This window comes from Actinophytocola sp., assembly GCF_009379765.1.
Taxonomy (GTDB): Bacteria; Actinomycetota; Actinomycetes; order Mycobacteriales; family Pseudonocardiaceae; genus Actinophytocola.
Genome location: NZ_WHTD01000068.1, coordinates 1 through 40,704, shown reverse-complemented (window position 1 = coordinate 40,704; position 40,704 = coordinate 1). Strand labels below are relative to the sequence as shown.

General features: G+C 71.6%; 41 protein-coding genes and 1 pseudogene. 23 read left to right on the top strand and 19 right to left on the bottom strand.

Annotation, left to right across the window (positions count from 1 at the left end; genetic code table 11):
• From GEV28_RS21225 to GEV28_RS21170, 12 genes are all read left to right on the top strand, one after another.
• On the top strand, positions 1-965 hold a 965-nt coding region (locus GEV28_RS21225; protein WP_291413853.1), incomplete at its 5' end, for a CoA-transferase.
• 149 nt (positions 966-1,114) lie between these two features.
• Positions 1,115-2,251, top strand: a complete 1,137-nt coding sequence (locus GEV28_RS21220; RefSeq protein WP_291413852.1) for a CaiB/BaiF CoA-transferase family protein — start codon at positions 1,115-1,117, stop codon at positions 2,249-2,251.
• Complete coding sequence (locus GEV28_RS21215; protein WP_291413851.1) at positions 2,244-3,281, top strand: aldose 1-epimerase; 1,038 nt, start codon at positions 2,244-2,246, stop codon at positions 3,279-3,281. The genes GEV28_RS21220 and GEV28_RS21215 overlap by 8 nt, the downstream gene beginning before the upstream one ends.
• A 4-nt stretch (positions 3,282-3,285) precedes the next feature.
• Complete coding sequence (locus GEV28_RS21210) at positions 3,286-4,056, top strand: SDR family NAD(P)-dependent oxidoreductase (RefSeq protein WP_291413850.1); 771 nt, start codon at positions 3,286-3,288, stop codon at positions 4,054-4,056.
• Between the two features lie 23 nt (positions 4,057-4,079).
• Positions 4,080-6,584 carry a discoidin domain-containing protein gene (locus GEV28_RS21205; protein ID WP_291413849.1) on the top strand — a complete coding sequence of 835 codons (2,505 nt, stop codon included), beginning with the start codon at positions 4,080-4,082 and terminating at the stop codon, positions 6,582-6,584.
• Between the two features lie 58 nt (positions 6,585-6,642).
• Positions 6,643-7,371, top strand: coding sequence for a GntR family transcriptional regulator (locus GEV28_RS21200; protein ID WP_291413848.1), 729 nt, complete (start codon positions 6,643-6,645; stop codon positions 7,369-7,371).
• On the top strand, positions 7,368-8,603 hold the full coding sequence (locus GEV28_RS21195) for an enolase C-terminal domain-like protein (RefSeq protein WP_291413847.1): 1,236 nt from the start codon (positions 7,368-7,370) through the stop codon (positions 8,601-8,603). The genes GEV28_RS21200 and GEV28_RS21195 overlap by 4 nt, the downstream gene beginning before the upstream one ends.
• Before the next feature lie 40 nt (positions 8,604-8,643).
• The gene (locus tag GEV28_RS21190) at positions 8,644-9,648 is read left to right on the top strand and encodes a sugar ABC transporter substrate-binding protein (protein ID WP_291413846.1); all 1,005 of its coding nucleotides are present in this window, start codon (positions 8,644-8,646) and stop codon (positions 9,646-9,648) included.
• Positions 9,649-9,804: 156 nt separating this feature from the next.
• The gene (locus GEV28_RS21185) at positions 9,805-11,289 is read left to right on the top strand and encodes a sugar ABC transporter ATP-binding protein (protein ID WP_291413845.1); all 1,485 of its coding nucleotides are present in this window, start codon (positions 9,805-9,807) and stop codon (positions 11,287-11,289) included.
• Positions 11,290-12,339: an ABC transporter permease gene (locus tag GEV28_RS21180; RefSeq protein WP_291413844.1), complete on the top strand. Its 1,050-nt coding sequence runs from the start codon at positions 11,290-11,292 to the stop codon at positions 12,337-12,339. It begins immediately after the preceding gene.
• Entirely contained in the window at positions 12,303-13,124 is an 822-nt protein-coding gene (locus tag GEV28_RS21175) for an SMP-30/gluconolactonase/LRE family protein (RefSeq protein WP_291413843.1), read from the top strand. The genes GEV28_RS21180 and GEV28_RS21175 overlap by 37 nt, the downstream gene beginning before the upstream one ends.
• A 36-nt stretch (positions 13,125-13,160) precedes the next feature.
• Positions 13,161-14,171 carry a LacI family DNA-binding transcriptional regulator gene (locus tag GEV28_RS21170; RefSeq protein WP_291413842.1) on the top strand — a complete coding sequence of 337 codons (1,011 nt, stop codon included), beginning with the start codon at positions 13,161-13,163 and terminating at the stop codon, positions 14,169-14,171.
• A 33-nt stretch (positions 14,172-14,204) separates the two neighbouring features.
• Here the strand turns inward: GEV28_RS21170 and GEV28_RS21165 are convergent, their stop codons facing one another.
• From GEV28_RS21165 to GEV28_RS21145, 5 genes are all read right to left on the bottom strand, one after another.
• Entirely contained in the window at positions 14,205-14,885 is a 681-nt protein-coding gene (locus GEV28_RS21165; protein ID WP_291413841.1) for a hypothetical protein, read from the bottom strand.
• A gap of 322 nt (positions 14,886-15,207) precedes the next feature.
• Entirely contained in the window at positions 15,208-15,903 is a 696-nt protein-coding gene (locus tag GEV28_RS21160) for an anti-sigma factor (RefSeq protein ID WP_291413840.1), read from the bottom strand.
• On the bottom strand, positions 15,900-16,388 hold the full coding sequence (locus GEV28_RS21155; protein WP_291413839.1) for a sigma-70 family RNA polymerase sigma factor: 489 nt from the start codon (positions 16,386-16,388) through the stop codon (positions 15,900-15,902). Before GEV28_RS21155 ends, GEV28_RS21160 begins: the two co-directional genes overlap by 4 nt.
• A gap of 164 nt (positions 16,389-16,552) precedes the next feature.
• Complete coding sequence (locus tag GEV28_RS21150) at positions 16,553-17,011, bottom strand: hypothetical protein (RefSeq protein WP_291413838.1); 459 nt, start codon at positions 17,009-17,011, stop codon at positions 16,553-16,555.
• The gene (locus GEV28_RS21145) at positions 17,008-18,135 is read right to left on the bottom strand and encodes a DUF2249 domain-containing protein (RefSeq protein WP_291413837.1); all 1,128 of its coding nucleotides are present in this window, start codon (positions 18,133-18,135) and stop codon (positions 17,008-17,010) included. The genes GEV28_RS21150 and GEV28_RS21145 overlap by 4 nt, the downstream gene beginning before the upstream one ends.
• 67 nt (positions 18,136-18,202) lie before the next feature.
• On the opposite strand from GEV28_RS21145, the gene GEV28_RS21140 reads away from it, so the two are divergent.
• The 3 genes from GEV28_RS21140 to GEV28_RS21130 all read left to right on the top strand — a co-directional run bounded on the left by GEV28_RS21140 (position 18,203) and on the right by GEV28_RS21130 (position 20,043).
• On the top strand, positions 18,203-18,646 hold the full coding sequence (locus tag GEV28_RS21140; RefSeq protein WP_291413836.1) for a group III truncated hemoglobin: 444 nt from the start codon (positions 18,203-18,205) through the stop codon (positions 18,644-18,646).
• The gene (locus tag GEV28_RS21135; RefSeq protein WP_291413835.1) at positions 18,636-19,304 is read left to right on the top strand and encodes a helix-turn-helix domain-containing protein; all 669 of its coding nucleotides are present in this window, start codon (positions 18,636-18,638) and stop codon (positions 19,302-19,304) included. Before GEV28_RS21140 ends, GEV28_RS21135 begins: the two co-directional genes overlap by 11 nt.
• A 352-nt stretch (positions 19,305-19,656) precedes the next feature.
• Positions 19,657-20,043, top strand: coding sequence for a M23 family metallopeptidase (locus GEV28_RS21130; RefSeq protein WP_291413834.1), 387 nt, complete (start codon positions 19,657-19,659; stop codon positions 20,041-20,043).
• Here the strand turns inward: GEV28_RS21130 and GEV28_RS21125 are convergent.
• From GEV28_RS21125 to GEV28_RS21105, 5 genes are all read right to left on the bottom strand, one after another.
• Positions 20,029-20,754: an aminoglycoside phosphotransferase gene (locus tag GEV28_RS21125; protein ID WP_291413833.1), complete on the bottom strand. Its 726-nt coding sequence runs from the start codon at positions 20,752-20,754 to the stop codon at positions 20,029-20,031. The genes GEV28_RS21130 and GEV28_RS21125 overlap by 15 nt on opposite strands.
• A 192-nt stretch (positions 20,755-20,946) precedes the next feature.
• Positions 20,947-21,084, bottom strand: a complete 138-nt coding sequence (locus GEV28_RS21120) for a hypothetical protein (protein WP_291413832.1) — start codon at positions 21,082-21,084, stop codon at positions 20,947-20,949.
• Positions 21,085-21,091: 7 nt separating this feature from the next.
• Positions 21,092-21,652 (bottom strand): hypothetical protein, encoded by a 561-nt coding sequence (locus tag GEV28_RS21115; RefSeq protein WP_291413831.1) that lies wholly within the window; start codon positions 21,650-21,652, stop codon positions 21,092-21,094.
• Positions 21,561-22,202, bottom strand: coding sequence for a radical SAM protein (locus tag GEV28_RS21110; protein ID WP_291413830.1), 642 nt, complete (start codon positions 22,200-22,202; stop codon positions 21,561-21,563). The genes GEV28_RS21115 and GEV28_RS21110 overlap by 92 nt, the downstream gene beginning before the upstream one ends.
• Positions 22,203-22,548: 346 nt before the next feature.
• Positions 22,549-22,734, bottom strand: a complete 186-nt coding sequence (locus GEV28_RS21105; protein ID WP_291413856.1) for a hypothetical protein — start codon at positions 22,732-22,734, stop codon at positions 22,549-22,551.
• On the opposite strand from GEV28_RS21105, the gene GEV28_RS21100 reads away from it, so the two are divergent.
• Positions 22,694-22,804 carry a DUF397 domain-containing protein gene (locus GEV28_RS21100; protein WP_291413829.1) on the top strand — a complete coding sequence of 37 codons (111 nt, stop codon included), beginning with the start codon at positions 22,694-22,696 and terminating at the stop codon, positions 22,802-22,804. The two genes, GEV28_RS21105 and GEV28_RS21100, sit on opposite strands and share 41 nt — an antisense overlap.
• A gap of 98 nt (positions 22,805-22,902) precedes the next feature.
• Here GEV28_RS21100 and GEV28_RS21095 read toward each other — a convergent pair whose 3' ends face one another.
• On the bottom strand, positions 22,903-23,319 hold the full coding sequence (locus GEV28_RS21095) for a hypothetical protein (protein ID WP_291413828.1): 417 nt from the start codon (positions 23,317-23,319) through the stop codon (positions 22,903-22,905).
• Positions 23,320-23,454: 135 nt separating this feature from the next.
• The gene (locus GEV28_RS21090; protein ID WP_291413827.1) at positions 23,455-24,843 is read right to left on the bottom strand and encodes a S8 family peptidase; all 1,389 of its coding nucleotides are present in this window, start codon (positions 24,841-24,843) and stop codon (positions 23,455-23,457) included.
• 310 nt (positions 24,844-25,153) lie between these two features.
• Here GEV28_RS21090 and GEV28_RS42445 point away from each other — a divergent pair, with 310 nt between their 5' ends.
• The 3 genes from GEV28_RS42445 to GEV28_RS21075 are packed head-to-tail and all read left to right on the top strand — an operon-like array spanning position 25,154 to position 28,487.
• On the top strand, positions 25,154-26,395 hold the full coding sequence (locus tag GEV28_RS42445; RefSeq protein ID WP_367115149.1) for a hypothetical protein: 1,242 nt from the start codon (positions 25,154-25,156) through the stop codon (positions 26,393-26,395).
• Positions 26,392-27,447, top strand: coding sequence for a GNAT family N-acetyltransferase (locus tag GEV28_RS21080; protein WP_291413826.1), 1,056 nt, complete (start codon positions 26,392-26,394; stop codon positions 27,445-27,447). The genes GEV28_RS42445 and GEV28_RS21080 overlap by 4 nt, the downstream gene beginning before the upstream one ends.
• Positions 27,444-28,487 carry a hypothetical protein gene (locus tag GEV28_RS21075; protein WP_291413825.1) on the top strand — a complete coding sequence of 348 codons (1,044 nt, stop codon included), beginning with the start codon at positions 27,444-27,446 and terminating at the stop codon, positions 28,485-28,487. The genes GEV28_RS21080 and GEV28_RS21075 overlap by 4 nt, the downstream gene beginning before the upstream one ends.
• A 92-nt stretch (positions 28,488-28,579) precedes the next feature.
• On the opposite strand, the gene GEV28_RS21070 is transcribed toward GEV28_RS21075, so the two are convergent.
• The 6 genes from GEV28_RS21070 to GEV28_RS21045 all read right to left on the bottom strand — a co-directional run bounded on the left by GEV28_RS21070 (position 28,580) and on the right by GEV28_RS21045 (position 36,198).
• Positions 28,580-29,818 carry an ATP-grasp domain-containing protein gene (locus GEV28_RS21070; RefSeq protein WP_291413824.1) on the bottom strand — a complete coding sequence of 413 codons (1,239 nt, stop codon included), beginning with the start codon at positions 29,816-29,818 and terminating at the stop codon, positions 28,580-28,582.
• Positions 29,815-30,534, bottom strand: a complete 720-nt coding sequence (locus tag GEV28_RS21065) for a hypothetical protein (RefSeq protein WP_291413823.1) — start codon at positions 30,532-30,534, stop codon at positions 29,815-29,817. The genes GEV28_RS21070 and GEV28_RS21065 overlap by 4 nt, the downstream gene beginning before the upstream one ends.
• On the bottom strand, positions 30,531-32,351 hold the full coding sequence (locus GEV28_RS21060) for a carbamoyltransferase C-terminal domain-containing protein (protein ID WP_291413822.1): 1,821 nt from the start codon (positions 32,349-32,351) through the stop codon (positions 30,531-30,533). Before GEV28_RS21060 ends, GEV28_RS21065 begins: the two co-directional genes overlap by 4 nt.
• Positions 32,352-32,379: 28 nt before the next feature.
• Positions 32,380-33,687: a hypothetical protein gene (locus tag GEV28_RS21055; protein ID WP_291413821.1), complete on the bottom strand. Its 1,308-nt coding sequence runs from the start codon at positions 33,685-33,687 to the stop codon at positions 32,380-32,382.
• Entirely contained in the window at positions 33,684-34,895 is a 1,212-nt protein-coding gene (locus GEV28_RS21050; RefSeq protein ID WP_291413820.1) for an ATP-grasp domain-containing protein, read from the bottom strand. The genes GEV28_RS21055 and GEV28_RS21050 overlap by 4 nt, the downstream gene beginning before the upstream one ends.
• 277 nt (positions 34,896-35,172) lie before the next feature.
• The gene (locus GEV28_RS21045) at positions 35,173-36,198 is read right to left on the bottom strand and encodes a glycosyltransferase family 2 protein (protein ID WP_291413819.1); all 1,026 of its coding nucleotides are present in this window, start codon (positions 36,196-36,198) and stop codon (positions 35,173-35,175) included.
• 303 nt (positions 36,199-36,501) lie between these two features.
• Here GEV28_RS21045 and GEV28_RS21040 point away from each other — a divergent pair, with 303 nt between their 5' ends.
• From GEV28_RS21040 to GEV28_RS21030, 3 genes are read left to right on the top strand one after another with little or no spacing between them, the layout of a single operon-like run.
• Positions 36,502-37,278: a hypothetical protein gene (locus GEV28_RS21040; protein WP_291413854.1), complete on the top strand. Its 777-nt coding sequence runs from the start codon at positions 36,502-36,504 to the stop codon at positions 37,276-37,278.
• Complete coding sequence (locus GEV28_RS21035) at positions 37,275-38,273, top strand: GNAT family N-acetyltransferase (protein ID WP_291413818.1); 999 nt, start codon at positions 37,275-37,277, stop codon at positions 38,271-38,273. The genes GEV28_RS21040 and GEV28_RS21035 overlap by 4 nt, the downstream gene beginning before the upstream one ends.
• Complete coding sequence (locus GEV28_RS21030) at positions 38,270-39,346, top strand: GNAT family N-acetyltransferase (protein WP_291413817.1); 1,077 nt, start codon at positions 38,270-38,272, stop codon at positions 39,344-39,346. Before GEV28_RS21035 ends, GEV28_RS21030 begins: the two co-directional genes overlap by 4 nt.
• A gap of 5 nt (positions 39,347-39,351) precedes the next feature.
• On the opposite strand, the gene GEV28_RS21025 is transcribed toward GEV28_RS21030, so the two are convergent.
• Entirely contained in the window at positions 39,352-39,885 is a 534-nt protein-coding gene (locus GEV28_RS21025) for a hypothetical protein (protein ID WP_291413816.1), read from the bottom strand.
• A gap of 558 nt (positions 39,886-40,443) precedes the next feature.
• On the opposite strand from GEV28_RS21025, the pseudogene GEV28_RS21020 reads away from it, so the two are divergent.
• Positions 40,444-40,704, top strand: a pseudogene (locus tag GEV28_RS21020) (hypothetical protein); the annotation flags it as partial.

The following is a 40,704-nucleotide window of genomic DNA, read 5'->3' as shown; positions in this document are numbered from 1 at the left end:
GGGAGGTGCTGGCCCGCCGGGCCGCGCTGCCGGCGCCGCGGGTGTCCGCCGCGCTCGCCGCCGCGCCAGTCCCGACTGCCCCGCGAGCCGAGCCCGAAGAGTACACAGTGGACGAGCTGATGGTGTGCGTGCTGGCCCGCACCATCGGCCCGACCGGGATCTGCTCGGTCGGTGCGGCGAGCCCGCTGCCGACCGCCGCCTACCTGCTCGCGAAGCACCTGTGGGCGCCCGAGCTGCTGCTGATGTCGCACAACGGCGGCCTCGTCGACCCGCCGGTGCGACCGCTGTCGCTCGCCGCGGCGGAGTTCCTGGACCATCACCTGTCCGCGGCGCACACCGGCGGCGACGAGACCTACCACTGGTACTACCAGCGCGGGCTGGTCACCCACGAGGTCGTCGGCGCGGCCCAGGTGGACGGCACCGGCGCCACGAACAACCTGTGGGTGTCCAAACAGGACGGAACCCCGGTGCGGCTGCCCGGCCAGGGCGGCATGGCCGACGTGGCGAACCTGCACGCGAACTTCATGATCTACCTGCCGAGGCAGAGCACCCGCAACCTGGTCGCGAAGCTCGGCACGGTGAGCGCGCGACGCGCGTGGCACGACCCCGAGGAGCGGCGCCGGTTCGGCCTGCGGCCCGGCCGCACCGTGGTGCTGACCGACCTCGGGATGTTCGAGTACGACCAGGACGTGGCCGCGTTGACGCTGCGCACGCTGCACCCCGGGGTGAGCATCGAGGACATCCGCCGGCGCACGGGTTTCGACGTGCTCGAGGCCGACGGTCTCGCCACGACCGAGCCGCCGACCGAGCGCGAGCTGACCGCGCTGCGCACGGTGGTGGACCCGCTGGGCGTGCGCCGGCTGGACACGGTGAGCTCGGCCGACCGCCAGCACCTCATCGACGCCCTCCTCGACCGCGAGGAAGCCATCCTCGACAGCCTAGTAAACCGAGCGGAGCAGTCATGAAGCAGGCCGAGGGCTTCCCAACCGCACCTCAGGGGAACGTGACGCAACCCAGCCACAGGAAACAATCCCAACCGCACCAATACAACGCACCGCAACCAACACCAAAAAGCTCGGGGAGGCGGGCCGGGCGGGATGGCCCGCTGGCCCACGTGCGGGTGTTGGACTTCACCCAGCTGCTCCAGGGACCGTTGGCGACCCAGATACTGGGCGACCTCGGCGCCGACGTGATCAAGATCGAGAAGCCGGGCGGTGAGTGGATGCGGTCCTGGGGGATCCTGGCCAGCACCACCGGCGGTGAGATGGACAGCTTCCTCGCGTTCAACCGCAACAAGCGCAGCGTCGCCGCCGACCTCAAGGACTCCTCGGTCCGCGACCGGCTGCTGGCCCTCGCGTCCGATGTGGACGTGGTGGTGGAGAACTTCCGGCCGGGCGTGATGGACCGGCTCGGCCTCGGCTACGACGACGTCGCCCGCGTCAACCCGAAGATCATCTACGCCAGCTCCAGCGGCTACGGCCAGGACGGGCCCTACCGCGACCGGCCGGGGCAGGACCTGCTGGTGCAGGCGCTCGCCGGCGCGCTGCACCTCACCGGGCGCGACGGGGATCCGCCGACACCGTGCGGGATCGGCATCAGCGACGAGTACACCGGCCTGCACCTGGTGGTCGCGATCCTCGCGGCGCTGTCCCACCGGCAGGCCACCGGCGAGGGGCAGCGGGTCGCGGTCGACCTGTTCTCCTGCACGGTCGCCGCGCAGCAGCAGGAGCTCACCGTCTACCTGAACCACCGCGAGCCGATGCCCAGGGCGAAGGAGAACGTCGGGCACGTCGGGGCCACCGCGCCGTTCGGCACCTACCCGACCGCGGACGGCCACCTGGCGCTCGCGATGATGCCGTGCCCGGAGCTCGGCCGGATCCTCGGCGTCGACTGGCTGGACGAGTTCGACACCAACGACAGGATGTTCGCCGAGCGCGACGTCATCCATCGCAGGCTCGCCGCGCACTTCGGTACCGACACGACCAAGAACTGGCTGGCGCTGCTGGACGCCCACGACGTCTGGTGCGCCCCGGTGCAGGACTACCCGGCGCTGGAGGACGACCCGCAGGTGCGGCACGCCGATCTGCTGTGGACGGTCCCACTCGGCGGCGACGAGGACGAGGGCGCTGGCGGCGACCGGTCGACGTTCCGCACGGTCGGCTCGCCGTTCACGTTCTCCGCGACCCCGGTGAGCCTGCGCCGCGGGGTGCCGCGCGCCGGCCAGCACACCGACGAGGTGCTCGGTGGCTGACCGGGTGGACCTGCCCCGGGGCTGGCGCGGGCTGGCGCTGCGCTCCGCTGAGGTCGAGGTCGTGCTGCTGCCCGAAAAGGGCTGCGACGTGTACTCGTGGGTCGACCGTGAGTCCGGTGTGGACGTCTTGTTCAAGACGCCGTGGGGACTGCCGCCCACCGCGCCGGGTGCCACCGGCGACTCGACGACCGCGTGGCTGGAACGCTATCCGGGCGGCTGGCAGGTGCTGTGTCCCAACGGGGGAGCGGACTCCGCGGCGCCAGGCGTGCGCTGGGGCTTCCACGGCGAGGCCTGCCTCGTGCCGTGGGAGGTGGTGGACACCGGGCCGGACCGGGCCGAGCTCACCGTCCGGCTGCACCGGGCGCCGCTGCGCCTGCGGCGCCGGGTGACGCTGTCCGGGCGGCTGCTGACGATCGAGGAGTCCGTCACCAACACCTCGCCGGACGCGGTCGAGCTGATGTGGAGCCACCACCCGGCGTTCGGCTCGCCGTTCCTCGGGCCGGACTGCGTGATCGCCACTTCTGCGCGCACCGTGCTCGCCGACGACGAGGCGCCCGGCACGCTGCTGGCGCCCGGTTCGCGCCACGCGTGGCCGCTCGTGTCCACAAGGGACGGTGCAGAGTTGGACCTGTCCGTGGTGCCCGCCGCGCCCGCGGCACAGCTCGCCTATCTCACCGACCTCGACGAGGGCTGGTTCGCGATCACCAATGCCCGGCTCGGGTTCGGCGTTGGCCTGCGGTGGCCGGTCGAGGTGTTCGGCCACGCGTGGTTCTGGCAGGAGCTGAACTCGAGCGCCGGCTACCCGTGGTGGCGCGAGGCGTACGTGTGCGCGGTCGAGCCGGCCAGCACGATCCCGGGCCAGGGTGTCGACGCCGCCCGGCGCAAGGGGTCCGGCCTGGTGCGGCTGGCCGGCGGGGAGCGGCGGGACGTGACGCTGGAGGCCGTGATGTTCCCCGCCGCCGGGAGGGTGCGCAGAATCGGCCCGCATGGTCTCGTCGAAACAGAGACGGAACAGCCAGAAGGGACGTGAAGCGATGACGGAACGGTTCAGCGGCAAGGTGGCGGTGGTCACCGGTGCGGGAGCCGGCATGGGTGCCGCGGTGGCGCGGCGCCTGGCCGCGGAAGGCGCCACCGTCGCGGTGTTCGACCGCGACCTGACGGGCGCGAGCGCCACGGCGGCGGCCATCCGCGCGGACGGCGGCACCGCCGAACCGTACGAGGTGGACATTCGCCTCTCCGCGCAGGTCGCCGCGGCGATCGAGCGCGTCGGCGGCATCGACGTGCTGGTCAACGTGGCGGGCGTGGTGCGCTACGGCGAGGTGCCCGACTTCGCCGAGGACGAGTGGGACCTGGTGCTCGACACCAACCTCAAGGGCACCTACCTGACCGCGAAGTACGCGATCCCGGCGATGCGGGCCCGCGGCGGCGGCGCGATCGTCAACTTCGCCTCGGTGCAGGCCTTCGCCAGCCAGCAGCTGGTCGCCGCGTACTCGGCGTCGAAAGGCGCGGTCGTGGCGCTGACCAGGACGCTCGCGCTCGACCACGCCAAGGACAACATCCGGGTCAACTGCGTGTGTCCCGGCTCGGTGGAGACCCCGATGCTGCGCTACGGCGCCCAGCAGCTCGACGACCGCGACCCGGCGGAGGTCATGCGGGAGTGGGGCGCGCTGCACCCGATCGGCCGGCTCATCCAGCCCGAGGACGTCGCCGGGCTCGTCGCGTTCCTCGCGAGCGACGACGCCGCGGCGATCACCGGCGCACCCCACCTCGTGGACGGTGGGCTGCTCGCCAAGTTAGGTGTCTGACCCGCGACGACTCGAGGAGCATCATGACAACCCCAGACCAGTTCCCCCGACGTCGGTTCCTCCTCACGAGCGGCGGGGTGGCCGCCGGGCTCGCCATCGGTGCGCCCGGCATGGCCGCCGCTGACCAGCGTCCCAGGGAGAACGCCGAGGCCGTGCTCTACTACCGGCTGCTGTTGCGGCACACCCGCTGGGTGGAGACGCTGTGGGACGAGGCCGCCGGGCACTACCCGCTCGGCGACTTCTACTTCCTCAACGTGCTCGGCAACGCGGTGCTCGTCACCCAGGGCAGCTACGACGCGGCGCTCGCCGGCGTCGAGCGGGACGTGCTGCGCGACCACACGGTGCGCACCATCCGGCACTTCGCCGCGACCAACTTCTGGGCCACCGGCTCGACGTGGGGCGACGGCGGCTACGAGTGGGGCGGCCGGATCTTCTGGGACGGCACGTTCGAGTCCTACTTCGTCGCGGCCGCGCGGCTGCTCTGGTCCGAGCTCGACCGGTCCACAAGGGACAACGTGGACGCGATCGCGGTCGGTGGCGCGGCATACGTGGTCGGCCTCGGCCTGAACGAGGACCCGCGCAGCGGCGGCTGGTCGTCCAACGGCCTGGCCGGCGGCTACCGCAACGACTCCAAGATCGAGGAGATGGGCGCGAAGTCGATGCCCATCGCCACCGGCCTCGCGTACTTCCCGGACCACGCCGACGCGGCGGCGTGGCGGGAATGGCTCACCCGGTGGCTGTCCAACATGACCGGACTGCCCTCCGCCGACAGGGACAACCACACGCTGATCGACGGCCGGCCGGTGTCGGAGTGGAACCGGGCGCAGAACATGTACGAGGGCTACCTGGTCGAGAACCACGGCACCTACGCGCCGATGTACCAGCAGTCCACCGGCGCGTACCCGGGCCGCAACGCGGTCCACTTCCTCATCGCGGGCGCCCCGCTGCCGGAGGTGTTCCTCGCCCAGCCCAACGCGGACGGCTTGTGGCGCACCATGACCCAGCTCGGCACCGCCGCCGGGCTGTCCGCGCACCCGATGGTCGCCGACCGCCACCACCTCTACGGGCGCGACGTGCTCCCGTTGACCTGGCGCCGGATGGGGCAGGGTGACCGGAGCGTGGCCAGGTCCGAGCGGATGCTCATCGAGCACCTCGAGCCCTACCTGGCCTACCCGCCGGAGAACCGGCTGACGAAGTTCAGCGGCGAGCCGAAGTACGAGCCGGAGGCGCGGGCCGAGGTCGCCATGGCCTACCTGCTGCACCTGTGGCGGGACCGGCTGCGCGGCGAGGTCCGCCCGGTGGACGAGAACCGTTACTGGCGCACCGTTTCCGGGGTGGTGGACCACGGCACCGACGTCGGGCTGCTCGCCCACCAGTCGGCCGGCGCGCTCGCCGTGGTCGTCACCAAGCCGAACTACGTGAAGTTCGGCTTCCTGCCCGAGCACGACGACTGGCTGTTCGACGCCACCGGCGCGGCGCCCGCGTTCCTGCCGTCCACCCAGCTCGCCGTGACCGGCCGGCAGACCACCCGCTACGACGAGCGGCACGACGGCTTCGCCGCCTCGGCAACGGTGTTGAGCCTCGCCACCGGGTTCGCCGGGTTCGCCACGCTGCCGACCGGCGCGGTCGTCTACGCCACGTCCGGGCTCGCGGCGGACGAGGGCGCGCTGCGGCTGCACAACCTGACCATGCCCGGCGTGCGCGGGCTCGACGGCGACCGCACGTTCCACGGCCCGGGCGGGTCGGTCACGCTCGCTCCGGCGGGCGGGGACGGCGGGGTCGACGAGTTGGCGTTCCCCGCGGTCTCGGGGCGCTACGTGCGGATGCTCGGCGGGCGGCCGGGCAGCCAGTACGGCTACTCGCTGTGGTCCTTCGAGGCGTTCGCCCCCGGCGGCACCGCCGACCTGGCGCGCGGGCGGCCGACGACCGCGTCCTCGAACGACCCCGGCTACCTGCCGCCGTACGCGACCGACGGCGACCCGGCTTCCCGGTGGGCGGTGGCGCGTGCGGAACGGCCCCGGCCGGACAGCTGGCTCGCCGTCGACCTTGGCGCCGAGTACGAGGTGGACCGGGCACGGCTGAGCTGGGATCCCGCGTTCGGCGCGGAGTATCGCGTCCAGGTGTCGAGTGACGGCACGACCTGGCGGGACGCGGTGAGCGTGCCGGCCGCGCACACCTTCGCCGGCTGGGTCAACGTGGACGACCGCGCCGGGTTCGTGGTTCGCGGCGCCGCGAACCCGATCCGGGTCACCGCGACCACCGTGACGCTGTCGGCCGGTCCGGCGCAGGGCAGCGCCGGCCTGGTCGTCGAGGGCTACCCGGCGCAGCGGGCCGGGCGGACGGCGGAGCTGTCCCGGCAGCCCGCGCCGACCGTCGACGTGCCGGGGGTGGCGGCGAGCCTGGTGGACGGCTGCCTGTGCGTGTTCAACCTCGGCCCGGCACCGGTCGAGGCGTCCGTGCGGGTACCCGGTCGAACCGTCCACATCGGACTTCCCGCCGCCGGGGCCGGGATCCGGCGGTTCCGGTAGTTGTATCTTGCGCACTAGCATACTAGTGTTCAACCCGTCTCGGAACGGAGGCGGGCTGATGGCGATGTACCGGCGCGGGTCGAACGGCGCGGGTCGCGGCTCGACCGTGCGGGCGCAGGTCTACGGGCTGATCCGCGAGTCGATCGTGTCGGTCACGCTGCTGCCCGGCCAGGCGCTGTCGGAGAACGAGCTGGCCGGGCACTACGGGGTGAGCAGGACCCCGGTCCGCGAGGCTCTCATCCAGCTCACCGACGAGGGCCTCGTCGATGTCGTGCCCCAGCGCGGCACGTTCGTCTCGCGCATCAGCGTGCGCGGCGTCGAGGAGGCGCAGTTCATCCGGGAGACGCTGGAGCGGGCGTCCCTGCCGTCGGTCGCCGGTCGCGTCACCGGGGCGGACGCGGTGCGGCTGCGCGGTTTGCTCGACGAGCAGCGGCAGGCCGCGGCCGACGGCGACCTGCAGACCTGGTTCGCCTGCGACGAGGAGCTGCACCGCGCTCTCCTGGAGATCGCCGGCCATCCGCGCGCGTGGCCGGTGGTGCAGTCGGCCAAGGCGCACATGGACCGGGTCCGCCGGCTCAGCCTGCCCGGCCCGCGGGTGCTCGCCGACCTCATCGCCCAGCACACCGAGATCGTGGAACACGTGCTGTGCCAGGACATCCGCGCGGCGGACAAGGTGCTCGCACGCCACCTGCGGCTCATCCACAGCCACCTCGGCCGGCTGCGCGAGGCCAATCCCGACTACTTCGCCGACGGTGAGCCGGACGGCGAGCTCATGGGGGTCCGATGAAGATCGTCGACCTGCGGGCCACCACGGTCACCGTGCCGCTCGAGGCGCCGCTTCGGCACGCCAACGGCGCGCACTGGGGCAGGTTCGTCCGCACGATCGTGGAGGTCGAGACCGACGAGGGCATCGTCGGGCTCGGTGAGATGGGTGGCGGGGGACAGAGCGCCGAGGCCGCGTTCGCCGGGCTGAAGCCCTACCTCGCCGGTCACGACCCGTTCCGGGTGGAGGAGCTGCGGTTCAAGCTGGCCAACCCGACGTCCTCGTTGTACAACAACAGGACCCAGCTGCTCGCCGCGATCGAGTTCGCGTGCCTGGACATCGTCGGCAAGGCGCTGGGCTGCCCGGTGCACACGCTGCTCGGCGGTCAGGTCCGCGACGAGGTCGAGTTCGCGAGCTACCTGTTCTTCCGCCATCCCGACGCGACGTCCGGCGACGGCGAGGTCCGCACGGTCTCCCAGCTCGTCGAGCACGCGCTCGACCTCAAGGAACGGCACGGTTTCCGCAGTCACAAGCTCAAGGGCGGGGTGTTCCCGCCGGACTACGAGCTGCGCTGCTACCGGGCACTGGCCGAGGCGCTGCCCGGAGACCGGCTGCGCTACGACCCGAACGCCGCGCTGTCGGTGCACGACGCGATCCGGTTCGGTCGCGCCATCGAGGACCTGGACAACGACTACCTCGAGGACCCGACGTGGGGGCTGCACGGCATGCGGCAGGTCCGGGCCGCGGTCCGGGTGCCGCTCGCCACCAACACCGTCGTGGTCAACTTCGAGCAGCTCGCGACCAACGTGCGGGACCCGGCGGTGGACGTCGTGCTGCTGGACACGACGTTCTGGGGCGGCATCCGCGCGTGCGTCAAGGCGGCCGGGGTGTGCGAGACGTTCCAGCTGGGCGTCGCCGTGCACTCCTCCGGCGAGCTCGGCGTGCAGCTCGCCACGATGCTGCACCTCGGCGCGGTGCTGCCCAACCTGACGCTGGCCGCCGACGCCCACTACCACCACCTGGCCGACGACGTGCTCACCGGCGGCAAGCTCTCCTACGCCGACGGCCGGATCAGGGTGCCGGACGGTCCGGGGCTCGGTGTGGAGCTGGACCGGGACAAGCTCGCGCGCTACGCCGAGCTGTACCGCGAGCTCGGCGACTACCCCTACGACCGCGACCCGACCCGGCCCGGTTGGTTCCCGCTGGTGCCGAACCAGTCCTGGGCCGACCCCGGCCTGTTGCCACGAGTTCAGTAAACCGTTTTAATAACCCGAGCGGACGGACAAGGAGGTCCACATGCGGATGACCAGAGTGCTCCCGGCTGTGCTGGCGCTGGCGGTCGTGTCGGTGACCGGATGCGCCAACGCCGGCGACGACGGCACGGTCAAGGTCGGCTACGTGGTGAACTTCGGTTCCCACGAGTGGTACCAGAACGTGATCAAGGGCGCCGACGACGGCGCGAAGCAGCAGGGCTTCGACTTCGAGTGGGCGGACGCCAACGTCGATCTGCCCAAACAGATCACCCAGTGCGAGAACATGCTGACCCAGGGCGTCGACGTGCTGATGCTCTCCCCGGTCGACCCGGACGGCCTGTCGAGCGTGATGAGCCAGGCCGAGGAGGCGGACGTGCCGGTCGTCACCGAGTCGAACACGGTGCCCGGGGCGAAGACCGCGGTCGGCATCCACAACCTGGAGGCGGCCAAGCTGCTCGGGCAGTGGGCGGGCGACCACATCACGAACACCATGCGCACCAAGGCGAAGGTGCTGATCGTCGGGTTGCCGACCCAGGTGGACACCCGGGACCGGGTCGAGGGCTTCAAGCAGGGCCTCGAGGCCAGCGGCGCCGACTACGAGATCGTGCAGGAGGTCAACGGCGGTGGCCTGAAGGACCAGGCGCTCGACGTCTCCGCGGACGCCATCACCGCGCATCCCGACGTCAACATGATCTTCGGCATCAACGACGACTCCGCGCTCGGCGGCACCCAGGCCTACCAGGAGGCCGGGCTGGACATCAGCAAGCTGACGACGCTCGGGTTCGGTGTGGAGGGTCGGGCCGGCAAGTCCGCGCTGTCCTCCGGCGGGCCGTACAAGGCCGGCCTGGGCATGTTCCCGGAGTTCGTCGGCCGCACCCTAATCGAGCAGGCGAAGGCGGTCAACGAGGGCAAGGACGTCCCGGAGCGCACGGTCACCCCGGCCACCGTGCTCACCGCCGACAACCTGTCCGACTACTACACCAAGGACGGCGACGACTGGAAGATCGACTACGACGCCGTGGAGGCCTTGCTGGAGCAGCAGAAGTGACTGCGCGCGGGGTCTGCTTGAGTCGCGTGTTTCCCAACCGCGCCCAAGGGGAACGGGACGCAAGCCAGCCACAAGTACGCACCGAACTGAACGGTATCAACCAACGTGACTACAAGGGATAATTCCCGGGGAGGCGGGCTGGCGCCCGTCCTCACGATGCACCACATCGCCAAGCGGTTCCCCGGGGTGCACGCGCTGGACGACGTGGACTTCGAGGTGCGCCCCGGCGAGGTGCACGCGCTGCTCGGCGAGAACGGCGCGGGCAAGTCCACGCTGATCAAGATCATGGCCGGGGTGCACGCGCAGGACGACGGCGAGTACCTGGTCGACGGCGAGCCGGTGGAGCCGGGCAGCCCGCGGGCCGCACACGCCGGCGGGGTCAGCGTGGTGTTCCAGGAGCTGAGCCAGGTGGAGAGCCTGTCGGTCGCGGAGAACGTGTTCTTCGGCCGGCTGCCGAGGACCCGCTACGGCACCGTCGACCGGTCCACCCTGCACCGGGAGACGGTCCGGCTGCTGCACGTCGTCGGGCTGGCCATCGAGCCGACGGCTCGGCTCGGCTTCCTTTCCGTCGCGCAGCGCCAGCTCGTGGAGATCGCCAAGGCGCTGTCCATGGACGCCAAGGTGATCGCGATGGACGAGCCGACCTCGGCGTTGAGCTACGCGGAGATCGAGACGCTCTTCTCGCTCATCGGCCGGCTCACCGAGCAGGGCGTCGGGATCGTCTACGTGTCGCACAAGCTCGACGAGCTGTTCCGGATCTGCGACCGGATCACCGTGCTCCGCGACGGCCGCAAGGTCGGCGAGGTGCGCACCGGCGAGGTCACCAGGGAGGAGCTCGTCCGGTTGATGGTGGGCCGCCGCCTGGACAGCTTGTTCCCCCGCATCGAGCGCACCGTGGCGGACTCGCCCGCGTTGCTCGAGGTGCGCGGCCTCACCTCGGCGATGGTCCGCGACATCACGTTCTCCGTCCGAGCGGGGGAGGTGGTCGGCTTCTCCGGGCTGATGGGCTCCGGCCGCACCGAGCTCGCGAGGGCGCTGTTCGGGCTCGACCGGGCGACCGGTGCGGTGCTCCTCGCCGGTCGCCCGGTGCCGCGCAACTCCTCGGCCAAGGCGGCCGTGCGCGGCATCGGCTACGTGCCGGAGGACCGCAAGGAACACGGCCTGATCCTGGTCTCCACCATCCGGGACAACATCACGCTCACGGTCCTGCGCGGGCTGTCCCGGGGCGGCCAGGTCAACCGGGCGAAGGAACGCGGGGTGGCCCGTGACGTCATCGAGCGGCTGCGGATCAAGGCCCGGTCGGCCGAGCAGCAGGTCGCCGCGCTCTCCGGCGGGAACCAGCAGAAGGTCACCCTGGCGCGGTGGCTCATCAAGGAGGACCTGAAGGTGCTCATCCTCGACGAGCCGACCCGGGGCGTCGACGTGAACTCCAAGAGCGAGATCTACCGTCTCGTCGCGACGATCGCCGAGCGTGGCGTGGCGGTGGTGGTGATGTCCTCGGAGATGCCGGAGCTGCTGTCGCTCTGCGACCGGATCCACGTGCTGCGGGACGGCGTGCTCGTCGACGAGTACGACCATGCCGAAGCGACCCAGGAGAAGCTGATGACCTCGGCAATCGGACACGCACTGGGAGATGGGTAGATGAGGACCCGGATCAACCACCTGGCGCGTGCCGCCGCCAGGTACGAGCAGGTGCCGTTGTTGCTGGCGTTGCTCGTCATCTGTGTCTACCTGACGATCGCCACCAACGGGATCTTCTTCACCACCGACAACATCACCAAGGTGTTGCGTGCCTCGTCGATCGAGCTGATCGCGGCGCTCGGCATGACGGTGGCGATGGTCGCCGGCCAGGTGGACCTGTCGATCGGCTCGCTGCTCGCGGTGGTCGGCGTCGCCTCGGTGACCGTCTACAACGCCACCGGCAGCGTGGCGGTCACGGTGCTCGCCGGGCTCGGGGTCGGCGTGGTGGTCGGCTTCGTGAACGGCCTGCTGGTGACGCGGCTCGGCATCAACGCGATCATCACCACCCTCGGCATGATGGCCGTGCTGCGGGGAATCGGTTACCTGACAACGAATGCCCGGGCCGTGCAGACCGAGGGGGCGTCCTTCAAGGAGATCGGCGTGGGGTACGTCGGGCCGATCCCGATCCCCGTGCTGATCGCGCTCGGTGTCGTCCTGCTCACCTACTTCCTGCTCAACCGCACCGTGTTCGGCCGCTACCTGTACGCGGCGGGCGGCAACCCGGAGGCCGCACGGTCCGCGGGCCTGCCGGTGCGGCGCATCTACGTCATCGCGTTCGTCATCGTCGCGCTGGCCGCGGCGCTGGCCGGGCTGATCACCGCGGGGCGGCTGAACTCCTTCCAGCCCACCATCGGGATCGGCTTCGAGCTGAACGTGATCGCCGCGGTGATCCTCGGCGGCACCCGCCTGTCCGGCGGCGAGGGCACGGTGTCCGGCACCGTGCTCGGCGTGCTGATCCTCGGCGTGCTCAACAACGGGCTGGTACTGCTGGACGTCAACACGTTCTGGCAGGAGGTCGTGCGCGGCACCGTGATCATCCTGGCGGTCGCGATCGACGAGTACCGTAAGCGCAGGCGCAACCAGCGGTTCCGCGAGGAGCCGCCGGCCGAGGGGGCGGAGGAGGGCGGCGAGCAATGGCGCGAGGTCGAGTCTTCCACGACGGCACGCTGACCCGCCCGCAGCTCGACCACCCCGAGTGCGTCGCGGTGCATCCGGACGGCAGCGTGTGGTGCGGCGGCGAGCACGGGCAGATATTCCGGATCTCGGCCGACGGCACCCGGCTCGACGAGGTGGCGAGCACCGACGGCTTCGTGCTCGGCATCGCCTTCGGACCGGCCGGCCGACTGTACGCGTGCGATCTCGCGCACCGCGCGGTGTTCACTGTGGACACCGCGAGCGGTGGGGTGGCGAAGTTCACCGACGGCGGCGCGCGACCGTTCGTCACGCCCAACTTCGCCGCCGTGGCGGCGGACGGCACGGTGTACGTGTCGGACAGCAACCAGCAGGGCGAGCCGGGCGGTGGGGTCTACCGGTTCGCGCCGGACGGTTCCGGCGGGTTGTGGAGTGCCGCGCCGCTGAACTTCGCCAACGGCCTCGCGCTCGCGCCGGACGGCTCGGCGGTGTACGTCGTCGAGTCGTTCCTGCCTGGGGTGAGCCGGATCCCGATCGGGCCGGACGGTGCGGCCGGGTCGCCGGAGCCGGTGGTGTCGCTGCCGGGCACCGTGCCCGACGGCATCGCGTTCGGCCCGGACGGCCGGCTCTACGTGGGGTGTTACGAGCCGAGCCAGGTGTTGCGCGTCGACCTGGCCGGCGGTTCGGTCGAGACCGTGCTCGCCGACCCGACCGCGCACCTGCTGTGCCACCCGACGAACCTCGCGTTCCGCGGCACCGAGCTGTTCACGAGCAACCTGGGACGCTGGCACGTAACGCTCATCGACCAGCTCGAGATTCCTTAGTTCAAGGGAATTTCGAGGACGAAGGCAGGGGGCGGGTTGAGGGTCAGCATCACCGATGTCGCACGGCAGGCGGGGGTAACGCCGGCGGTGGTCTCCCGCGTGCTCAACGCGGATCCCAAGCTCCAGATCCGTGCCGAGACCCGGGACCGGGTGCTCGCCGCGGCCCGCGAGCTCGACTACACGCCGAGCCACGCGGCGCGGGCGTTGCGGCACAGCAGGGCGGGCGCGCTCGGCCTCGCCGTGCACGACATGGCCAACCCGCTGTACGGCGAGATCATCCTGGGCGCGCAGAAGGCCGCGGCGGACGCCGGTTTCGTGCTGCTGCTCGCCGACATCGACGGCCTCGCCCGTGGCGACGACACCTTCCACCGGGTCGTTTACGGCGGCGCGATCGACGGCCTGCTGCTGCAGCGCGCCGGCACCGCCTCCGACCGCACGATCATCGGAACCGCGAGCGCGCGGATTCCCACGGTGCTGCTCAACGACCGGTCGACCACGCTGGCGAGCGTCGCGCTCGACGACCTGGCCGGTTCGCGCATGGCCACCCAGCACCTGCTGGACCTCGGTCACACCCGCATCGCGCACCTCAAGATCGGTGGCACCCAGCGGTCCGGCAACCGGGTTCGCGGCTGGCGGGACGCCCTGGCCCGCGCCGGCCTGACGCCGAACCCGTCCTGGCTGGTCGCCGGCGGGCACACGGTCGAGTCGGGCCTGGCCGGCATGCGGAGCCTGCTGTCCCGGCGTCCGCTGCCGACCGCGGTGGTGGTCGGCAACGTGCTGGCCGCGATCGGTGCGCTGACCGCCGCCCGCGAGGCCGGCCTGGACGTGCCGGGCCGGCTGTCGGTCGTCGCCTTCCACGACGTGCTCTACGCGGCCCACCTGACGCCGGCGCTCACGGCCGTGGCCATGCCGCTGCGCGAGCTCGGCGCCGCCGCGGTGACCCTGCTGATGGAACGCCTGGAGGGCAACGAACCCAGGCACGTGGTCGTGCGCGACCCGGCGCCCGTGCTGGTCACCCGCGGCTCCACCGCGCCCCCGGCGTCCTGATCCGGGTGAACCATCACCGGGCCCGATGCCGGGTCATGGCGTGACGTCGCCGTTGATGTGGAACCGGATGGTGGCGATGTTGCTGGCCACGCCGAGCTGGCGCAGGTCCGCCGCGTCCACGCGGTTGTCGTTGCCGGCGTCGGGCACCGTCGCGGGCGCGTCGTCGTAGACGCCGTTGTGGTCGAGGTCGGCGACCACGGCGATCGTGAGGGTGCTGGCCACGTCGGTGCCGAAGAGTGGCGCGCCGACGATCCAGGTGTCCTGCACCGTCGTGGTGCGTCGGCTCGTGTCGGTCAGCGCGGTGATGTTGAAGAGGTTGGCCAGGTTGGTGCCGGCGCCGGAGAACGCGGTCGTCGTCGAGGCGAGAACGACCACGCCGGGGAGGTGCTCGTCCCGGCCGGGGCCGAAGGAACCGGGCAGCGGAGCGGCATCGGCGTGCGCGCCCGGGCCGGTGAGCTGTGCGGTGGTGTAGCCCGATGTGCCGGTGGGGAAGACCGCGTTGAAGTCCACGACCCAGTTGGTGCCGGCGACGCCTGTTCGGTCGCCGGGGCGCGGCGAAAGGACCTGAACGAACGCCGGCGCGGGCCGGTGGTGGTGGGCGGGAGCCGGGTTCGGGTGATGTGCCCCGGTGGCGGCCGCGCTCCCGGTGGCGGCGAATGAGGTCAGTGCGGCCGCGCCGGCAAGGGCGGTGGCGGCGATTCGACGGTACTTCACGATGGGTGTCTCCCGGATCCTTCGATGGACGACGAGCATCGGACGCTGTGCACCGGGGTGTACGACGTGAGTCGCGTCCTGGTTCGCTAGTGTCGCGTGATCCTGTTCCTTTGCGTCCGCTGTGGATCAACGTGGTTCCCGGCAAGGCGGAGGAAAGTCGCTCGTACTGGGTGTACTTGGGTTTTCTCCAACGCGGCCAGGGGCCGCGTTGGCCGCAGCGGCGTAAAGGTTTCAGGGTCACGCGACACTAGGACGCCTACCTCCCGCGTGGCGAGCCGGCGTCCGTCCTTTGTGGTCCCAACAGGGGCGGCCCTGGCGTCGGTCAGCCGGGCAGGTCGGCGGTGGTGATGGCGTTTCCGTGGCGGTCCGTGACCGTCACCGAGTCGACCATGGCGATGGGCATCGAGACGGCGCCGGTGACCCGCACGGTGTCGTTGGGCGTCGGTCCCCAGGTCGCGGCCTGCTCGACATGGCCGCGAACGCCGTAGACCCGCAAGGTGAACGGTCCGTCGGCCGGCATCTCGCTCAGCGAGACCGACACCTCCGTGCCCCACGGCTTCTGCCTGAAGGTCGCGTCGCCCACCGTCTCGACGCCGGCCGCTGCCGGGCTGAACGCGACCGACATGTCACCACCGTCACCAGCGTCTGCGTTCCCGCCGATCAGGATGCCCACGCCGATACCGGCCAGCAGGGTCACGCTCGCGGCCGCCGCCAGCACGCCGGCGCCACGCCTCGTCCACCGTGCCCGCCGTTCCGTGCGCACCTGCGCCAGCAGCTGCTCGAGCCGCCCCTGCGGTTCGGCCGCCGCGGACGGCGGGGCCTTGTGTCGCAACAGCTCCGCCACGGGCGTGTGCGCGGTCAGCTCCGCGAGGCATTCGTCACACTCGGCCAGGTGGCTGTCCATCAACCGGGTGTCCTGCGGCGACAGCCCGCCCAGCAGGTACGCGCCGAGCAGGTCGCGGACCTGGTCGTGCCGGGCGCCGGATCCACCGTTGCCGGTGTCGTCGGTCGTGCTCACCGCAGGACCCCCATCTCTTCGAACACCGCCCGCAACGTGCGTACCGCGTTGAAGGCACGGGACTTGACCGTGCCCTCCGGCACACCCAGCCGGCGCGCGGTCTCGACGACCGTGTGTCCCTGGTAGTACAGCGCTTCCACGACGGCCCGGTGGGCATCGGTCAGCCGCTCCAACGCGCTGTCCACGATCCAGCCGTCGATCGCCGCGTCCACCTGGTCGGCGACCGGCACCGTGGCGAGCGCGGCCTCGTCGGCCACCAGCCGAGGGCGGCGGTTGTCCGACCGCCACTGGTCGGTGATGATGTTCCGCGCGACGGTGAACAGGTAGGACCTGACTTTCTCCGGCCGAGCCGCGAGGCGGTCGATGTTGCGCCAGGTCCGCATCATCGTCTCCTGCACCACGTCCTCGGCGCGTTGCATGTCGTCGACGTAGCGGAGCACGAAGCCGAGCAGCACGCGGAAGTGTGCCGCATGCAGCTCGGTCATCAACTCCTCGTCTCGGGTCACCCGGATACCCCGTCCCGGTCCGACCGTGGTCATCCGGTCAGGCTCTGCCGATCTCGTGCCGATGTCGTGCTGATGCCGTCGTGTACGACGACGCCTCCGAAAGGGTTCAGAGACGCCGTTGAGACGTGTGCCTCGACGACGTGTCAGCCGGGCGGGACGGTGCGGAGGTGGGTGAGCGTGAGTCCGATCGGGATGCTCACGAGCAGCACGAGGCAGACCGTCCGGAAGACGACCGCGTGGACCCGCCGCCGCGCGCCGCGGGTGTCGGCCAGGGCGAAGGCGAGCGCGCACCCGAGGGCGATGCCGCCGAGATCGGTGACGAGCGGCGCCGTCGTGAGTGATCCGGCCATGACGAGGGTGTTGCCGCCGTTCCAGCAGGCGAACCCCGTCCACGACCGCCGCGGCGGGATCGGCCGACCGGTGAGGAGGCGTTGCCGGTCGCTCAGCGCGCATTGGGCGACGCCGCAGACGAGCACGAGGTACGCGGCCAGCCAGGACCCGCGATCGAGCTGCAGCGGTCCGGTGACCGCCGCGACCAGCCCGCCGAGCACGATGAAGGCGACCCCGGTTCCGTAGCCGACGTGCGCCGCGGATCCGCTCACCCGACCTGCGAGGGGACGAGCTGGAGTCGCCACGCCTCGGGGCCGCGTTCGAGGTAGCTGACGGAGAAACGGCCGGGCGCGCGTTGTTCGATCTGGGCCAGCAGCGGGAGCGGATCGTGCGGGGCGACCAGGATGAGTCCCTGCCCGGCGGTGACCGCGTCGAGTGCGCCGAAGACGGTCGCGTGGCGGATCGCGTGCGGAACGGTGCGCACGTCGAGCTCGGGGAGCTCCGGGTCGTCGACCACTCCGCACGCACACGTCGCCGCGTCCGCGGCCACGCCGGTGCGGCCGTCCAGCAGGGTCTCGACATCGGCGAGCAGCGAGGCGAGCGAGAGCCTGGTGGTCGCGGCGAGGACGGGGAGGGCGCTGTCCTCCACGACGCGCAGGTGATGGGCGACCCGCACGCGAAGTGCCACCGCCGCGGTGGCTGCCTCGGTCGGTTCGCCCGGCTCGGCGAGCCGGGCGAGCACGGTGTCGACGCTCTCGCGTTCACGGGTGAGGCGGTCGGCGAGGTCACCGTCGATCGGGCGGAGCGCCGGGCCGAACACGGTCCGTTCGGCGTCGAGATGCTGGCTCAACGGCCCGCGACACCAGTCCAGCAGCGCGGCACGCGCGAGCCCCAGCCGCCGCTCGTCCCCGCTCGTCGCGGTCTCGAGGAGCCGTGCCGTGAGCCCGGCGAGGGCCCCGGACAGTTCCGCGTGCCTCGCGGTGATCCGTTCGACGGCACCGGAGTCGGCGCCGCTCGAGGCGAGCACCACGGGCGCCGACCCGGGCGCCGGCACGGCTGGCGCTCGCTCGAACCGGGTCAACAGCAGGTGGGCCTCGGACAGGGCCTCCACCGAGTGCGGAACGTTCGCGTCGAGGTGGATGAGCGCGCCCGCCGGCAGCTCGACGCGTTCGCCGCCGATGTCGAGGGCAGCTCGGCCCGCGAGTACCTGCACGAGGATCGGCGCCGTGGCGACGTGCTCCTTCATGACCTGACCCGCGTCGAGCGAGAGCCGGGCCACGCTCGCCCCGGCGCCCTTGAAGATCCGCCGGGACCGGACCGCCCCGGTCTCGACCGGCAGCGCGCGCACCAGCTTCTCGGCGTCACCGGCGACCAGTGTGTGGGTTCCCTCGGCCATGCCAACCTCCGTAGTCGTTCCTCGATTTAACCGTAACACTATCCTTTTTATTAGCTACACTGGCGGCATGAGCCGAGACCTGCAGGACCGGTCCGACATCGAGGACATGGTCGGCGAGTTCTACCGCCGGGCGTTCGCAGACCCGCTGATCGGCCCGATCTTCACCGACGTGGCCGAGATGGACCTCGACCGCCACCTGCCGATCATGTGCGACTTCTGGGAGACCGTGCTGTTCCGAGCAGGCCTCTACCGCCGCAACGCCCTCCAGGTGCATCTCATCCTGAACGCCCTGTACCCCTTGCGGCAGGAGCACTTCGACCGGTGGCTCGCCCTGTGGGTGGCCAACATCGACGAGCACTTCGCCGGCGAGAAGGCCGAGCTCGCGAAGGTCCAAGCCAGACGCATCGCCGGCTCCATCCTCCGGCGGGTGCGAGGACGGTCGGGCAGCGAGTTCGAGACTTTGCGGCCACACCGGACCTGGAACGGGGAGGAGACGGTCGATGCGCCTTAGCCCGGGGAGGCGTGAGCCCGCGGACGAGAGCTATCACGCCGCCCTCGCGTCGCGCACCCGGCGGCGGGTTCTCGACACGCTCACCCGCTCGCCCGCCCCCATGGACGCGCAGGCGCTCGCCACCGAGCTGGGCCTGCACGTCACGACGGTCCGGTTCCACCTCGAGCAGCTCGAGGAAGCGGGCCTGGTCCGGCGCGAGCAGGCCGGGGAGAAGCGGCGCGGGCGGCCAAGGCTGCTCTACACCGCCGTCCAGGCCGTCGCCCGCGACGAGGACTCCCGCGAGCAGCTCATCGAGGCGCTCGCCGGTGTCCTGGCCAGCCGTGACGACGACAACGGGCAGGCCAGGTCCGTCGACGCGGGCCGGAACTGGGCGAACGCGCTCGTTCCCGAGCAGGCCGACCCGGGCGATCGGCGCGGCACGCTGGTCGGCGTGCTGGACCGGCTCGGCTTCGACCCTGAGCCCGACGGCGAGGACATCCGGCTGCGCGCATGCCCGTTCCGGGACGCCGCCAGGGAGCATCCGCAGGTCGTCTGCTCGGTGCATCGCGGCCTCGTCGAGCAGCTCGTCGAGCCCGGCGGCACCCACGCCAGGCTGCTCCCGTTCGTCGAGCCGGAGCTGTGCCTGATCACCCTCGAACCGCGACGAACCGTCAGCTGATCGCCATGCCCTCCGGCTCGCGGTATCCGAGCGACCTGCCGGCCTTGGTCAGGAACCGGTCGACGACCCTGCCGGTGTCGAGGTCCACACAGGACACCCCGCGAGTCCAACGTTCGCGACCCGCGAGTCCAACACTCGCGACCCGCGATCCGCGGGTTCCGAATGTGGGACTCGCATGTCCTGGGTGTTGGACTCGCGGGGCCTGGGGGTTGGACTCGCGGGTTGGCCGGAACCGCTGGGGCGTCTCGGCGGCGGGGCCGGCATGAAAGCGGGAGCAAAGCCGGAGGGAAGCGCCGGGCCATAGCGTGCCGCCCCGATGATGATCGAGGTTCTCGGAGAGGAAATGAGCTCGATGAGTATTCGTACTGTTTTCCGGGTGTTGGGGGCGGTCGCGGTCGCTGCCGGCGTGGTGACGGTGTCGGCCGGGCCGGCGTCCGCGGAGCCGGAGCGGCCACCGTTCCAGCTGCCGTTCCCCTGCGACGACAAGATGTACATGGGCTACGGGTCGGCGTCCGACCACGCACCCGCGCTGGACATGTACCGGAACCCGTTCGACGATACGGAGGGCAATCCGGCCGTGGCGGCCGCGGACGGGACGGTCACGCTGTCCTATGAGGACCCGCCAGGGGCCGGCAACATCATCCAGATCGACCACGGAGGCGGCTGGTTCACGACCTCCATCCACCTCCAGGACGCCGGCCACGGCCAGGACGTGGCGGTAGAGCTACCCCGCCCGTAGCTGGATGCGGAAGTCGCGCCACTGCTGCGCGGCTTTCGCCATGTCCCGTTTCCACGGCTGCGGATCGTTCTCGGCGATTTCGGCCCACAGCCGGACGCTGGCCGCCGCGAACACGTCGATCCCCTCGGCCGAGGCGGTCTGCCACGCGGGCACGCCCCCAACGCACCCCTCGGCGTGCTCAGGCGCGTGCCCGGCCGCGATCAACCGCACGACCAGCACGCACGGGTCGATCCACGCCGCGCCCCGTCCGGGCCACGCCCAGTCGATCAACCGCGCCCCGCCGTTCGCGGTGATGAGCACGTTCTCCGGGTTGTAGTCGGTGTGCAGCAGGGTGTCTCCGCCGAGCAGCTCCGCCGGTCCGTCCACGTAGGACGCGAACGACCGGCGCGCATCCCGGACGGGCGCCGTGTCGGGGCAGTGGATCTGGCCGATCCTCGCCATCACGTCCACCACGGCGGGCAAGTCCGGCGAACCGGGGGCGTAGTCGGCGTGACGGCCCTCGACGTACTCGAACCCGAGCACGTTCCACCCCCCGGCGTCCGGCAGGTGCCACAGCACCGCCGGGGCCACCGGCCGCACGTGCGGCCCAAGCTCGGCTTCCCGGTCCTGGGTGATCACCGTGCGATGGTCACCGCGGATGCCCTTGACGAACACCCGCCCGGCCTCCGCGTCCACCACAGCCGCCAGCGGCGAGTTCCGACCCCCTGACACGGCCCGTACCGCGCGGATTGGTCCGGTCCGGTCCTCGCTCGATAGCGGTGCGGGTGACCTCGGGCAGCGTGGCCCACTCGATGCGGGTATTCATGTCGTCCTCGGGGTGCGGGGCAACCGGTCGCGGGCAGGCTACCGACGTGGACGGGGACCGGGCGTGCGGCACGCCCGGTCCCCGTTGAACATCACCGATCAGTAAGGCTGGTCGTCACCGACCGCGCACGAGCACCGATTGAACGCGCTCAGCTCCTCGACATCGTCGACGAGCACAATGGCGGCGTCGTCGACCGGCGCGGGCGGGGCCGTCAACTCGATCATCACAGCGGACACAGTTGCTTCACCTCCTCCCGTGCTGGCAGTAGCGGTCCAGGGGTGAATTGGCTTCCTGGTAGAGCTTGGCCAGCGGGCGGCATGTGAAGCACGACCCGGACAAGGTGCACCCCGAGCACCCACCGGTCCGCCCCATCAGCGAGTCAGCGATCCCGCCGAGACGGCGCAAGCCCTCGATCCCCTCGATGGGCAGCGGCACGTTCGGGTCACGGCCCACCTTGCAGATGCTCGCCATGCCGTGCGGGTCGACATGGAAATGCGTGTGTCCCGCACCGCACCCGGTGAACGGCTTGCGCTCACGGAGGAACTTCGCCGACTGCGACGGCAGGGTCTCCGCGCCACTGTGGATGGTCGGCGAGATGTTGCTGTACTCGTTGAACGGCAGGCCGTAGCGGTCGGCCAACGCCCGCATCTCGTCAACCTCGTGTTCGTTGTGCTGGGTCACCACGAGGCTCAGGTTGATCGGTAGCCCCGCCTCATGCGCCGCGTCCAGGCCCTTGGTGAACAGCCGGAACGCACCCCGGCGCCGAGTCAGCCCGTCGTAGGACTCCTCCGTCGCGCCGTACACGCTCAACGTGATCCGGTACGGGCGGCGCGACCAGCACTTCCAGAATGCGCGGGTTGTGCAGACGCGACCCGTTCGACAGGACCGTGATCATCATGCCGAGGTCCCACGCCAGCATGTAGACCTCGTTGAACAGCGGGTCAATCGTCGGCTCACCCCCGGTGAGCTGCACCCACAGCACGCCGGCATCCTGCATGATGTGCAGCACCCGCTCCCGGTCGTCCCACGCCATGCCCTTGAACTGCTTGAGCCCGAGGTAGCAGTGCTCGCAGTCGTAGTTGCACCCCAGGTTCAGCTCGTAGGACGCTCGTCCGTACCCGTAGGGCGACGGCTCACGCACCATCACCGTGCCCGCCAACGGCCGCCCGCCGAGATCCAGGCCCCACCGTGCGTGGGCCGCGTCCACCAGCCACGGCGGGCACGGCGCATCGGGGACCGCCGCCGCGCCCAGCAGCTCCCGGTAGCGCTGCGCGCCGATCTTCACCGCCTGCTGGCTGCCTGGCCGCAGGACAAGGGAGTCATCCAGGAAGGGACTCGCGATGACCTCATACATGGCCGCACACTCCTCTCGTTGCCAATCACATCCATCGTCGGGACCGGGACCGGGCAGCGGCACCGCGTGGTGGGTGACATTGCCGCTGCCCGCTCAGCAAAGCCCGGCGGAGCCGTCGCGCCCGCGTCCGCCATGGCCTACACGGCATTCCGCACGTCGCCGGGTGTCCAGCTCACCGAGCCACCCCCGCCCCCGCGAGCTGAAAGCTGACGCCCCGCGCTATGGCCGTCGCTCCCGGCCGACCGTCCGCCCCATCGAGACGCGCCCACCGGTCCGCGAACAGATCAGAGCGCCGCTGTGACTGCGTGATCACCGGCCCCGGTTCGTCACCCCGCGCGTACGCCGCCTAGCGCCGCAGCGAATAGGTCATGCTGTCGGTCCAGCACTCGACCAACCAGCGCAAGCTCTCCTGATGGGCCAACTCGTCCACCCGATGCTCCAGGTGCCACTCGTAGAACCGGGCCAACTCCTCCCAATCCAACTGTGTCGAGTTGGCGAACGCTGGCGCGGTGCGCGACTCCGAGAACCCCAACGGGCCAACGCTCGGCGTTGACCTGACTCCCATGCTGGCAGCGATCAAGGCCGGACGCCTGAACCGCTGACCACACGAAACGAGACGAGCCCCGGGCGACAGCTACTTTCCCGGGGCTCGTCCCAACCTGGCCTCTACCTGTTGAGGTCGCCTATCGGCTGATCGTTGTCACCCGGATGAGCGATCAGGTGAGCCAGTGCGGCACCCATGCAGGCCCAGCGCCGTGCGCAGCACCTCGACCCGGCGCCGGGCGGTGACATCGGTGTGCGCGTCGAGCAACGTCTCGAACCGCTCGGCGTCCAGCTCGCCGGGCAGCACCCGCAGCCGGTAGCTGCCGCGCACGAAGGTCAGCCGGTCCGGGTCGTCGAGCACGCGGCGCAGCCGGTGCGCGTGCTGGTGCTGCCGCTGAGTGGCGCGCGCTCCGGGACGTCCGTCCCACAGGGTGTCGGCGAGGACGTCCATGGAGACCTCGGCATTGGCCCTGGCCAACAGCACGCCGAGCAGCGTGGACCGCAGCGACCCGGTCAGCGGGACCGGCGACACGCCATCCCGCAGGCCGACCGGACCGAGTACCTGGAACTCCATCCGAACCCCCTACGGCACAAGAGCATCGTGCCGCGCGCCCGATACGTCGAGTCCTCGGTCGGCGGGGGCCGGCGACAATGCGGGCGCTGAACGCCGGAGCGTTCAGCGCCCGCCGTGGCACTGGCTACGGGTCGGTCAGCACGCACCCATGTCGAACCACGAGGTCCCGGTGCCCGGTGCCTCGCCGTAGGAGTAGAAGGTCGCCAGGATCCACAGGTGACCGCTGTAGCTCACCTCGGCGCCGAAGAAGTAGAAGGTGGTCGCACTCCACGCCGTGGTGCCCTCGCACGGCTCCGGGTCGCCGGGGTCGCCCGGGTCACCGGGGTCGGGGTCGGCGCCCTCGCCGACGAACAGCAGGTTGTTCGGCGAGCCGCTGCCCGGGTTGGTGACCTTGCCTATGCTCGCGCCGTCCTTCAACGCGGTCTGTACCTCCGCCGGGGTCGCCGACGGGTGCGAACCCAGGTACACGGCCGAGGCGCCGGTGACGTGCGGGGTCGCCATCGAGGTGCCGCTGATCGTGTTCGTGGCGGTGTCGCTGGTGTTCCACGACGAGGTGATGTCCCGGCCCGGGGCGAAGATGTCGCTGCAGGAGCCGAAGTTGGAGAAGGAGGACCGCGCGTCGTTGCTGTCGGTCGAGTTGACCGTGATCGCCTCCGGTGTGCGCGCCGGGGTGAAGTTGCACGCGTCGGACGAGGAGTTGCCGGACGCGATCGCGTAGGTCACGCCCGAGCTGATCGAGTTGCGGACGGCGTTCTCCATCGACGCGTTGGTGCCGGACGCGCCGAGGCTCATGTTCGCCACGGCCGGCTTCTGCGCGTTCTGGGTGACCCAGTCGATGCCCGCGGTGACGCCGGCGAGCGTGCCGGAACCCTGGCAGTTCAACACCTTGACCGCGACCAGGTGGGCTTGCTTCGCGATGCCGTGCGCGGTGCCGGCGACGGTGCCGGCGACGTGTGTGCCGTGCCCGTTGCAGTCGGTGTTGTTGGAGTCGGCCGTGTTCGTGCCCCACGTCGCCCGGCCGCCGAAGTCGCTGTGCGTGGTCCGGATGCCGGTGTCGATGATGTACGCGGTCACGTTCGGCGCGGTGTTCGGGTAGGTGTAGCTGTTGTCCAGCGGAAGCTTCCGCTGGTCGACCCGGTCCAGGCCCCAGGACGGCGGGTTGGGCTGGGTCTCGAGCGCGCTGATGACCCGGTTCTGCTCGACGTAGGCGACCGCCGGGTCGGCCGCTGCGCGCTTGGCGTCGGCCTCGCTCATCGTCGCCGCGTACCCGTTGAGCGCGGCGCGGAACGTGTGCGTGACCTTCGCGTCGTACCGCTGGGCGATCGCGGCCGGCTTGGCGGCCGCGCCGTCCTCGAGGACGACGAGATAGCTGTTCTCGATGGCGCCCTCGGCGCCGGCGCCGAGGATCTCACCTTCGGCGGCGCTCGCCGGCGAGCTGAGGCTCAGGCTCACCGCGACGACCGCCGCGGCCGCGAGTGCGGGCCTGACCAGTCTTGCGGCCCATCCGGTTCTCGGGTGTCTCATGTCGGTTCTCCTTGGTTGCAGGGCGCGCGCGGAGCTCCGCCCTCTGGAGAGCCGCGCACGGCAGGACGACGACAGCTGGGACCAACGGACAGATCGACGACCGGGCGCGGAAACGTCGGGTCATCCTTCACATTCAAACGCACAGTTCGGATATTCCTCAACGAACTGGGAACGGGAAGGGCTGAACGGCCTCCGGAACCGTCCGCATGGCGTAACCCGGAAGCGGCCGGCTCGATCATGGTCCGACTTGGCCTACTCCGTCATCAAGTACTAACGTTAGCTACCGCTAACGAATAGGATCGGACGGATCGTGGAGACCATCACCGACGAGCAGATGCACGCCCTGCTCGCTGTCGCCAAGCCCTACACCATCGTCATCCTCCGGCCCGGCCCCAACCGGCAGGCGGACGGGGTCGACGCGACCATCTGGGAGCGCGGCCGGCGCAACATGGCACTGCGCGCCGACGGTCGGCTGGCGATCGTCGGCCCGGTCGGGGACGCGGATGTCAGCGGCATCGGCATCTTCGACCTCGACCTCGAGGAGACCCGCGCGGTGATGCGGGACGACCCGGGGTACGGGCCGGGGTGTTCGTCTGCGAGTTCCACGGGACCAGGAGCTTTCCCGGGGACACGCTGCCCGGGTGACCTGACGGCCGGTCGGTGCATACCCGTCCACTCGCGCGGGGAGGTCGCCGAACGACGCCGCCACGGCGCGCGGCGCACTCGGCGAAACCCCTGTTCGCGCCACACGCCTGTGGCAGACTCGCATCTCATGTGGGGACCCGGGGTGGCTGCGTGGTGGCATGCCGCGTACCGCCGGGTCGTTCGTTCCTCCTTCGCCACCGTCCCCCTCTACCGCGAACGCTGGGCGTTGGACGGACGCACCGATCCCGTGCTGGTGGCGGGCCGGGCCGGGTTCGACGGTGGCGCGGTCTCCTCGGTCGAGATCGCCGGCCGGATGGCCGACCTGGTACCGATCGGCGGCGGCGAGGCCGAGGTGGATCGCCTGCGCGGCTTGGGTTTCGTGCTGCCACCGCTCGGCGACGAGGCACTGGTCGTCGTGCTGGACACGACCGGCCCGCGCCCGCCTGCCGACCTGCCGAGGGGAGTGCGCGGCTGCGTGCTCGATCCGGACCGGCTGCGCTCGGACGGGGTGTCCTCGGCCGTCGCCGCCGTGACGAGCCGGCTGCGGCGGGGCGGGCCCGTGCTGGCCGTCGGGTCGGACAAGCATCTCGCGCGGCTCGTCGAGACACTGCCGGCCGAGGACGCGGTCGCGTTGGACCGGTTGCCGGTCGGTGAGCTCGACCAGCTCGACGCGGGGCCGTTCGGGGTGCTGCACGACCAGACCCTCGGTTTCCTCGGCTCCTTCGGCGAGTGCGGCCGCTGGCACGTGGACTGGCGCCGGGTCCACGTCCGGGAGACCGCCGCGGGCCTGGCGTTCACCTTGCTGCGTCAGCGGTCACCGCGCCTGGTCGACGTCCTGGTCGGCGGCGGGGTGCGCGGGCGGGTCGGCCCGTGCCCCCGGCACGCGACGCCGGTGCTGCTGACGTGACGGAGATCGCGATCCTGGACCCGCGGTCGGACGCCGAACCGGACGGGTGGGCGGATTTCGTGCGGCGGCAACGGCTGCACCCGGTGTGGGCGTTCGACCTGATGCGGGTGGAGTCGTGGCTGGCCCGCAACCCGGTGCTGCTGGCCACCGTCCGCCGCGACGGCCGGATCGTCGCCGGGATGTCGCTGGTGGCCTGCCTTTCCTGGCGGCGGCAGCGCTACGCCCCGCCCCCGGCGGGGGGCACCCGGCGGCTGCGGCCGTGGCTGGTCGAGGTCGTCCAGCCGTGGCTCAGCGGCTACCCCGGGGTCGTCTTCGCCGACGAGGTCGAGCCGCCCGACCGCCGGGCGATGGTCGCGCTGTTCGAGCGGGAGCTGGTGCGGTACCTGGGACCCGGTCCGGTCGGGGTGCTGTATCGCCAGCTCGGCGACGGCGACCTCGCGGCGCTGACCGGCAGGGGCCGGCTGACGCGAGCGGTGGACCCGGTCGCGGTGCTGCACAACACCTTCGCCGACGAGGAGCAGTGGCTGGCCTCGCTGCCCAAGAAGCGCCGGGCCAACCTGCGCCGGCAGCGCCGGATCGTGGCCGCCGACCCGAACCTGGTGGTACGCGGCGGACCCGGCCGTACCGATCTGAACTGGACGGAGGCGAGCGCGCTGATCAACAGGCACCGCGCGCAGTTCTCCCGGCCGCTGATCGACAACCGCTCGCCGGTCGCCGCCCGCTTCCTGGCGACCTACCTGAGCCGCTCCGACGTGCACACGCTGACCTACCACGACACGTCGGGCCGGCTGCTCGCGCTGCACATCATGATGGACAACGAGTACAGTCCCGCGCTGCAGCACTGGGCGGCGCTGCCGGTCCGCGACGGCGGCCGCCAGCACCTGTACTTCGACGCCCACTGGCGCGGGATCAGGTATGTGGTGGCCGCGGGCAGGGCCGAGCTCACCGACGGCCGGGGGCTGCTGGAGCTCAAGTCGGACCTCGGGTTCGGCACCCGCGGGCTGCACACCGTCGCCGTGCCACGGCCGATGCTCGGCAGGATGTCCCGATGACACCCGCGGTGCAGATCGTCGACCCGCGCTCGGACCCGGTACCTGCCGGATGGGCCGAGTTCCGCGAACGCCGGCAGCTGCACCCGTTCTGGGACTACGACCTGCTGCGCCTCGAGGCATGGATGGCGCGGAACCCGCCCCTGCTGGCCGTCGTCCGGGACGGCGCGGACGTGGTGGGCGCGTTGTGCGCGCTTGTGTGCCGCACCTGGCGGCTGGGGGACTACGCCACCGCTCCCGGCAAGCACACCAGAAGCACGCGGCCGAGATGGGCCGAGGTCTTCGTCCCGCTGTTCAGCGGGCACCCGGCCTGCGTGTTCGCCCCCAGGCTCGGCCTGCCGGCCAGGGTCGCGGCGGTCCGGGCGTTCGAGCGGGAGCTGGTGCGGTACCTGGGTTTTGGCCTGCTCGGGGTGCTCTACCGGGCGATGACCGAGGAGCTCGTCCCCGCCATCACCGGGCCGGGCCGCCCGCACCGGACGATCGACCCGGTCGCCGTACTGGTCAACGAGTGGTCCACTGTGGACGATCCGGCCGCCGGCCGCCCGGCCGGTGGGGTGGACCGGACGCTGGTGGTGCGTTCCGGCGCCGGGCGCGACGACCTCGACGCCGCCGAGCTGGCCGCGTTGCTCAACCGGCAACGGGCCCACGACGACGCGCTGGCCTGGGCCGGCGGTCAGCGGCGCCGGTTCGGCGGCTTGGTGCAGCTGGACACCAGGAGCCAGGTCGCGAGCGCCTACCTGGACCGGTTCGTGCGGCGCCCGGAGGTGGACACGCTCACCTACCACGACGCGGACGGCATGCTGGTCGCATTCAACACCCTGATCGACCACCCGGACAGCGCCGACGTGTACCACTGGGCCGTCGCCCCGGACCGGGCCGACGCCGCCGACTGCTACGCGCGCCGGGCGCGGTACATGATCGAGCACGGCCGGCGCGAGCTCACCGCGGGCCGCGGCCTGCTGGAGGTCAAGGAGCGGCTGGGGTTCGGCACCCGGGTTCTGCACACGGTCGCCGCCCCCCGTCCGGTGCTGGGTCGCGCCTGACGGCTCATCGCCCGGGTCCGGAGCGTTGGACTCGCGGGTTCTGGGCGTTGGACTCGCGGGTTCGGCGGGCGAGCTTGCCGGAACCCCGGGGCCTACGGGTTGGTGAACGGAACGGCCCGCGCCGCGTCGGGCTCGGCGGCGGGTGCCACCTCGAACCGCAGCGTCTCGGCCACCCGGCCGGCTGCCGCGTCCAGCGCCGGGATCGTGTCCGCGCGCAGCAGCACCCAGCCCAGCTTGTCCGACACGTCCAGGTAGGGCCGCACCTGCTGCCCCGGCTCGGCCACCACCACCAGCTCGACCACCTCCGGAATGGCCGCCGCCCGCTCCGCGCGGGAGATCGAGACCAGCTCGCCTGCCAGCTCGGCGGTCAGCGCCCGCCACATCACCGGCCGCGGCGTGTGCGGGGCGAGCTCGATCGGCCGGCCCACCGCGGCCTGCACCGCGGCCCGCACCGGGTCCACGCCGTAGCAGCGGCGGACCAGGTCGTCCAACCCGTTGCCACCGTTGCGAACGCCGAGCTCGATGACGAAGGGCTCACCGTCGGGAGTGACCACCACGTCCAGGTTCAGCGGGCCGCGACGGTAGGCCAGCCGCGCGCACAATTTGTCCACAATGGACCGTATGGTGTTCTCGACCTCGTCGGGCAGCCCGGCGGGCATGGTGTGCGCGGTGGTCATGGTCAGCGGCGGCGGGCTCAGTGACCGCCGGGTCATGGCCATGAACACCACCTTCCCGCCGTCCACGACGCACTCGCAGCCGCAGTGCACGCCGAGGACCTCCTCCTCGATCATGAGGTGGCCGCCGTAGGAGCGGCGCTGCGCCTCCCACACCGCGGCGTCGACCTCCTCCGGCGTGGCGCACCGGGTGACCCCGCGCCCGCTCTGCGCGTCGGCAGGCTTGACCACGACCGGGAAGTCGAGCTCCCGCGCCTGCTTGGCGAGCTGGACCGGGTCGTCCCCCTCGATCCACCGGTAGGACGACACCCCCAGCTCGTCCAGCATGCCGCGCACGACCCACTTGTCGACCGACGCTCGCACGGCCGCCACGGACAGCTGGACCGGAAGGCCGAGCGCGACGGTCAGCTCGCGCAGGGTGGGCAGCGCGATGTCGCTGGTCGGTGCCAGCACCCCGGCGAGGTCGGTGCGCCCGCCCAGCGCGGCCAGGATCTCGGGGGTGCTCCGAGTGCTCAGCGGCAGGTACTCGTCGGCCAGCTCGACGCCCGGTGCGCTCGCCGACCAGTCCACCGCGATCGTGCGGTAGCCCATCTCGGCCGCGGTCCGGTACGTGGACAGCGATCCCTCGGCCGCACCGAGCACCACGATGGTTCTCACCGTAAGTCCCCCGGCCCCGCCAGCGCCCGGTCGACGATCCGGCCGAGCGGCAGGGCCATGACCGCGCCGGCCAGCGCCAGGTGGATCACCATGAACACGACGGCGGTGGCGACGCTGGGCGGCCCGCCGACGAAGACGATGATGTGCGAGGCCCAGCGCAGCTCCTCCGGCCGCCCGTCCGGCCAGTCGTTGGTCAGCCAGAAGGTGAGGTCGTTGAGCCCGGAGATCACCACAAGGATCGACGCGACGCCGAGCTTCAGCACCGAGACGGTGCGCGCCCCGGCGACCCGGTAGGCGTAGAGCGCGAACAGCACGACGAACGTCGCGGTGAACAGCTCGAACTGGTAGACGTGCTCGAACAGGGCCTGCTGCTCGGCGTCCGGCGCGTTGGCGAGGTCGAGGATCCGCAACACCATCCCGGTGTCCAGGTATCCCATGTAGACGACCACGGCCAGCACCAGCAGCACGGGCCCCGGCCGCCAGCGGGGCAGCAGCGCGACGGTCGCCACGGCGAGCACGAACGGGCTGAGCGTGAACGCCCAGTCGGCCACGTTCTCCTGCGTCTGCTCCGGCGGCAGGATCACCATGATCAGGGCGACCAGCACGACGGCCGGCACCGCGGGCACCAGCCACAGCCAGGCCCGCCGCCGGTACAGCGCGCCGATCCAGCCGCCGGTCGGACCGGCCTCCGGCCGCACCTCGTCGGTCACCGTCACTTGTTCCCCTCCAGCTCGGCACCCGGCTTCTGCACCCAGAACGGGCCGAGTGCCAGAGCGTCCACATCGGTCTTGAGGTAGCAGGCGATCGCGTCCTCCGGGGTGCACACGATCGGCTCGTTGTTGTCGTTGAACGAGGTGTTGACCAGCATCGGCACCCCGGTCAGCTCGTCGAACCGGGAGATCAGCTCGTGGTAGAGCGGGTTGTCGGTGCGGCTGACCGTCTGCACCCGCGCAGTTCCGTCGACGTGGGTGATCGCCGGAACCTTCTCCCGCTGGTGTTCCAGCACGTCGAACACCAGCAGCATCACCGGGGACGGGTAGTCGCTGACGAAGTACTCGCCGGCCCGCTCGGCGAGGCACGACGGCGCGAACGGCCGGAACGCCTCGCGGTGCTTGACCTTCTCGTTCATCCGGGTCTTGGACTCCGGGTCCCGGGGGTCGGCCAGCAGCGACCGGTTGCCCAGCGCGCGTGGACCGCACTCCATCCGGCCCTGCACCCAGCCGACGATCTTGCCGGCGGCGATCTCGGCGGCGGTGTGCGCGGCGATGTCGTCCACCCGCCGGTACTCGACCCCGGCGTCGACGAGTGCCTTCTCCATCCGCGCCTCGGTGAACTCCGGGCCGGTGTAGGTGAAGCCGTCGGTCGGCCGGGGCAGGCCGTGCCGCCCCACGGTCACCTCGAGCGCCGCCCCGACCGACGCGCCGTCGTCGGCCGAGGCCGGCTGGGCGAAGAACTCCTCGAACGGGGTCTCCAGCAGGATCCGCCCGTTCATCACCGAGTTCAGTGCGACCCCGCCGGCCACGGCCAGCTTGGTCATCCCGGTCCTGGCCTGCAACCACTTGGCGAGGTGCAGGCCGGCCTTCTCCAGCGTCGCCTGCAGGGCGTAGGCGATGTCCATGTAGTGCTGCGGGACCGGGTTCTCCGCGGTGACCCTGGTCCTCGGCCGCGGCGGGCCGAACGTGTCGATGAACTTCCGCGACACCATGTGCCGGCCGTTGGTGTGGTGGGTGAACCAGCTCAGGTCCAGCTCGTAACCGCCGTCGTTGTCCAGTTGCACCAGGTCGTCGAACTGCTCGACGTAGGTGTCCTTGCCCAGCGGGGCGAGGCCCATCACCTTGCCCTCGTCGACGGTCGGGTAGAAGCCGAGGTAGCCGGTGACGATGGCGTACATGGCGCCGAGCGAGTGCGGGTACTTGATCCGCTTCAGGTCGGTGATCTTGTTGCCCTCGCCGACCGCCAGGCACGTGCTGGTGCCGTCGCTGCCGATGCCGTCCAGGGTCAGCACCGCCGCCGAGTCGAACGGCGAGACGTAGAACGCGCTGGCCGCGTGCGAGCGGTGGTGGTCGATCAGGTGCACCTTGAACTTGGTGGGGCCGGTGTACCCGACCGCGTCCCTGACCTCCCGGCCGATCGTGTACGTGCGCTTGATGTGCGCCAGCACCGCCCCGCCGATGTGGAAGTCGTCGACGCCGCCGCTGCCGCCGCCGTGGCGCCAGGTGTCCACCCAACCGGCCGACTTCTCGCCGCCGTCGCGCTCGTTGCGGAACACCGCGAGGGTCTTGGGGAAGTACCGGGCGAACACCGTCGCCGCGTGCACCGCCTCGCGCCAGCGCTGCCAGTAGAAGGCGACGTGGTCCACCTCGGCCAGCGTGATGCCGGCCTGGTTCAGGCAGAACTCGACGGCCCGGCTGGGAAAGCGGCCGTCGTGCTTGACCCGGGTGAACCGCTCCTCCTCCGCGAAGGCGATGATCTCGCCGTCGCGGACCAGGGCCGCGGCCGCGTCGTGCACTCGGGAGATGCCAAGAACGTACATACCTTCTCCGTTGGTTGATCGCCTGTGGTCAAGGGGTGGTCGTCGGGCTCGGGGCGGCCGGCGCCGTGCGGGCGCGCAGCTCGGGCCTGGTGCGCAGGAGCATCCGGCGCATCGTGTGCGCCTTGACGGTGAGCGCGAGCACGAGCACCACGATGCCGCCCACAGCGCCGAGCACCGGCACCAGCGCCACCGCGAACACCCCGGCCGCGAGCAGGCCGACCAGCGCGGACGACGAGGTGACGACGAGGATCTTGTTGTCGGTGTTCTCCAGCAGGTAGCCGGCGAACATCACGGTGAGGAAGAGGCCGATCTCGACGCACACCAGCACGCCGAGCACCACCGGCAGGCCGGCGCCGGCGCCGAGCAGCAGCTCCCTGGTGGCCGGCACGGTCGCCAGGACGGCGAACACCGCCGCGAAGCCGCCGCCGAACCGCCCGGCACCGCGCAGCAGCCCCAGCGCGCGCAGCCGACCGGCGTCGCCGCCGGTGCCACGCAGCCGGGCCGAGGTGGCCGGCTGCGCCACCCGCAGCAGGTAGAAGAGGAACTGGCAGATCGTCGTCGATGCGATCAGGGCGAGGTAGAGCGGCCCGCTGTCGGTGACCTGCCCCGACGCGGCGAGCACGAGGTAGATGACCGAGGCGCCGAGGGCGTCGGCGATGTCGGACACCCCGAGCAGCGAGGTCGTGCGGGCCAGCCGGGGGAGCAGCCGGTGACCCGGGCGCGGGCCCGGCCGCACCCACTCGCGTGGCAGGGCGGCCAGTGCGCACCCGGTCACCAGCACGATGCCGCCGACCAGCAACAGCAGGTGGAACTGCGGTGCCCATTCCACCTGCCAGGTGGTGGCGGTGACCACGACCACGACCACGGCTGAGGCTCCGAAGGCGCCCGCGTCCAGTGACGGCCGCCCGCGCAGCCGGTTCAGGCCGGCCACCGTCATCAGCAGGCCCGTTCCGGCCGCCCAGGTCGCCGCGGCCAGGTACGTGGTCGCGGCCGAGGTCGGGGCCAGCACCGCCACCGGCGCCAGCACCACCAGCAGCGCCAGCACCGGCGCCGCGGACAGCCCGAGCACCATCCTGGCCAGGGTCGGAGTGAGCAACCTGGTGCGCGGCAACACCTTCAGCGCGGCCTTCTCCGGCGTCGCGGTGGCGAGCGGCAGCCATGCGCACAGCCCAAGCGCGTTGGTGAAATGACCGAAGCTGTCGGCCGCCCACACGGTCGCCAGCGCGACCGACATGACCTGCACGCTGATCCGGAACGTGCCCCGACCCGCGACCAGCCGCAGGATCATGGCCGGTCGCGGCATCGTCGCGGCCACAGGGGTCGTGCTCGCGGTCATGGCAGCGGCACCGGCAGGTCCTGCTCCGCCAGCCGGAACCGCAACGTCGCACGCACCGCGGACTCGGCGGCCCGGAGGGTGGCGACCGATCCGCCGGAGAACACGACCTGCCCCAGCTTGCGGTCTGCCCGCTCGAACGGTTCGACCCGGGATCCGGGCTCGGTGAACAGCTGCAGGTCGATCACCTCGGGCATGGCCCGCACCTCGGCCGCGCCCTCGATTCCGGTCATCGTGCCGGCGCGGTCGGAGCTGAGCAGCCGCACCAGGGTCGGCCGCGGCGGCCGGGGCTCGCACGGCACGTCCTCGCCGGCGGCGAACGCGACCGCGGCGCCGGCGACGTCCACGCCGTAGGCGCTCTCGATCGCCTCCGGCAGCCCGTTCCCGCCGGTGCGCACGCTCAGGTCGATCGGGTACAGCAGGCCGTCGTGGCCGAGCACCGCGTCCACGGTCAGCGGCCCGCGCCGGTACCCGATCTCCGCGCACACCGCGGTCAGCGTGTCCACCAGCGCGGCGTCGGCCTCCGGGGGCAGCGCGGCGGGCAGCAGGTGCGAGCTGGTGACGAAGAACGGCGGCGGGGTCAGGGTGCGCTCGCTGACCGCGTGGAAGATCACCGCACCGGCCAGCACCAGCGCCTCGACGGTGAGCGGCGTCCCGCCGACGAACTCCTCCACGAGCACCCGCCCGGTGGGGGAGTGGGCCAACGCCTCGGTGAACGCGCGGGGCAGCCCGGCCGGGCCGGCGCAGGGAGCGACGCCCCGCGAGCCGGAGCCGTCGACCGGCTTGACCACGGCCGGATAGCGCAGGTGGCGGGCCTGGTCGAGCACGTCGGGGCCGGGGCGACCGGACGCCCAGCCGTAGCCGGGGAGGCCGAGCCGCGTGCACACCCGCCGGAACTCCGCCTTGTCCACCGACGGGACCACCGCCGACTCGGGGAGCCGGTCGGCCAGCTTCCAGTGCCGGGTCAGGAAGGCCCTGGCCGCGAGCCCGACGTCGTTGCCCGGGCACAGCACGCCGACGATGTCCGACCGGTCCGGCAGTGCCGCGGCGATCCGTTCCGGCGCCCTGGTGCTGATCGTGAGGTACTCGTCGGCCAGCTCCACGCTCGGGCGCGGGTCGACCGCGATCGTGCGATAGCCCAGCTTGGCCGCCCGCTGGTAGGTACCGGCCGTGTGGTCCGAGCCGCCCAGGACGACCAGCGTGTGTGACACCGGCTCACGGTGCTGGATTGGCTCGCTTCGCTCGCTGGTGAGTGGGCCTGTTCCCGGTGTCTTCCCTCCTGCGCTGCTCGTTCGTTCCTCACTCCGCTGCTCGTCAGTCCAGACACCGGCGGCCCACTCACGAGCCTGTGTCATTTGGCTCGCTCCGCTCGCTGGTTCGCGGGCCCGTGACACTGGTTCGCTCGCACGCTCGCTCATTAGGCCCCCTCGCAGGCTCGGTCGAGCCGCTCGCGGTCGCCCTGTGACACTGGTTCGCTCGCACGTTCGCTCACGTTCGGGCCTGTTCGGGAGACCGGGTCGCGGGGCGCTGTTCTGGCAGGTCGTTGGTCGGCGCGGGGTCGGCCGGGCCGAACAGCAGGTCCGCCGCGTCGACCGGAACGGTCGCCTCTCGCACGTAGAACAGCCGCGGCCGGGCCTGGCTCGCGGCGATCACGACCAGGAAGCGCACGGTCAGCCCGAGCACCCCGAGCGCGGTGGCGACCAGCACGAACAGCGCGGCGCCGCCGGCGGCCGGCGCGAGCAGCCCCGTCGCGGCGAGCAGCGCGAACAACAGTGCCAGCGCGCTGGCGCCCAGCGCGGTGACCGAGGCCAGCGTGGTCAGCCTGCGGCCGACGCTGACGAACAGCCCGATCGCGTGCCCGGCCAGCCACCGCAGGCCGACCTTGGACTCGCCGCGCAGCCGGGCCCGGTGCTCGACCGGGACGGTGGTGTACCGGCTGGTCAGCCGGGGCACGGTGGCCAGGAAGTACGGCGTGCCGAGGCGCAGGTCGACGATCTTCCTCGCCAGCGAGGTCCGCACCAGGCGGAACGCGGTGGCATCCTTGGGCAGCTCGATGCGCAGCATCCTCGCGGCCACGAAGTGGAACGCGGCCGTGCCGAGCCTGCGGGCCAGCGGGTCCTTGCGGTCGTTGCGAACGCCGAACACCGCGTCGTAGCCGTGACCGGCGACCTCGATAAGCCTGCGTGCCTCGGCGGCAGGGAACTGCTGGTCGGCGTCGAGGTGCAGGATCCACGGGCGGCGCGCGTACCGGTACCCGGCCGAGAACGCGGCCTCGAAGCCGAAGTTGCGGGTGAAGGAGATGTAGTGCACCCGGGAGTCGGCCATGGCCAGCCGCTTGATCGCGTCCAGGGTCCCGTCACTGCTGCCGTCGTCGACGAAGATCAGCTCGAGGTCGAGGTGGCCCAGCTCGGCCAGCACCTCGGCGCAGACGTGGTCGACGTTGTCGATCTCGTTGTAGCACGGAATCACCACGGACAGCCCCGCCTCGGCCGGTCCGGCCGGTTCGGCGCTCATCTGTGCCAGACCGCCGATAGGTCCGATAAGAGGGGCGGAGAGCTATCGCTATGGTTGGGTGACACCGGCATGGATCCTCCGACGGCGCTCGGGAGCAGGTCAGGGATCGCCTGGCCTGCACGGCAGGTCTGGTCACGCGCATGACTCGAACCGCTTTATACGTTCCGCTATGCGGTCGTGCGAGCCTCTTTGTGAAGGTTGCGCCGTTCAGCCCAGCGGATGTATTTCTTATTTGCGGCGTCTGGCCTGTCCCTGACCGGCACGGGGGATGAAAGCCCAGGTCTCGTGGCACACTCGCTGCTCATGTGGAGCCACGGGGTGTCGCGGTTGTGGCGCGCCGCCTATCTGCGGACGGTTCGGTCGACCTTCGCCACCGTCCCGTTCTACCGGTACCGGTGGGCCGTCGACGGCCGTACCGATCCGGTGCTGGTGCCCGGCCGCACCGGAACCCATGGCGGGGCGGTTTCGCCCGCCGAGGTCGAGAGCGCCCAGGTCGACCTGGTCCCGCTGGCCGGCGGTCGGCTCGAGGCGGACCCGTCGCGCGGCCTCGGTCCGGTGCTCCGCCCGCTGCCGCCCGGGGCGCTGGTCGCGGTGCTCGACGAGGCAGGGTCGCGGCCGCCGACCGACCTGCCCGGGCGGGTGCGCGGCTGCGTGCTCGACCCGGACGGGATGGCCGACGGCGCGTCGGTCGTGCTCGCCGAGCTGACCGCGACCCTCACGAGGGGCGGCACGGTGCTGGCCGTGGGCACCGACAAACACCTCATCCGCCTCGCGGGGGCGCTGCCGGCCGAGCCGGCCGTCCGGCTCGGCCGCCGGCCGCTGCGCGAGCTCGACCAGCTCGACGGGGGGCCCTACGGGTTGGTCCACGACCGGATGCTCGGCTACCTCGGCGCGTTCGGTGCCTGTGGTCGCTGGCACCTTGACTGGCACCGGGTCTACGCCAGGGAGACCGACGCCGGGCTGGCGTTCACCCTGCTGCGTCAGGACTCGCCCCGGTTCGTCGACGTGCTGGTCGGCGGCGGGGTGCGCGGGCGGGTGGTGCCGTGTCCCCGGCACGGGACGCCCGTGGTGCTCACGTGATCACGGTCGACGTGCTGGACCCGCGCGTGGACCCCGAGCCGCCGGACTGGGCGGGATTCGTTGCCGCACAACAGCTTCTCGCCCCGTGGGACTACGGCCTGCTGGCCGTCGAGTCGGCGGGCGGACCGCGGCCGGTGCTGCTGGCGCTGGTTCGCCGGGACAGGGTGGTCCTCGCCGCGCTCACCGTCCTCGTCGCCCGGCGCGGGCGCGGTCCCCGGTGGGTCGAGGTGTTCCAGCAGTGGATCTCCGGCGTGCCGGGCTGGGTGTTCGCCGAGGGGCTCGACGTGGTCGAGCGCAAGGAGATCCTGCGTGCGGCCGAGCGCGCGCTGTGCCGCTACGTGGGGCTGAGCTGCCTGGGGCTGGTGTACTGGCACCTCTCGCCCGCGGACGTGCCGCTGGTCGCCGGGTTCGGCCGCTTCGTCCGGCCCGCCGCGGGCACCGCCGTGCTGGACAACACCTTCGCCAGCACCGGGGAGTGGCTCGCCGCGCTGTCCCGCAACAGGCGGGCCAGCCTGCGCAAGCTGCGTCGCCAGCTGGCCGGCGACCCGAACCTGGTGATCCGGTTCGAGCCGGCCCGCCACGACCTGGACGGCGCGGAGCTGGCGGCGATGTTGGGTGCGCACCAGGACAAGTACCACCGGTACCGGCACGACTCGCGCAACCCGGTCACCGCGGAGTACCTGTCCGCCCTGGTGTCCCGGCCCGACGTGCGCACCATGACCTACCACGACGCCGACGGCACCCTGCTGGCGTTCAGCACCCTGCTCGACCACCCGGCGCACCTGCTCAGCCAGCACTTCGCGGCGGTGCCGGCAGGTGACGGTGGGCGGGGGCACCTCTACTTCGACCTCTACACCCACCTGGTGGACCACCTGGTGGAGCGCGGCGGGAAGTCCCTGTCGGTCGGCCGCGGGATGGACGAGGTCAAGACCCGGCTCGGCTTCCGGATCGAGCCCTTGCGGTTGGCGATCGTCCCCCGGGTGGTTGCCGGGTGAGGGAGCGAGCGGGCGTGGTGGCGACCAAGCGGAGCGAACAGCCGGACACCGAGGTGCTGGACCCGCGGTTCGACCCGGAACCGCGGTACTGGGCGAGGTTGCGGGCGCGGGCCGGGCTGCGGGCCGACTGGAGCTGGCCGGTGCTCACCGCGCAGGCGTGGCTGGCGCGCACCCCGCAGCTCGTGACCGTGTTCCTCGACGGCGGGGAACCGCGCGGGGTGGTGTGGGCGGCGTGGGTGACCGCCGGCACCCACCGGTACCGGTTCGCCGCGAGCGGACGCGCCGGCCGGGTCGGCTTCCTGGACGTGCGTTCACCGCACAACAGCGCGGTGCCCGGCTGGTGGTTCGCCGGCTACGCGCCGGGGGAGCGGCCGGGGGCACTGCGCGCGCACGTCGCCGAGTACACGTCGGTCATGCGGCGCGAGCTGGGCATCGGGTTCCGCGGTCTGCTGGTGCGCCAGCTCGCGGAGCCCGAGGTGGCCGAGGTGGCCGGCCGGTTCCGCATGATCCGCCCGATCGAGCCGATCGGCGTGCTGGACACCGCGGGCCACCGCTCCCGCGACGACTGGCTGGCCACGCTGGCCAAGAAACGCCGGTGGGAGCTGCGCAAGATCGACCGCCTGGTCACCGGGAACCCGGCGATCGGGGTCGACGTGCGGACGGGCGCCGAGGAGGACGTGGTCGCCCTGACCAGGCTGCTCCGGCACAACGCCGACAAGCACAAGGACGTCCCGATCCTGCCGTTGCCCCAGTTCGGCGCGTCGCTCGCCAAGCTGCTCGCCGAGCCGGACGTGCGGACCGTGACCTACGACGACCCGGTCACCGGGCGCAGGCTGGCGGTCGCGTTGGTGCTCGACCACCCGGACTGGCCGACCTTCCGCACGTGGTCGGCACTTCCGGTCGAGGACGGTGGCGCCCGCAACCTCTACCTGCACGTCTACGGCGAGATGGCGCACTGGTCGATCGCGGCGGGCAAGCAGGGTGTGATCGTGGGCAAGAAGATGCCCAAGCTCAAGGCGTCGCTCGGCGCCCGGATGGTGCCGCAGTACGCGGCCGCGGTACCGGTGCGCTGAGCCCCTCAGCGCAGCCACACCTCCGCGGTGGTGAGGAAGGCCGATGACGACGGTCGGTCGGCCGAGCCGCCGCGGGTGACCGTTCCGGCCAACCGCCGCCCGCCGACCTCGATCGTCGCGTCCGAGGTGGGCGCGGTCACCAGGCGCAGGCCGTGCGGGACACCGTCGAGGGGGAACTCGTCGGTCTCGAAGGCCCGCCGGTCGAGCACCCCGGACATGGTGATCTCGACGTCGCCCGCCCGCGCGGACAGGCCGGTCCCGAGGTCGAGCCGGACCTCCACGGCGGTGCGCTCGGGGGTCGGCTCCGGCCACGGCAGCCCGTCGGCCTCGGGGAAGTGGCGGGTGAACGCGCGCTCCAGCCACCCGCCGAACGCCGGGTCCTCGCCGAGCACTCGCACCACGCCGTCGTGCCACAGCACGATCGCGCTTCCTGCGCCGCGCTCGGACCAGTCGACCACCCACACCGAGGCGTACGCGGTGACCGTGTCACCGTCGAACAGCCGGACACCGGGGTTGGCCCCGCAGAGAATCACCCGCATCCCCCGATTGTGCCCGGGTGACCGCAAGATCGATCATCTGGATGAGTGATTCCGTGAAAAGTTGGCGTTGGCCGCCCATTCATCCGGATGCGTGGTCACCAGAGACGGGTCCAGATCCAGGAACACCAGCCCGCTCTGTTGTGGTCTGCCCGCCCTGTCCCAGACCCAGGTCCGCGTTTGGCCGCGGGCGCCGCGGATCGCGGCCAGCGACCGATCGGCGCCGCCGAGAACGCCCGCTCCAGCCCACACACCCGACCGGTCCGCGCCAGCAACACCCCACCCGCTGAGGAGATCAACGACTCGCCGCCGGCGATGACGGACAACCACGGACGCCACTGGATGCGCTCCACCTTGGAGAGCCTTCCCGCTCGACGACCTCGGACCGTCGCAAACCCCGATATTCCCTTGCAGGACAGGCACGTCCGTGTATTCAGACCGAGTGTCGCGCCAACCCCCGGGACCACGGCCGCAGCTCACGGTGGGTGCATGCCGACCCGATGGGGTGAAATCCTTGCCACACAACGGAAATCGTGTCGCGGTTCGGGTAGAATCGACCATATGTGCGAGCCGCTTGTCGATCTACCCGACGACCCCGCCCCGGAAGCCATACCGCTGGCGACGGCACGCGGGTTCACGCGGGCGGCCTGGCAGAACGAGGGACACTCACTGGAACAACTCGCCCGGTTCGCGGCGGCCAGTGGCAGCGAGTTCGACGCGCTCGAGGTCGCCGCCTTGTTTCGGATCTCTCTCCGCGCCGCGCAACACCGCCTCGACCTCGCGGTCACCCTGGCCACCCGGTTGCCGCGCACGTTGGCGGCG

What these genes read in the sequence shown, in the direction of transcription:
- GEV28_RS21210 (WP_291413850.1), top strand. Translation starts at nt 3,286, where the DNA reads ATGACGGAACGGTTCAGCGGCAAGGTGGCGGTGGTCACCGGTGCGGGA.
- GEV28_RS21205 (WP_291413849.1), top strand. Translation starts at nt 4,080, where the DNA reads ATGACAACCCCAGACCAGTTCCCCCGACGTCGGTTCCTCCTCACGAGC.
- GEV28_RS21200 (WP_291413848.1), top strand. Translation starts at nt 6,643, where the DNA reads ATGGCGATGTACCGGCGCGGGTCGAACGGCGCGGGTCGCGGCTCGACC.
- GEV28_RS21195 (WP_291413847.1), top strand. Translation starts at nt 7,368, where the DNA reads ATGAAGATCGTCGACCTGCGGGCCACCACGGTCACCGTGCCGCTCGAG.
- GEV28_RS21190 (WP_291413846.1), top strand. Translation starts at nt 8,644, where the DNA reads ATGCGGATGACCAGAGTGCTCCCGGCTGTGCTGGCGCTGGCGGTCGTG.
- GEV28_RS21185 (WP_291413845.1), top strand. Translation starts at nt 9,805, where the DNA reads ATGCACCACATCGCCAAGCGGTTCCCCGGGGTGCACGCGCTGGACGAC.
- GEV28_RS21180 (WP_291413844.1), top strand. Translation starts at nt 11,290, where the DNA reads ATGAGGACCCGGATCAACCACCTGGCGCGTGCCGCCGCCAGGTACGAG.
- GEV28_RS21175 (WP_291413843.1), top strand. Translation starts at nt 12,303, where the DNA reads ATGGCGCGAGGTCGAGTCTTCCACGACGGCACGCTGACCCGCCCGCAG.
- GEV28_RS21155 (WP_291413839.1), bottom strand. Translation starts at nt 16,388, where the DNA reads ATGACCGAGCTGCATGCGGCACACTTCCGCGTGCTGCTCGGCTTCGTG.
- GEV28_RS21145 (WP_291413837.1), bottom strand. Translation starts at nt 18,135, where the DNA reads ATGGCCGAGGGAACCCACACACTGGTCGCCGGTGACGCCGAGAAGCTG.
- GEV28_RS21140 (WP_291413836.1), top strand. Translation starts at nt 18,203, where the DNA reads ATGAGCCGAGACCTGCAGGACCGGTCCGACATCGAGGACATGGTCGGC.
- GEV28_RS21135 (WP_291413835.1), top strand. Translation starts at nt 18,636, where the DNA reads ATGCGCCTTAGCCCGGGGAGGCGTGAGCCCGCGGACGAGAGCTATCAC.
- GEV28_RS21130 (WP_291413834.1), top strand. Translation starts at nt 19,657, where the DNA reads ATGAGTATTCGTACTGTTTTCCGGGTGTTGGGGGCGGTCGCGGTCGCT.
- GEV28_RS21110 (WP_291413830.1), bottom strand. Translation starts at nt 22,202, where the DNA reads ATGTATGAGGTCATCGCGAGTCCCTTCCTGGATGACTCCCTTGTCCTG.
- GEV28_RS21095 (WP_291413828.1), bottom strand. Translation starts at nt 23,319, where the DNA reads ATGGAGTTCCAGGTACTCGGTCCGGTCGGCCTGCGGGATGGCGTGTCG.
- GEV28_RS21090 (WP_291413827.1), bottom strand. Translation starts at nt 24,843, where the DNA reads ATGAGACACCCGAGAACCGGATGGGCCGCAAGACTGGTCAGGCCCGCA.
- GEV28_RS21075 (WP_291413825.1), top strand. Translation starts at nt 27,444, where the DNA reads ATGACACCCGCGGTGCAGATCGTCGACCCGCGCTCGGACCCGGTACCT.
- GEV28_RS21060 (WP_291413822.1), bottom strand. Translation starts at nt 32,351, where the DNA reads ATGTACGTTCTTGGCATCTCCCGAGTGCACGACGCGGCCGCGGCCCTG.
- GEV28_RS21055 (WP_291413821.1), bottom strand. Translation starts at nt 33,687, where the DNA reads ATGACCGCGAGCACGACCCCTGTGGCCGCGACGATGCCGCGACCGGCC.
- GEV28_RS21045 (WP_291413819.1), bottom strand. Translation starts at nt 36,198, where the DNA reads ATGAGCGCCGAACCGGCCGGACCGGCCGAGGCGGGGCTGTCCGTGGTG.
- GEV28_RS21040 (WP_291413854.1), top strand. Translation starts at nt 36,502, where the DNA reads ATGTGGAGCCACGGGGTGTCGCGGTTGTGGCGCGCCGCCTATCTGCGG.
- GEV28_RS21025 (WP_291413816.1), bottom strand. Translation starts at nt 39,885, where the DNA reads ATGCGGGTGATTCTCTGCGGGGCCAACCCCGGTGTCCGGCTGTTCGAC.